The sequence below is a fragment of the Shewanella sp. DC2-4 genome (assembly GCF_013248875.1).
Taxonomy (GTDB): domain Bacteria; phylum Pseudomonadota; class Gammaproteobacteria; order Enterobacterales; family Shewanellaceae; genus Shewanella; species Shewanella oncorhynchi.
Genome location: NZ_JABRVR010000002.1, coordinates 1730145 through 1787815, shown reverse-complemented (window position 1 = coordinate 1787815; position 57671 = coordinate 1730145). Strand labels below are relative to the sequence as shown.

Below are 57671 nucleotides of genomic sequence, written 5' to 3'. Positions count from 1 at the left end.
AGCCATCGAGTAGCGACATTACGCCCGCATTATCATTACACACTAAAATCATGTCGCAACCTGCGGCTAAAGCGGCGCTGGCCCTTGCACGGTAATCGCCCGCAAATCCTGCGCCTTGCATGCCGAGATCGTCAGAGAAAATCACCCCGTTAAAGCCAAGTTCTTTACGCAGCACTTGTTTTAGCCAGTATTCGGAGAAGCCCGCAGAGTTGGGGTCGACTTTAGGGTAAACCACGTGCGCGGGCATCACGCCTAATAACTTTTCTTTTGCGATCAATTCTTTAAACGGCAGGATATCCTTTGCAAAAATGGCCTCGGCATCACGTTCATCAATGGGTTTCTCGTAGTGCGAATCCGCCACTACACTGCCGTGTCCGGGGAAATGTTTACCCACGGCGCCCATGCCAGCTGCGGCCATGCCAGCAATAAAGCTTTCGGCCAATGTAATAACCTCGGCGGGCTCTGGGCTAAAGCTGCGTTTACCTATGACTTGGCTCACGCCGTTTAAGTCCAACACGGGCGCGAAACTTAAGTCGATATCGCAAGCCAGTAATTCAATCGCCATCAAGAAACCGAGCTCACAGGCCCAACGCTTGGCCAATACCATATCACCCTTTGCTGCGGGGAGAATGTCGCCCATGGCGGGAATAATGGTAAAGCCATCACGGAAACGTTGTACTCGGCCCCCCTCATGATCGACGGCGATTAATATTTCTGGGCGGATTTGGCGTATCTGTTGTACCAGACGGATCAACTGATCACGGCTCGAAAAATTGCGGGAAAATAGGATTAAACCACCCACCTGTGGATGGCGTAGCATCTCAGATTCAGCCTCACTGACGTCCAACGACAGTAAATCCAACATTAAATAGCTCATACTTCTCCCTAAAAATATTCATTAATACTCAAAAAATAACCACTCAAGCCATAAGTAGTCCACGCTCACAAAAAAGCTAAAAAAAGCGAGCCACCTACCCTTGTAGCGCTATCGAAGCCTGTATTCTTGGCCATAAAATGGCCTGTAAAAAAGTCCCAATTAAGTTCAGCTTATCCGAACTATTACGAATAAAAAAAACTAATGTGAATTGTCACACTAATCTATGGGATACTGGCGTTAGAGTATCACACAAGCAGATTTCGCATGAAAGAACGCCGCCACTGACCAGAGTACACGCGCAAGATTAGCGTGCTTCAATCTGCAGAGCGAGCAATCCCATGCACTCAGACTAAAATAATAAACAAGACACAACAGGACTTCTATCATGATTAGCGTATTTGACATGTTCAAGATCGGCATAGGTCCATCGAGTTCACATACCGTCGGCCCAATGAAAGCGGGCAAAATCTTTATGCAAAACCTGACTGACTCAGGACTCGTGACCCAGATTGATGAATTAAGAGCCGAACTCTTTGGCTCCCTCGGCCAAACAGGCAAAGGCCACGGCACGGGCAAAGCAGTGATTTTAGGCTTAATGGGCGAAGATCCCGAAACCGTGGACACTGACAGTATCGACGGTATTTTAGAACACGTCTCCAAGGACGAAACCTTAACGCTGCACTGTGGCAAAGTGGTTAAGTTTACCCGTGAGCAAGGCATTACCTATCACAGACGCAAAACGCTACCTGCGCATGCTAACGCCATGACCTTGTACGCTTACTGTAAAGGGGAATGTATTTTTGATCGCACTTACTACTCAGTGGGTGGCGGCTTTATTTTAGATGAAGATGAAATTAGCCAACGTAATGCATCGCCAGCCTCACAAATTGAATCGGCACCTTTTGATTTTGTGAGTGCGGCTCATTTACTGGAATTATGCGGCGAGCAAGGTCTCAGCATTTCTTCTTTAATGATGGCGAACGAACTGAGTTTAGCCACTGAAGATGAAGTCAAAGCCAAGCTGTGGAATATTTGGCAGACGATGAAAACCTGTATCGAACGCGGTTATCAGAAGGAAGGTATTTTACCTGGCGGCCTAAAACTGCGTCGTCGTGCTCCTGCACTGTACCGTCGTTTGAAAGCCGAAGGCCGTAACAATGTCGATCCATTAACCGCTATGGATTGGGTCGATTTATTCGCCCTGTCGGTCAACGAGCAAAATGCGGCCGGTGATCGCGTCGTGACTGCGCCAACAAACGGTGCTGCGGGAATTATTCCTGCCGTATTATGCTATTACGATACCTTCGTACAAGAAGTGGATATCGATGTCTGCGCACGTTATTTATTAACTGCCGCTGCAATTGGTATTTTGTACAAGAAAAATGCCTCAATTTCGGGCGCCGAAGTCGGTTGCCAAGGTGAAGTGGGCGTGGCCTGTTCTATGGCCGCTGGCGCACTGACTGAGATCATGGGCGGTACAGTTGAGCACGTTGAAAACGCGGCTGAAATCGGCATGGAACATAACTTAGGTTTAACCTGCGATCCTGTGGGCGGCCTAGTGCAAGTGCCTTGTATCGAACGTAATGCCATGGGCGCGATCAAAGCGATCAACGCTTCTCGTATGGCCCTACGCGGTGACGGTAACCATAAGGTTTCACTAGATAAAGTGATCAAAACCATGATGGACACCGGCAGAGATATGCGCAGTAAATACAAAGAAACCGCCAAAGGTGGTTTAGCGGTCAACATTGTTGAGTGCTAAGTGCTGAGTGTTAATTCACTTTCGCTAATCGCTTTAATCGCACCATAAAAAATGCCGCAACTCAGTGAGTTGCGGCATTTTTGTTTTAGCTCATCGGCGTGACTACTGAATCGGCTATTTAAGGCTTAAAGTATAAGCTATGGAACTTAAGGTGCTCTTCAATAAAGCTCGCGATAAAGTAGTAGCTGTGATCGTACCCCGCTTGCATCCGCACATCCAAGGGATAACCCTTGGTATGGGCGATATCCACCAGCGATTGTGGCATCAATTGGGTATCTAAAAAGCTGTCAGCTTCACCTTGGTCAATCAGTACTGGCACTTCGCTAATCGCGAGCTTAAGCAACTCACAGGCATCATACTGGCGCCAATGTTCACGATTTTCACCTAAGTACTCGCTAAAGGCTTTAATACCCCAAGGTACATTACTTGGATTCGAAATCGGGCTAAAGGCCGAAATTGAGCTGTATCTGTGTGGATTACTCAGACCAATCACCAAAGCACCATGACCGCCCATTGAATGGCCGGAGATGGCGCGCTGGGTAGTGACAGGAAAATGCGCTTCAATCAAGGTAGGCAGCTCGTGGACTATGTAATCGTACATTTTGTAATGACGATTCCAAGGTGCTTTTGTCGCATTGAGGTAAAAACCCGCGCCTAAGCCTAAATCGTAAGCTTTATCCGCTGCATCGGGCACATCGTCACCGCGAGGACTGGTATCAGGGGCGACAATCGCCATCCCAAGTACTGCTGCCATGCGCTGTGCACCCGCCTTCTGCATAAAGTTTTCATCGGTACAGGTTAGACCTGAAAGCCAATACAGCACAGGCACTGGTTTATTCGCCGCCTCAGGCGGCAGATAAATGGCAAAGCGCATCTCGCAGTTTAATGACTGAGATTGATGGCGATACTGCTTATGCCAACCGCCAAAACTCTTGTTACAACTGATATTTTCTATGGTCATACAAGTCCTTTTAAGCTCAATCTTTTAGCGCTATTTATAACGTTAGTCTTAGCGTTAGTCATGGCGCTTATCGTCAGCTCAGTTGGCAACACAGCAGACAGATTTGCACCTGTCTGCCCGTTAGTCACATCAAGCTGAAGCATCCGTTTAAAATGCAAAACCACTTATTTATCAAAATGGATCACGCTACGGATACTCTTACCTTGGTGCATCAGCTCAAACGCCTCATTGATTTGCTCAAGTCCCATAGTATGGGTGATAAAATCATCGAGCTTAAATTCGCCCGCCATGTAACGCTCAACAATGTGGGGCAGTTCAGAACGCCCTTTCACACCGCCAAAGGCAGAACCGCGCCATACTCGCCCAGTAACTAATTGGAATGGACGGGTTGAAATCTCTTGACCAGCACCGGCAACACCTATGATCACCGACTCTCCCCAGCCTTTATGGCAACACTCTAAGGCGCTGCGCATCACGTTGACGTTGCCGATACACTCGAATGAGTAATCCACGCCGCCATCGGTCATTTCAACGATCACCTCTTGGATGGGCTTATCGAGTAATTTAGGATTGATGCAATCGGTCGCGCCGAGTTTTTTGGCTAACTCGAATTTAGACTCGTTGATATCAATCGCGATAATGCGGCTGGCTTTGGCCATAGTAGCACCGATAATCGCCGATAAACCGATACCGCCGAGGCCGAAAATCGCCACGGTTGCGCCTTCTTCCACTTTGGCCGTGTTCATCACAGCGCCCATACCAGTGGTCACGCCGCAACCCAGCAGACAAATTTCTTCTAATGGCGCGCTCTTATTGACTTTCGCCAATGAGATTTCAGGTAACACGGTATATTCAGAGAAGGTCGAGCAGCCCATGTAATGGAAAATAGGCTTGCCATCAAGATAAAAACGCGTGGTGCCATCGGGCATTAAGCCTTTACCTTGGGTCGCACGAATTTTTTGGCACAGGTTAGTTTTGCCCGATAGGCAGAACTTACACTCGCCGCACTCTGGGGTATAAAGTGGGATCACATGATCGCCCACTTGCACGCTGGTCACACCCTCGCCCACTTGCTCAACGATACCGCCGCCTTCGTGGCCTAAAATCGCTGGGAATACGCCTTCTGGATCGTCACCGCTCAGGGTAAAGGCATCCGTGTGACACACGCCCGTAGCCACAATGCGCACTAAAACTTCGCCCGCTTTAGGTAACATCACATCCACTTCTTCAATCTTAAGCGGTTGTCCTGGTCCCCAAGCCACTGCGGCCTTTGATTTAATAAACTGCGGTTTTTCGTTCGACATTGTTACGTCCCTTGAATAGGTAATAGGAGTAAGTCATTGGTGTATCATAAATTCAATTCAGGCCAAGCAAATTCTTGCGACCATTGCACTGATGCTACTGAATAGGAGGATTGTATTTGTTTCTCAGCGAGAGACAATCTAGTATTCAAGCAATTCATTTTTACTGAGTAACAACAATGTATCTCTGGGACGGCATTTCTGAATTTGTCGCGGTGGCTGAGGCCGAAAGTTTTACCCTAGCGGCGCAGCGGCTGAATATCTCCACCGCCCACGTTAGCCGCCAAGTGAGCACCTTAGAAAACCGCCTCGGCACAAAACTCTTTTACCGCACAACCCGCAAAGTGTCGTTAACCGAAGAAGGCACGATTTATTATCGTCACTGCCGCCAATTACAAACGGGGTTAGAAGAAGCCGAGCGCGCCATCTCAAACCTAAAGGACTCACCCCAAGGCTTAGTCAAGCTCACGGCGCCCGTCGCCTATGGCGAGAAATTTATCATGCCATTACTCAATGATTTTATGGTGCAATATCCCAGCGTTGAATTTAGCGTCGACTTGACCAATCGCACCTTGGACTTGATTGAAGGCGGTTATGATCTGGCCATTCGCCTCGGAAAACTCGCAGATTCGAGTTTGATGGCCAAACCGCTCAGCAGCCGTACCCACTATGTCGCCGCCTCACCAAGCTATGTGGAAAAATACGGTCAGCCCCATACCTTATCAGAACTTAGCCAGCACAATTGTTTGATCGGTAATCATAATTACTGGCGCTTTGTAGAAAATGGCCGCGAGCGCAATATTAAAGTCCGCGGCAATCTCAATTGTAACAGTGGCTACGCATTAAGGGATGCGGCACTAAAGGGCATAGGGATAGTTCAACTGCCTGATTATTATATTGAAGAAGATATTCAAACCGGACGGTTGCTCTCCTTCCTTGACAGTCACCGCGAAGCCAAAGAAGGCATTTGGGCACTCTATCCGCAAAACCGCCACCTGTCGGCTAAGATCCGTGTATTGGTCGATTACCTTGCCGAAAAACTCGCCGAGCAGGATTAAATACTGTTTGAGCAGATTGATTGGTAGCAGACAACACGGCGCAGACTAGCGCCAGTTTTCCCGCAAAGTGTAATACAACATGCCTAACGCCAACGCTTGATTGCCGAACCATTCATTTAACGGAATGCGGATATGGCGCATGGCGGCAAACAAATCAAACTCACGCAATTGCCCGTCCATCGCATTGGCCATGATCTCGGCCATAATGTGCGATGTCGCTACTCCGTGCCCAGAATATCCTTGGCAATAGAACACATTAGGCGACACTTTGCCGAGCTGCGGGATACGGTTAATCACAATTCCTGCCATTCCCGCCCACGCAAATTCGATATTAACGCCCTTTAATTGTGGAAACGTACGCTCAATCGCGGGCCGTAATTCCGCCGCCACATTTTTAGGATCGCGGCCGCTGTAGTTAGTGCCGCCGCCGAACATCAGCCGTTTATCCGCGGTCAGGCGATAGTAATCCAGTACAAAGCGGCAATCATACACGGCTAAATCCTGCGGATTGATTTGCAAAGCGACATCATCGGGCAGAATCGCAGTGGCGCAATTGCCTAAGGACGCCGGAAATAACATACCACGCAGTTTTGGACGGGCGAGTTTATGGTAAGCATTACCGGCGATCAGCACACTGTTGGCGCGCACTTTTCCCTTGGCTGTGACAACAGTCGCCACATCGCCTTCTTCAATATCAAGTACGGGTGAGTGTTCAAAGATTAACGCCCCAAGACCTGCTGCCGCGCGGGCTTCACCCAGGCATAAATTGACTGAGTGCAAATGCATGTTGCGCCGATTGACTAAGCCGCCGTGATACAAGGGCGAGCCTAAATAGGCAGGCATTTCATCGGCGAATACCAGCGTCATAAATTCACCCATGCCGCGGCGCTGCGCCTCATCATGCATAGCCCTAAGCTCGTGCATGTGCTTTGGCTGGTAAGCGGTTTGGATATGACCAAACTTTAAATCACAGTTTATGCCGTACTTGGCCACCCGATTTTTAATTATATCGTGGCCGCGCCAACGCATATTCCACACATAATCTTCAGCTTCATTGCCGATTTGACGGCGCAGCTGTTTTGTCATCGCAACATCGCCGGACAAACTGCCCGTCACCTGCCCACCATTGCGTCCGGTCGCGCCCCACGCAATTTTATTGGCCTCAATAAGTGCCACTTTATAGCCCTTCTCAGATAATTCCAACGCCGTTGCCACGCCGGTAAAACCGCCACCGACAATCGCTACATCGACTCGAATGTCGCCTTCAAGCGCAGGATAATCTGACTCTTGGTCAATGGTGGCATTGTAGTAGGAGGCGCAACGCTCTGCTGGCATGGTCATTCCTTGATGTTGAAAGTTAACTGTTGAAAATTAACTGTTGAAAGTTGATGGCTGAAAGTGAGTGTTAAGTCTTAGTTCTGGGCACTCGTTTTAACGCGGCATTATACCGACGTTGTTTTATATTTTTTACAAGCGTTCAGAATTTGTGAGTATATCTAAGTTGAGATCGAGGTCAACAGTGAATTGCGATAACTATTTTTGCAGGACATGACAAAGGGAGTAGAGCTGGCTGCAGGCTCCTTCTTGAAGAACCTGAAATGGAGGTGCTTGAGATGGAAGCTTCTGAGATGGAAGCTTCTGAAATGGCGGTACCTAAAATTAAGGCACTAAAATTAAGGCTTTAAAATTAAGGCTTTAAAATTAAGGCTTTAAAATTAAGGCTCTAAAATTAAGGTACCTAAGATAGAGACTCCGAATGTTAAGGCGCGGCTGATTTTATCTTTTAAGCCTTATACTTTTTGCTGGTTTAAGATAGGCTTGTGCGGCGTCATCCTCTTTTTATCTCAGCAACCTAGAGTCCATTATGCCACTATTACCACTTGTCCAATTGCCGTTTTCCCAAGCATGTGAAAACAACAAAGCGCCGATTTTAGCGGTATTAACACAAGCATTCTCACTCAACCAACATGTACTCGAAATCGGCAGTGGCACAGCGCAACATGCTGTGTATTTTACAGCAAATCTTCCCCATTTAATCTGGCAAACCAGCGATCAGGCTGAATATATTGAGGTCATTACCGCAAGGTGTATGCATGAAGGCAAGCGACCCAATGCAGCGGCAAACCTACGCTTACCACTTACCCTTGATGTTACCGCGCCATGGCCGGTGAAGGGATTAACATTTGATATTGATGGCGTATTTACTGCAAACACTTTGCATATTATGAGCAAAAATATGGTTGAAGCGTTTTTTACTGGCCTTGGTCTGTATCTCCCCCAACTCAAGACCCTGTGCATTTACGGCCCCTTTAACTACCAAGGCGAATTTAGCAGTGACAGCAATCGCCAGTTTGATGCCTTTTTAAAACAGCGCGATCCCGCCAGCGGCATTCGTGATATTGAATGGATTTGCAGTTTAGCCAGCGAGCAAGGCCTAACGCTGAAGCAAGATGTGGCTATGCCGGCCAATAATCGACTACTGCATTTTGTTAGAGGCTAGCTTTTTGTTAAAGGCTCATTTTTTGTTAAAAGCTAGCTTTGGTTGAGTGGTTTAGTCCGTTTTGGCCTCGGCGGTTCTGTGCCCATAGCTCAGCACTCGGGTAGCTTTCCACTGTTCGTTCTGTTTGCGCCATACAATGACAAAGTCGGCTAGGCCATCACAGCTACCTGTTTCAAAGCTGCAAAAACGATGAACGCCTTGCTCTATCGCGCCAAACTCTTTCACCGGAAACACTTTCATCGTGCCCGCAACTAACTCGCGGCGGTAATGGCCACAGGCATATTTTTCGGTATTAGCGATCATGTCCTTGCGGTTCCAAGTGACGCCACCCGTGTCGTGGTAAAACTCTACATCTTCAGTGAAAAAGTCAGCGTGTTTCTTTAGTTCAGCGGGGACGGCGCACTTATTGAAACTGTCGAACACAGCAAAATCCACCGCTGCAATTTGGGTAGATAAAGTGTCTGTAAGTGCAGTAGCGGGCTGCGCAATGTCAGTTTGTGGAGCCCCTGCCGTTTTAACTGATGCTGCTTTAGCTAATGTTGGCGTATCTGTGGCAACAGCAGGTTCGGTAGTGGCGAGTGACAAAGTTAAAACAGTGACTGTGGCTAGGCTATAAAATGCTGGATTCATATTCTCTCCGTAAATATTGGCAATACATTTTGTATGGCGACTATTCACGTCACAAACATGAATGCACCACGAAACATAAAGTCACATCGCCAGCAAAGCTTATGCCAGTTAAAATATCCATATTAATCATATCGATATGGCTTAATATTACGTTATGCTGTTTTGTGCGGTGATAGTTTCTGATTATTCTCACTATTTTTTAGTGATTTATCCGACGACAGTCAGACTCAGATCGTCATACTCAGTGCCTTATGCTCAATACACTCAATCAGGATGACCATGCCAGCGAGCAACACGTCGAATATACGGGCTATCACGCTGTTATTAAACACTAAAAATTTACACTGCCTTTACACAAAAGAGAGACATCCAAGCTTGAAGCTATAATTAAGAATAATTATCATTCGCCAAAATTACCGAAGGAAGAATGATATGCCCCGCTTTATCCGTCGCACTCGCCAAACCTCGCATCTATCTCATGCAACACAGACACCTATGTTGAGCCAGCTATCACGCGCTATTGGTTTATGTTTGTTATTACCTGCAGCATGGGCTAGTGCTGCAAATACGCAAGATACCACGCCAGAAATGGAACGCATGGTGATCACAGCAACACAAACTAAACACTCGGAGCTTTCGGCGCCAGCTTCGGTGTCCGTGATTAACCGCAGTGAACTTGAAGCTCTCGTCATAGACGATCTTGCTAGCGCAGTCCGTTATTTACAGGGTGTGAACATCAGCGAAGGCACGCCCTATGGTCGCAATGAGATCAGCCTGCGAGGTTTAGATTCAGATTACACTTTAATCTTGATTAATGGCCGCCGCATTAACTCCCGCGAAGCATTAACCTCTGGTTATGGCAACGATTTTGACTTGTCCTCTATTCCAATGTCTGCCATTGAACGTATCGAAGTTGTGCGTGGGCCTATGTCATCCCTCTACGGCTCAGAAGCTTTAGGCGGTGTGGTTAACGTCATACTGCGTCAACCAACTGAGAACTGGCAAACCAGCGTTGGCGTGCAATACGATGCACCTACCAGTGGCAAGGGTGGCGATAGCACTAAGTACAATTTCTACAGCAGTGGCGCGCTGATCAAAGATAAATTACTGGCAAACTTAATCGTCGACAGCAATAAACGCGATGCATGGCGCTCGGACTTAAAACCCACTATTGATGCGCTAGAAGACAGAGATGAAATCAGCGCCCTCGCCAATTTACAATGGCTGATTGATAACCAGCAAGATCTGCAATTTGACTTAAGTTACGCCAACGATGAACGCGAGTCTGATTGGAATAACTACGGCACGATTCTCACCAATAACCAACAAGCGGAGCGGATAAGTTCAGGTCTGACCCATAATGGCCACTGGAACTGGGGCGATACTCGCCTGCGCTATTACTATGAAAATGTTGAGGTGACTGACGACTCAGCGTTAATCGCCGAGATTGGTAATATCACCCAAACCAACCACAATCTCGACGGTCAAACCACTGTCCTGCTTGGCGATCACATGTTAACCAGCGGTGCAGAATACCGTTGGACCCAGCTCGAAAATAGCCGCAATATTTTAGGTGATGGCACCTTAGACGACAGCCAATCGGCATTGTATCTACAAGATGAATTTAGCTTAGGCGAACTCAATATCACCTTAGGTGGGCGCGTCGATCACCACGATGTGTACGGCACCGAATTTAGCCCACGCTTGTATTTAGTGTATAACTTAAGCTCTGAATGGGTCATTAAAGGTGGTGGCGGCAAAGCCTTTAAAGCGCCAAATATGGCGCAATCCCAAGCCGATTATATTATCCCCGCTTGTCGTGGCGCCTGTACCGTTGCGGGAAATCCTGATCTTCAACCCGAAACCTCAGTGAACTACGAGTTATCGACCCAATATCAAACCACGGATTTTGGTGGCTCGGTCACCTACTTCCATAACGATGTAGAAAATAAAATTATCACCGAAACTTGGAATAGAGTCCCTGGTACAGTATTAACTTACCAAAACGTTAACGAAGCCAAGATCACTGGTTGGGAATTACAAGCTTGGTACAATTTAACTCAAGATCTCAGCCTAAACGGTAATTACAGTAAAACCAATGCCGAAGATAAGCAAAATGGCGCGCCTTTTACCTTAACACCGGACGACAGCTATAACCTAAAACTGCAATGGCAGGCATTCGATGGTTTATCCACCTTTATCGCCTACCATTATACTGGCGAGCAGTATTTGCGAGCCAATGTCAAATCAGAGGGTTATGGCTCGCTCGATATAGGTGCGAATTATCAAATTAATCCTATGTTTAAACTGAAGCTTGGCGTGACTAACCTAACGGATTCTGAACGTGACCAAGTTGCCACCGACCTTGATTATATTCAAAAGAGTCGCAGTATTTATGCTGGGGTAACTGCAAGTTTCTAAGCTCTACAAGCCAGAAATTAATGTGTAATTATAGCTCTGCTACTCAACATTAAACATCATAGGCGAAGCCCGTTTTGGCTTCGCCTATTGTTTTAAGACCAAAATAAATGTCACACATTCGGCTAGAAAAAGTAAAATAAATATATTTTCTAAAATATAGAATTTTTAAATAAACATCAAAAATATAAATTACACAATCCAGATTTAAATCATTAGTCTTTTACATTCCGCAATATAACCTTGATCATACTTTAACGCTAAAAAATAACTCACCCGTTAACCTTTGATAACGATCAAGGTTTTGTCATATTAAAAAACTATTATACACACGCAAGACTGCTAAAGCTTGAGGTGTAAAATTATCGATTATTAAACTTACGCACCAAGCAAAAGCGATATTATCTTTCCGTTTATATCACTAATAAAACAACGAGAAAAATACAGTTCCAACTTCAAGTTATATATTTCATAGCTAGATATATGATTTACTCGCTTCAGAATGATGATTTAACCAACAATAAAAAAGGAAAATAACATGCTTAAAAAGATGATGCTAATGTGCGCACTGTGCTTTTCAACTAATTTAATGGCGGTATCACTTGCCGACAGTCATTCTGAAAGATCTGACTGTGAATCCTGCCATAAAGATAAAAAACCTTCAGCGGATTATGTTTTTGAAAATCAGCAATGTGTATCATGCCATGGAGAAATGAAAACTCTCGCAGGTGAAGCTCATACTAAACATGATGGCGTTTTAACATGCACCAATTGCCATATCGCTCATCAAGAAAAAGCACCAGCAGATGCTTGCAAAGAATGCCATTAATTCACTAAAAATCTAAAACCAAAGGCCGAAGAATTATTTATTTTGAATGGAACCATTAGGCAGGATGCCACTTGACCCAACCTCCAAGGGTGTTTGCCATCTATTGCTCACAGGTGGCAATTTTTACCTCCGTTTTTATATCCTTACAATATGTGTAACGGCTCAATACTTAGCTCAGAATCCCATATCCGGCAAATAGGACAAATTTAAGTATGCTAGGTAAACCATAGACGAATCTCAGGGGATTGTTCTCAAGAACGCCAATGCCTTTTCTAGGTCACGGGTGCGTGCCATCGGCGGCAGCGAGTTTAAAAAAGCTTGGCCATAGTAGCGATTCACAATGCGATTATCGCAAAGGATCAGCACACCGCGATCTTTTTCATCGCGAATGAGACGCCCAACACCTTGTTTCAGCGCAATAATCGCCTGCGGTAACGACACTTCAGTAAAAGGATCGAGTCCCTGACGACTCACATTGTCGGCTCGGGCGCGATACAGGGGCTCATCGGGCGACACAAAAGGTAATTTGTCGATAATCACGCAGCTTAACAATTTGCCGCGCACATCCACCCCTTCCCAAAAACTACTGGTGCCGAGCAATACCGCATTGCCGAGTTGGCGAAACTTAGTCAGCAGACTCTGTTTACCCGCTTGGCCTTGTACCAGCAGCGGATACTGAGTGCGAGTTCGCAATGCCAGCGCCGCTTGTTCGAGCATTTTATGGCTGGTAAATAAAATAAAAGTCCGTCCCTGCGCCGCATCTATCGCTTGCACGCACACATCCACCAGCTGCTTTAACGCTTGCTGTTGATTGGTCACGTTCCCAAGTTGTCTAGGCACACAAAATACCGCTTGGCGGGGATAATCGAAGGGACTGTCGAGAATGCTTTGCTGCGCATCGACGATACCCATTTCTCGGGCAAAATGAACAAGACTGCGGTTAACCTGCAAAGTTGCCGAGGTAAATATCCAGCTGGTTTCGGGCACAAATAACTGTTGGCACTCACGGGCAATATTGATTGGTGAAATTCGTAGCACCACAAAGCGACTGCCAAATTCGATGCTGTAGGCCGCCAGATTATTATCGCAGTTAAAAAACACACTGAGCTTGTTATTCAGCTCAGCCAACTTAATGGCGATATCATCTAACAATTCACTGCGGCCAATATGGGCCATTAATAAATTCTGCAGCGCAGTTAATTCCGCTAATAAATCCCATGACGCCCCTGCGAGCGCTTTATTGCCCAGCACTAAACGCCAATCGGATTCGCCGCAGGAATATAACTGATTATGCCAATCACTTAATTTAGCGAGGCAACGCTGGCAAAATTGGGCGAGTTGCCCAGTATCACTGAGTTCAGTCTGATAAATAGCGAGTAGCTTTTGAATGAAATCATCGATAGTACGACTCGAACATTGCTGGCCAAAATAGTTAACGCAAATATCGGGTAATAAATGCGCTTCATCGAAAATCACCATATCAGGATCGGGTAATAACTCGGCAAAGCCCGTGTCTTTCAGTACGCTATCGGCGAAAAATAAATGGTGGTTAACCACAATGATTTTAGCATCCAGAGCACGGCTGCGCGCCTTGCGGGTAAAGCAGGCATCGTAAAAATCGCAGCGCTTACCAATACAGCTTTCCTTAGTGCTGACCACAAGTGGCAGCGCCGAAGAATTCTCAGGCACTGAGGTTAAACCGCCAATATCACCATCTTTACAGGTGCTCGCCCACTGATTGATTTTCAACAAATCATCCAACAAACGCGCATCGATATGTGTCGCCTCGCTCATTTGCTTATCGAGTCGCCACTGGCACAGATAATTATTGCGGCCCTTTAGTAGAGCCAGTTTAGGCTCAATCCCCAACATGGCGACCAGCGCGGGTAAGTCTTTAAAAAACAACTGCTCTTGCAAGTTTTTACTGCCCGTACTGACGATGACTTGCTTACCGCTCAATATCGCGGGGATCAAATACGCAAAGGTTTTACCTACCCCCGTACCCGCCTCAATTACTACATTCCCCTTCGCCGCTATCGCCTCACTCACTTCCTGTGCCATCTGCATCTGGCTTGTTCGCGCACTAAATCCTTGAATATGTTTAGACAATACTCCATCGGGCAAAAATGCGCGTTGCACTTCGGACGCGAGTCGACTCACCGCAGCGGCGCCTTTTAAAGCAGAAGGCTTAGCGACAGTTTCTTTAGAGGAAACATGCTTTGATGTCGGTTGGCGGGAGCGAGTCAAAGGGAGAATCAATCCTTTATCAAGGTGTTAGGAACGTCAGTGAAAACAGTACTGCAAGTCCACACAATAAATTACTGAGCGAATGCATAGTGAAACTTTATAAGCACAAACAATGGTTAGTACCGCATGCCACTGCCGTAAACAATAGCGTTAAGCTTAACAGCTCGAAGCATTATGCTGATTTGAGATAAGACTACAAGTTAGCCGCGTAATTAACGCCAATTTAAACGTCGGTATTTGCTAGCATCCGCCAAAGCATGTGCGCTAGCTGTAACGGTTCGCAAACTTCTGTCGATTTCAGCCTGCCACTAACCATTTGAAATAAATAAGCTACCTCAGCAAAGCAAAACTCTATACCATTATATACGCTCGATAACAGGATGTTTCAGTGCCCAAGCATCAATACTAAGACGCAGGTAATCAGGATGAATGATGTCAAACGTTAGTCTTATCAATTTAAAAACAAGTGACACCACAACGCTACAACGTCTGCTCCAACTTTATTATTTTGATTCAACATCTTGGAGTAAAGAAGATATAGGCATTGATGGGTTATATGATGGCTCTACAGCCTCAGATCTTGAATCCTATGTTAACTCACAAGAGGCAAAAGCCTACCTCATTTGGGTAAATGAAGTATTGATAGGCTTTGTTCTACTAGAATGGGTTGAAGATGAAAAAAGGCTTATCTGGGAACTGGCTGACCTCTTTATTCTTCCTAAATATCGCGGTGGTTGGATTGCGCTCGAAGTAGTCCGTCAAATATTTGAGCAGATTAGCACACCAATACTGGTCGCTACGTTCAAAGAAAATGAACTGGCTTTGCGCTTTTTTAAAGCGGTATCAAAACGATTACAGCTTAATTCAGTACGTGAGTTAATCGAGGATGAAACTACGCCGTTTTATACATTCATCATAAATGAACACATCTAACAATCGATGTTATTCAAGTTTTTCTAAGCCACCCATTGTTTGTAGTGGTACGGTTAATTTGGCCATCTAGTTAGAATTGACCTCAGCAATGTCTACGTTTTTTGACCTTCGCCATACTTACTTATCGTAATGTGAACTAGACGATTGTGAGTAATAGATCTTCCGCGCTTTTGTCCAAAAGCGTGCTGCGTGTCTCCTTAAAACCTATAGTTTATGCTAATGCTAAAAAGGTAGGCCATGGTGATTAGCGAGACGACCGTCCGCCCCATGGACGGGGCGGTCGAGCATCCAAGGACGGACTGGCTGCGAGTCGGTGAGTGAACACCATGGCAAGCCTGTATTAATGAATATCAGCAAATGCTCACAACTCAAGTTACAGTTCCCCTGCACGACTTCCAACACATTTCCATCCACTTTCAACATCCCCCCAACAAAAATGCTCAATAACTTTATTTAACGATAACCCTCTACCTTTCACAAAAACGCATAAATATTCTCATTTAATTCAAATTGACTGTTGCAAAGGCTCATAAAAGCGGTTAGTTTAAATCCACTTATACGGATAGACGTCCGTAACAACGAATTCAGCGCTTCACTGTATTTCGAGCAGTTAAGTCAATAAAGTTAAATACCGAGAAAGTAAAATGAGCCAACTACTGAACGCTATCCACCACCATCACCACCATATGCGGTAGCCTTCGGACGCTCACTGCCGGAGGACTATATCCTTCTGGCGGACTGATTCAAGATGATCATAAACCCCTGGAAGGAATTCCGGGGGTTTTTGCATTTAGGCGTTAATTTGGGTTTTAATTTAAATAAGCAACTTTAGATATTTAATAAATTATCAATACGTTAGCAAAGAGCACTTAACTAAAGACCTTAGCTAGAGCCCATTGAATGGCAAGGCGTATTAAACCGATTAAACACACACTTTTGAATCTTTTAATTTTGATACTTTTGAGCGAGATAACACTATGACTGAATCGAACCGTTTACGCATCGCCATCCAAAAATCTGGCCGTCTTTCTACTGATTCTCAGCAGCTACTAAAAAGCTGTGGTGTTAAATTTTCCATTAATGAACAACGCCTTATCGCTCATGCTGACAATATGCCTATCGATTTACTGCGCGTTCGTGATGACGATATCCCAGGTCTAGTGATGGACGGCGTAGTCGATATGGGGATCATAGGTGAAAACGTGCTCGAAGAAGAACAAATCGAGCGTCAAACTCTGAACAAACCCGCAGATTGTCTCAAACTGCGTCAGTTAGATTTCGGATCATGTCGCCTTTCGTTAGCCGTACCAACAGAATTCAGTTACGCCGATGCCTCCTCGTTAGAAGGATTACGCATCGCCACTTCTTATCCGAACCTTCTGCGCCGTTTTATGCAACAAAAAGGCATAACTTATCGCGACTGTATGTTAAAAGGCTCGGTTGAAGTCGCCCCGCGTGCCGGCCTTGCCGATGGGATTTGTGATCTCGTGTCAACGGGCGCCACCTTAGAGGCCAACGGTTTATACGAAACTGAAGTGATTTACCGCTCTATGGCCTGCATCATTCAATCGACCCAAACCCAAACACCGACTAAACAAGCACTCATCGACAAAATTCTGTCCCGCGTCAATGGCGTTATCCGCGCCCGTGAGAGCAAATATATCCTGCTGCACGCGCCAACCGAGACCTTAGATCAAATCGTCGCCCTGCTGCCCGGCGCGGAAAACCCAACCGTATTGCCATTAAATGATGATACTAACCGCGTTGCTATCCACGCCGTCAGTACCGAAGATTTGTTCTGGGATACTATGGAACAGCTGACCGCACTCGGTGCCAGCTCGATTCTGGTGATGCCAATCGAAAAAATGATGGGGTAATGTATGGAAATCCTAACTTGGTCAACCTTATCAACCGCCGAGCAAAAAACGGCGCTGAAACGCTCGCCTTTAATTGGTGACAGCGGCTTAGAGCAAAGCGTTCGCGCCATTATCGATGCAGTGGCAACGCGGGGTGATGCCGCCATTGCCGAATTTAATCAAAAGTTTGATGGCTTCAATAGCGCGACCAAAAAATTAAATGGACAAGGAAGTGGCGAGCTGCGCATGGGTGAAGCCGAGATTGCTGCAGCAAGCGCACGGGTATCACCAGAGCTGAAAGCGGCGATCGCCAAAGCCATGGCGAATATAGATGTGTTTCACAGCGCCCAGCAATTTCGTCCGATTGATATGGAAACCGAGGCGGGAGTACGCTGCGAGCTACGTAGCGAACCGATTGAAAAAGTGGGTTTATATATCCCCGGTGGCAGCGCGCCATTAATTTCTACCGTGATGATGCTCGCCCTGCCCGCCAAGATCGCCGGCTGCGAACAAAGAGTATTGGTCAGCCCACCGCCGATCAACGATGCCATTATCTATGCCGCCAATGCCTGCGGGATCACTGAAATTTATCAAGTGGGTGGCGCGCAGGCCATTGCGGCACTGGCCTTTGGCACAGAAACGATTCCCACGGTCGATAAGATTTTTGGCCCAGGTAATCGCTACGTGACTGAAGCTAAACGCTTAGTGTCACAGGATGGCCGCTGCACTGTGTGTATCGATATGCCGGCTGGTCCTTCTGAGGTGTTGGTGATTGCCGATAGCGACGCCAATTGCGAATTTATCGCCGCCGATTTGCTTTCACAAGCTGAGCACGGCCCTGATTCACAAGTGATTTTAGTAACGGATTCGCAAGCTATCGCCGATGGCGTGAATGACGCACTGACAAGACAGCTCGCTGCACTGCCGCGTTGTGATATCGCGGCAACGGCGCTCCTCAGCAGTCGCACTTTTGTTGTTGACGATATGCAGCAAGCCGCGCAGGTTTCTAATCAATATGGGCCTGAGCACTTGATCATCCAAACGCGCTTTCCCCGTGAGGTATTGAAAAATATTCGCGCCGCGGGGTCGATATTTTTAGGCGCTTATACACCTGAATCTGTTGGCGATTATGCCAGTGGCACCAACCACGTGCTGCCGACTTACGGTTACAGCCGCGCCGTGTCGAGCCTGTCATTAGCCGACTTTAGCCGCCGCTTTACCGTGCAGGAACTCAGTGCTAAGGGCTTAATCGGATTGGGGCAAGCGGTCATGACGTTAGCCAGTAACGAATTGCTCGATGCGCACAAAAATGCCGTCGCAGTACGTTTAGCTAGCCTAGAGAAATGATCCGCTTAATGAGATGTGAGTGAAGAAAATGAGCCAAGTGAGCAGCATGGAAAAGACAGCAGAACCCGTAGCATTAGCATCGACGTTAGCACCGGCGCCGCTAACGTTAGCTGAGCGCCTAGCGCGCCCTGAATTACTGGATTTAACGCCCTACCAGAGTGCCCGCAGACTGGGCGGCCGTGGTGATATTTGGATCAATGCCAACGAATCGCCGTTCAATAATGTCGATACGGCAGCGCTCGATTTATCAAAATTGAATCGTTACCCAGAATGCCAACCGCCGCAACTTATCAGTGCCTACAGCGAATACAGCGGCGTAAGCGCCAGCAAGATAGTTGCCAGCCGCGGCGCCGATGAAGCGATTGAACTGTTAATTCGCGCCTTTTGTATACCAGGCGTCGACAGCATTGCCTGCTTTGGCCCGACGTACGGCATGTATGCCATCAGCGCGAACACCTTTAATGTGGGCGTTAAAGCGTTAAATCTCAGTGCAGAATATGGCTTACCGACAAGCTATGCCGAGGACGTTCGCGGCGCAAAACTGGTGTTTATCTGCAATCCCAATAATCCAACCGGGACTGTGATCGACAAAGCCATTATCGAGCAAGCAATCAAAGCCCTGCCCGATGCGCTTGTGGTGATCGATGAGGCCTATATTGAGTTTTGCCCCGAATACAGTGTGGCGGATTTGCTGGAAAGCTATCCGAATCTGGTGGTACTGCGCACCCTGTCAAAAGCCTTTGCTCTCGCCGGCGCACGCTGTGGTTTTATGCTGGCAAACGAGGCAGTGGTCGAAATCATTATGCGCGTGATTGCCCCCTATCCAGTGCCGCTGCCCGTGAGTGAAGTCGCCACCCAGGCGCTATCAAACGCAGGCGTTGCGCGGATGAAAGTGCAAGTTGCTGAATTAAATGAGCAAGGCGCCAGACTCACCGCGGCGATCAGCGCTTATTGTTCAAAATCGAATAGTTCAGATTCGCGCGCCCGCGTGCTTAAGCCTAACGGCAATTATGTGCTGGCTGAATTTGATGATGTCGCCAAGGTCGCGGCGTTACTACAATGCAGCGGCGTTGTCGCCCGCGCCTACAAAGACCCAAGGCTTGCCAAGGCTATCCGCTTTAGCTTTAGTTCAAAGGCGGATACCGATGTATTAGTGAATTTATTTGAATCGCAACACACTGAGCAGTCACCAGAAACGAATAATAAGTAACTGAACATAAAAACTAATAAAACCAATAAAAAGCGAATGCCGCGCTGAAGGTAAAATCAGCTTAAGCATTAGCTAAACGAATTGAATTTGAAGGTAGAGCCATGAACCCACAATTTGTCCCGAACGTTGCACAAAAAATTCTGTTTATCGACCGCGATGGCACCTTGATTGAAGAGCCCATCACCGACAAACAGGTCGATAGTCTAGCGAAATTAGTGTTCGAGCCACAGGTGATCCCCGCTTTGCTACGTCTGCAAAAGGCAGGGTTTCGCTTAGTCATGGTCAGCAATCAAGACGGCCTTGGCACACCGTCTTTCCCGCAGATAGATTTCGACGCTCCCCACAATATGATGATGCAAATCCTCAAAAGCCAAGGGGTTAACTTTGAAGATGTGGTGATTTGCCCGCACTTTAACGATGAAAATTGCAGCTGCCGTAAACCTAAGCTTGGGCTAGTAAAAGACTATCTCACCCAAGGCTGTATCGATTTCACCCAGTCAGCGGTGATTGGCGATCGCGAAACCGATGTGGAGCTGGGCAATGCCATGGGCATTAAAAGCCTGAAATATCAACGCGACACTTTAGGTTGGAACGCCATCGCCGATGCGCTGCTGAGTAAAGGCCGCACCGCCACTGTTGTGCGTACCACCAAAGAAACCGATATTCGCGTAACTGTTGATCTCGACAGTTCAGTCAAAGGCAAAATCGACACTGGCATTGGCTTTTTCGACCACATGCTCGATCAAATTGCCACCCACGGTAATTTTAAAATGGATGTGAAAGTCGATGGCGATCTAGAAATCGACGATCACCACAGCATCGAAGACACTGCACTGGCTATAGGTGATGCCCTGCGCCAAGCGCTCGGCGACAAACGCGGTATTGCCCGTTTCGGCTTTAGTCTGCCGATGGACGAAGCCAAGGGTGAATGTCTGCTGGATATCTCTGGCCGCCCTTTTATCAAGTTCTCGGCCGATTTTGAGCGTGAGCATGTGGGCGAAATGGCCACTGAAATGGTGCCGCACTTCTTCCGATCCTTTGCCGATGGCCTGCGCTGTACGCTGCATGTGTCAACCGAAGGCGATAACGATCACCACAAGGTTGAAGCCCTGTTTAAAGTGCTCGGCCGCGCGCTACGCCAAGCAGTTAAAGTCGAAGGCGATATTCTGCCATCGAGCAAAGGCGTGCTTTAAGGCATCAGCATAAATCGTTTAAGAGGTTAGGATGCAACAAGACACTCTATTAATAGCTGGCCAGCAATTAACAACTAGCCCGCAATTAACAGCAAATGAATCATCAGATGCTGAAACCGTCATCATAGACACGGGCTGCGCCAATTTAAACTCAGTACGTTTCGCCTTCGAGCGTTTAGGCGCTAAGGTGTTGGTCACAGACGATAAAACCAAAATCAAAGCGGCAAAACGTGTAGTGCTACCGGGAGTGGGCACAGCGGGAGCCGCCATGGCGTCCTTACATGAAAAAGGTTTAGTCGAACTTATTCAAGGCCTGACTCAACCTGTGCTGGGCGTGTGCCTTGGCATGCAAATGTTGGCGGCAATTTCTAAAGAGCGCGGCGGAAAAGGTCAAGATTGCGAGTGCTTAGGCATAATCCCGACCGACATTTGCGAGCTGGATACGCAGTTACTCAAAGCTGAAAACTTACCTTTGCCGCACATGGGTTGGAACCAACTTAAGCTAACGACAAACTCACAAGGCGCCAAAATCCCTAGCGTTCACCCGCTGTTTGCGGGCATTGAAGATGGCAGTTATGTGTATTTCGTCCACAGTTACCGCGCGCCGTTGAGTGAATTTACCTTAGCCCAATGTACCTATGGTGAAGGCTTTAGCGCCGCCATCGGCAAAGGCAACTTTATGGGCGTGCAGTTTCACCCCGAAAAAAGTGCCGCCGTGGGCGCGCAAATTCTGCGTAACTTTTTACTGATGGACGAGTTACAGATGAACGAGTTACAGATGAACGAGTTACAGATGAACGAAGCGCTGATGAACAAAGCGCTGCAAAGCAACTCTGCTGATGGCCAAGCGGATGTAAAGAAGGCTGACCAATGAATAAATTACTCATCAAAAAACCAGTTATTAATAAATCACTTATAAACAAATCAATCAAGGATCTGAGCTTATGATTATTCCTGCAATTGATTTAATTGATGGCAATGTCGTCCGCCTCTATCAAGGTGATTACGGCCAGCAGACCACCTTTGATTTAAGTCCTTTGGCGCAGCTGCAATCCTACGAGGCTCAAGGCGCGAAGTGGTTGCATATCGTTGATTTAACAGGTGCGAAAGATCCCGCTAAACGCCAAACTCTCCTTATTAGTCAACTCGTGGCGGGACTAAACGCTAATATTCAAGTGGGCGGCGGCATTCGGACAGAAGAACAAGTCACTGAATTATTAAATATCGGCGTAAAACGCGTGGTGATTGGCTCACTGGCGGTGAAAGAACCTGAGTTAGTCAAACAATGGTTTATCAAATACGGCAGCGAAGCGATTTGCCTCGCACTCGATGTCAATATCAACCAAAGCGGCGAGAAAATTGTCGCCGTATCCGGTTGGCAAAGTGGCGGTGGTAAGAGTTTAGAATCCCTTGTAGAAGCCTTTAGCGCGGTCGGCTTAAAGCATGCGCTAGTAACTGATATTAGCCGTGACGGCACCTTAACGGGCGCGAATACCGCGCTTTATCAAGAAATTGCTGCAAGTTATCCCGATATCGCTTGGCAAGCCTCCGGCGGTATTGCAACTCTTGAGGATGTTGCCGCCGTGCGTGATAGCGGCGCGGCGGGCATCATTATAGGCAAAGCCTTGCTTATCAATCAGTTTAACGTGGTGGAGGCAATCCAATGCTGGCCAAACGACTAGTCCCCTGTTTAGATGTGAAAGACGGTAAAGTAGTGAAAGGCGTGCAGTTTCGTAACCACGAAATTGTCGGTGATATCGTGCCCTTAGCCGCGCGTTATGCCGAAGAAGGCGCCGATGAGCTGGTGTTTTATGACATTACTGCCAGCGCCCACGAACGTGTGGTCGATAAATCTTGGGTGAGCCGCGTGGCGGAGCAGATTGATATTCCCTTCTGCGTGGCAGGTGGCATTAAAACCATTAGCCAAGCCCGTGAATTATTAGCCTTTGGGGCGGATAAGATTTCGATTAACTCGCCCGCCTTGACCGATCCAAGTTTAATCTCACGCCTGCAGGACGAGTTCGGCCGCCAGTGTATCGTGATTGGCATCGACTCCTTTTTCGACGCCACCAGCAACAGCTATAAGGTAAAACAATTTACCGGCGATGAAGCGGCGATTAAGGATACTCAGTGGTTTACCCAAGACTGGGTTGAAGAAGTACAAAAACGAGGTTGTGGTGAAATCGTGCTCAATGTGATGAACCAAGACGGCGTGCGCGGCGGCTATGATATCAAGCAGTTAAGTCTTGTTCGCGCCATCTGCGACGTGCCTTTGATTGCCTCGGGCGGCGCTGGAACTATGGCGCATTTCCGTGATGTGTTTATTGAAGCCAAGGTCGATGCGGCGCTGGCAGCGAGCGTATTCCACAAGGCGATTATCAACATTGGTGAGTTAAAAGCCTATTTAGCGGCCGAAGGCATTGCGATTAGGCGCTAGCTATTGCAATTAGCCGCTCGCGGTCAATCGTTTATAGCGAGCTAATGGCGCCTACCGCTACAGTAAGAGCATGAGTAAGAGCTAGCAACCACAATACGTCGCTAAAAAGCATCAACAAATTAAGAGTGAACACTATGTCAACGCAAACACACACTAAATCGGATTTTAGCGAGCTGGATTGGGACAAACAGGATGGACTTATTCCTGCCGTGATCCAAAATCACTTATCGGGCAAGGTATTAATGCTCGGTTATATGGATAAGGCCGCGCTGGAAAAAACCTTAAGCACAGGTGATGTGACCTTTTTCAGCCGCTCAAAACAGCGTTTGTGGACTAAGGGTGAAATCTCAGGCAATACGCTAAAATTGGTGGCTATTGATAAAGACTGCGATAACGACAGCCTGTTAGTTCAAGTGATCCCCAACGGCCCAACCTGCCACAAAGGCACCGAAAGTTGCTGGTTAGATGACAATGCGCACCCATTTTTGAACAACCTCGCCAGCTTAATCACCTCGCGTAAAGGGCAAAGTGCCGATTCCAGCTACACGGCGTCTTTGTTTGCGCGCGGCACGAAACGTATCGCCCAAAAGGTCGGGGAAGAAGGTCTTGAAACCGCCCTTGCCGCTGCGACCCACGATAAAGAAGAGCTAGTTAACGAAGCCTCAGATCTTATCTATCACTTGCTGGTATTGCTTGAAGATCAAAACTTAAGCCTCAGTGACATCACAGCAAATTTGCTGGCAAGACATGAAAAGGCGCTAGAGAGCAAAGCATAATCTGCTTACTGTTCCTGATGTCTTACTATCGATTTTACCGCTAAAAATGCCGCCCGCTTAAATCAAGTCGGCGGCATTTTTTATCGCGCGATTCCCTCAAGTGCCATTGCCGCAATGTAAACAATGAATATCTTGCGCCTTAATCCTGTGACAAAAAATAATCAAAATACTGTTGTAATGGTTGACAAGTACATTTCAGTTCCCTATGGTAACCTCCGTTGCCGTTAGGTTATTAAGGCAAGGCATCAAAACACTTATCCGTTTTTACTCAACACACGCTAAGGCAAGTTTTATGTGTTTCACACCCTTTTATACTCCCTATCTGTAGCCGCAATGGATATACCCAAGCTACCTGAAGATACGAGTTTCAGAGCGCCTAGGGGGCTTCAATTCAAGGCGCATCAATGACAGAATGTCGACCACCTTTTGAATTGATGCAACACGGGAGTGGAGTACCCTAGACGCTCCGTCCCGGCGGGTTTTAACGCACTTTATGCGGTGTTGGTTATTTTTAACTTAGCCCGCTAGGTCTGCAAATAACCGCCTTGCCTAAAGTGCGTTAAACTCCCTCTGAATCCTGCATCTTCAGGTTGTTTGGGTATAAAGGCACCTCGCCTGACCTTCCATTGTGGCCATATCCTTTCGGATCCGCTGAGCGCCACTGTCTCATTTGCTTAAATCATTTTGTGCTTGAATCGCATCAAAATCCTTTAAGACGGTTGCTTTAGGATCAAGTCTTTATCTCTTTTTCTTGCGACACGCTTTTGAGATCATGTTATGACACAGAATAAAATTTTCGGCAGTTTACTGCTTATCGCCGGCACCACAATCGGCGCGGGTATGCTGGCTTTGCCTATCGCATCGGCTGGACTCGGTTTTGGCACCTCCTCCGCCATTATGCTCATCCTATGGGCGCTGATGGCCTACACGGCACTGCTTATGGTGGAAATACATCAATTCGCCCCCAGCGATGCCAGCCTTAATCACTTAGCGCAGCGCTTATTGGGTCGTAAGGGCCAGTTGATCGCCAATAGCGCCTTGATGTTTTTACTGTACGCCCTCTGCGCCGCCTACATTGCTGGCGGCGGCGAGCAAGTGAACCAAAAGCTGAGCACTTGGCTAGGACTAAATTTGCCACCGCAGGCGGGTGCAATCCTATTCACCCTGCTGGTTGGCGCCATTGTGGGCATGGGAACCCACTGTGTGGATCTCATCAATCGCGGTTTATTTGCCCTTAAGCTATTGGCATTATTGCTTATGTTGGCCTTGTTACTGCCGCAGGTTGAAAGCCCACATTTGCTCGAACTCCCGCTCAACCAAGGCCTAATTATCACGGCTATTCCGGTGATTTTTACCTCCTTTGGTTTTCACGGTTCGATTCCATCAGTGGTGCGCTACTTGGGCGTTGAAGTCAAAGCCCTGCGAAGGATCATGTTGTTTGGCTCGGCTTTGCCATTAGTTATTTACCTTTTGTGGCAACTGGGCAGTCAAGGCGTATTAAGCCAAAGTCAATTGCTCGAAAACCAGAGTTTATCAAGCTTTATCAATCAACTGGCGAGCGTACTGCACAGTGAATACTTAAGTAGCGCTATAAGTCTATTTGCCGATCTCGCCCTTGCGACCTCGTTTTTAGGGGTGAGTTTAGGTTTGTTCGATTTTATGGCCTCAAGCTTAAGGCAAGAAGATAATGCAACAGGTCGAAGCTTAACCGCGGCTATCACCTTTTTACCGCCCTTAGGTTTTGCCCTCTTCTACCCTCAAGGTTTTATCGCCGCCCTAGGCTACGCGGCGATTGCGCTGGTGATCCTCGCCATCTTTTTACCTGTGACCATGGTGTGGACACAACGCCAGATGCGAGACGCTGCCAATATGCCGATGGGTTACCGCGTTGCGGGCGGAAAGTTAGCCTTAATGCTCGCCACACTTTGCGGAATTGTGGTGATCGCCGCCCAGATATTTAGCTAGCCGCAATTCACTCACCAAGAGTGAGTTAACCAAAAGTTCGCTAGCTCGAATAAAAGATGAAGTACAAGAGCCTGTAAAACCTCAACTATTGACAGCAGGCGCTTGTCTATTCAATGATCCTTTCACATTAGTCAGCTAAGCCCGTGAGTGTTAAACTGCCTCAGGTGCTCGTGCGCGATATAAAAGCTCCGAAGTAACCGAACAAATTAAAAGTGCCAATGAAATATACACATTCGTGTATTTTTGCACTGCTAAAGCACGAGTTTGATCAGGGCTCTTTCAATAAAGGATAAATATCAAACCCAATGCCAATCCACAACAAGCCAAGCCGTGGCAATGCCTCTGATAGCAAGGCACTTCAGCACGAGGCAACGGAGATATCTGCAGGCCCTCGCAGTGGTGCTTTAGATTTTGGAACGGATACTCATGTTGCTGCGCAAAATCGCCGTAAATTCCCCCTAAAAAAAACCTTATTGGCGACCAGCTTAACGGGCATCTTGGCGGGCGTGGCGTTAACTGTTTGGATTGTGAATACCCAGGCTGAACAACTCATCATACGGGCGGCAAATTTTGCCCTCACAGGTATGGACAGCGAACTGATTGACATTGAATTAGGGCAAAGTCAGTTAGAACATTGGCGAATTACCTCTGCCAATCTGAGGGTGCATGATAGCCATATCAAGCTTAATGATTTGAATATTCAGCTAAAACTTGACTGGCCACAGAGTTTTGCCGAACTGAAACAGTTCAGCCAAGCCTCTTACCTCACTCAAAAAATCACCCAAATATCCACAGGTAATATTGAAGTCGAGTTAGGGCAATCACTGTTTTTACCCAATCGAAATGCCATCGATGAACAAGGCCCCGCATTGGTCTTAGATATCAAATCATTACCACTCATCGATATCGGAAAAACCAGTCTTATTCTCAAAGCCCAGCATCTCAACACCCAAAATGATTTATCCGCCTATCGTTTGGTGATGGACAAGTTGAGCCTCAACGGCGCGGGGGAAATCAACAGCGAGTTTAGTCACGCAGGCGAAAGCATCGCCACACTTAAAGCCATACTCGAAACCAACAAATGGCAACTCATGAGTCAAATCCAGCTCGCGCCGCTGCTTGCGAGCTTGCATCAAATCAGCCTGAGGCAAGCGCAAGACAGTGTACTGAGTCCGTTAACTGAGCTTGATAAAGAGTGGCAAGCGTTAGCAATTGATTTACAAGGCCAATTGGTATCCAACAGCAGTATCACTTTAACCTCAGGCGAACTTATCAGTGAGCATCAATTAATCGATCCAAAGCTGACCTTTAATCAACTGGCTGCACTAGAGCTTGCGCCTAAACCCGAGCTTGCACCTAAGTCTGAGTTAGCATTTAAGATTGCAGGGCATTTAGCCGAACTTGACCTAAAACTAGAGCCCTTTAGCTTAGCGCTGAGTCCAAATACAGAGCAGCAACAACGATTGATGCAGCTGCTCGATGAGACGCTGGCTAAACCTTCATCTCAGTCAGTATCTGAACCAGTATCTCAACCGATAACTGAGCAAGTGCCTGATCAGACAGCGAGTCAAATCGCTAAGCTGCTATCGGGGCTCAAAAGTACAGATACACCAGTGGGAATCGCACTGACATTGCCTGAAGCCCTGCATTACCCGCTGACTCAAATTCCGCAAGATGTGCACTTAGCTAATCCCCTTGCGATTAAACTTCCTCGAGTGAAGCTTAAGACCTTAGGCAGTAAGCTCGATACCCAAGTCGATTTGGCCAATGTTGAAATCACAAAATCAATCGAAGCACTGTCCTTCAAAACAGATTGGCGCCTTAGTACGAGGCAAACAGGCTCAATGCAATTATCTGAATTGTGGGCAAATCCACCGCAGGACTTTAGCTGGAATAATAGTCAGTTAACAACAGCAGGCACATTTAACTTAGTTCAGACGCCAAGTTCAACCGATTGGCAATTCATCACTGCCGCTACCGAGTCGACTGAACTGACTCAATCAACAAAACAAGATACTGGCAACACGCTAGAGTTCGCCGTGGGTGAGCTTAAGCGTATTAGCATGCAAAATAAAAATGCGGCTAAACATGCAGAGTTTAGCCTTGGTAGTATCGCGATAAATGCCCTTGCGCCGCTGAACATAAGCTCGCAGCAAAGCACTCATACTCAGAGTTCTGGTATTCAAAACGCTAGCATTCAGAAAGTCAGTCCAGCGCAAAGCTCAGTACCCACATCTGATACCGCAAACAGGTTAACCCTTGCCATACCACCTTTAACCTTAGCACTGGAGCAACTGTATTTTTCGCAGACCAAACAGACTTTAGTGACAGATGGTGTAGTCACTGAGGCTAATGCGGATAAAAATGCTAGCACTAGCATCATAACGAAAACCGATATGAATGCGGGCAGTTTCTCGATTGCATTACAAAAAGCCATGTCATTTGAACTTAAACCCAATATCGAAGCGCTGTTCGACTCGCTGCTCTCTACCACTTGGCGTAATCAACTCGCATGGCAAGCCAGTCAGCTAAATATCGAAAAACAGCTCAGCAGCAAAGGCCGCAGCCGCAAAGAAACCGTACTTAAGCTGGACAAGTTAACGCTGGCACAAAGCTTAGATTGGAAAAATAACACGCTCTTTGGTGATGAGCACTGGCAAGTGGGCACAGTTGAGCTGCAAAGCCAACACAAGTTGAACCTTGCCACCGCGAACAATCCCTTAGTGTTAACGGGCCAATGGGTAGTCAACACTAGCATGACCGAGGCGCTGGCCTTGCTCAATCAAACCCAACCCTTACCATCTGAGCTTAATGTCACAGGTAATAACCAATTACAGGCGCAGTTTAATTTAACCCAACAGCGCGATCAGACCCAATTTGCCATGCAAATAACTCAATCGATGACAGAACTTGAAGGCTTTTATAAAGACATCATTTTTGAGGGGGGAAAACTGCAAGCGCAATGTGAGTTCACTTGGGGGCAATCTTATAAAAAAGAGTCTCATAACAAGCCGCAGGATAAAGGCTATTTTAGCAGCCTCAGTAAGCTCAATTGCCCGCAGACGCTGATGACCTTTAACTTATTTGATCCAGGCTTCCCACTGACCGATATCGAAGTGGAAGCCGATATCGCCCTTGGCAAAGATGCCGAGAAATTGCCCGACAATTGGATACAACAACTCACAGGCTTAAGTGACACCGATGTTTCCATGACCGCCAAAGGCAAAGTGCTCAGCGGCCAGTTTCTGCTGCCAGAATTTAATCTTAAATTGCAGGATAAATCCCATGCCTATCTGTTACTGCAGGCCATGAGTCTAGAAGAGGTCCTGCGTATTCAACCGCAAATTGGCATCTATGCCGACGGCATATTCGATGGCGTGTTGCCCGTCGATTTAATCAACGGCAAAGTGTCGATCACTGGCGGGCAATTAGCCGCGCGCGCACCCGGCGGCCTCATCGCTATCTCAGGCAACCCCGCCGTTGAGCAGATGCGCCAATCCCAACCGTATCTAGACTTTGTCTTTTCAACGTTAGAACACTTACAATACAGTCAATTATCAAGCAGCTTTGATATGGACCAAGCCGGTGATGCTAAACTACTCGTCGAAGTGAAAGGCCGCGGTGAAGGGATTGAACGCCCTATCCACTTGAATTACTCCCACGAAGAGAACATGCTGCAATTATTTAGAAGTCTGCAAATTGGTAATGACTTGCAGGACAGAATCGAAAAATCAGTGAAGTAACAAGGAAACCTCAGTGAAGATAATTCAATTACAGCAAATTAGCATAGGTACCCGAAGCGCACTTATCGCATTGGTAGCCCTAGCCTCATTGCAGGGCTGTACGCCCACAGTAAAAATAGAACCGCCGGATAAACCTATCGTTATCAATCTCAATGTGAAAATTGAACATGAGATACGGATCAAAGTAGATAAGGAATTAGACCAACTCCTGTCAGACGATAAGCTGTTCTAATTAAATAAGAATTGAGGAATCACCATGAAATCAATCCGACTAAAAACAAAGTTATTATTGCTATTAACCCTCAGCGTCTTAAGCCTAAGCGCCTTTGCCATGTCACTTCAAGAAGCTAAATCACAGGGCTATTTAGGGGAACAAGCCAACGGCTACTTGGGATTAGTGCAAGCCAATCCCGAAGCCAAAGTCGTGATGGACGACGTAAATAACAAACGTCGCGCACACTACGAAACCATTGCCAAGAAGAACAAACTCTCCCCTGCCGACGTCGCTAAACTCGCCGGTGAAAAAGCCATAGCCGCCACAGATAAAGGCAACTATGTACAAGATGCCAAAGGCAAATGGATTAAAAAGTAGTCCGCTTTCTAAGGCTCTAGCGCGTAAAAACAAAACGAATAGATATAAACAAAACGCCTGCAGTAGCAGGCATTTTTATGGGTGGATTTGTCGATAACTGGATAGATGATTTACTTAACTAAAAGCTAACTGACGACAAAATAATTAATATTAATTTTCATTGCTTCCCCAGTCACTCGCCTTCCTATTTCTAGTAAGAAGCATCCCACATTAATACAACAATTTTTCATGCCTGTAATTTGCCCACATGACATAACCTAAAACAATACAACCTGATAGCAAAAGAAAAACTCTGGTATTTTCGGTGTCAGGGATAGCTTGAAAGACAGAGTTTAGCCATAACGGGAAAAATATTCCAATAGGGATAACAGTGACGATGAACAATGCAGAAATAAAGTAGCAAATAAGAATGTTGCCGATGCCGCGTGGTTTAGGCCATCCAAAGCGCAAATTCATAGATTTATGCAATTTAACCAAAAATGTAATCGTGGCTAGGTAGATTATGATTCCTACAATAAACAATATATCTATCATGTTCAATTTGGCTTATAACGCCGCTATCAATTGCGGCAAAAAGTGGAGTAAGTGAAGCGAACGTAACTTTTTGACGTCAATTACATAGCTTGGTTAGGCTTCCGTCACTTCTAGGATTACACTGGTCTGAATTTTTGGGTTCCAGTAAAGTCCTCCACCATATTTAAAGTGCTCCTTTACTGCACTCAGTGTTTCTGTATGAGACTCAAATATCGTGAACCTAGAGCCTAACTTTGTATAGTGCGCATGCGCGTTTACCTCATTAGACCAGTAAAAGCGCGCATGGTTAACTAACTGTAATAAAAGGAACTTATCAGCTTTTGTTTAGATATACCATCAGGAAAAACGCGCATGCGCGTTTTCCAAACCTATTATCTCAAGCTGTCAAAAAATAAGTTGTTGATAATAAATGCTATATACATCGAAAAGACCGAACACCCACAGATTTTTTGCTTTTAGCGCTGCACAGACAACACTAAAAAATCAAAGTAAAAACCGTTAAATGTAATCTCTAATCTTTCAAATCAACAGACTACGCAAATGCTAAAAGGTGCGCCATGGTGATTGGCGAGACGACCGTCCGCCCCATGGATGGGGCGGTCGAGCATCCACGGATGGACTAGCTGCGAGTCGCCGAGTAAATGCCATGGCAAACCGATCTATGTGGATCAAATGAGCTTATTATCAATAAGGAATAAATTCACTTTAAAATGCTTGCAATCCATGACGGAATATTGCGATCTGTGTTCTTTTTAGCCTTTGCCTCGTCACTCTCCTTCTATTTGATAGAAAAAGCTGAGCCGAGTTTAGAGTAATAAGACTCACAAATTATCGTTGGGTAGCATTCGATAGAAAGGTGTTGAAGAGTCACGTGACTAATTTTAGATAAAAGCTTTATTAGCAGAAAAGAGTACGGATAGCGCACTAATGCTATGGAGATTTAAGCGAATTATCGGCTAATAATAGATATCAAAAACCAATAATGACTATTGATCTACAACTACGCTATGCCGCAACCACGTGGCGCTGCGCACGTAGGGGGTGTAAGCGATTATGCATCACTTTGATGGTTTCAAACTGCACCATAGTTTTAGCACCGGATAAAACACATTCGGGCGATAATAACATCACTAAGGCCGATTGCAGGGTGTTTTCAACCACAAGCACGAGTGCCCTTTGCTTTTGGCATTTAAGTTCAAAGACTTTACCTACATCGCTATAAACACAGACATCACTGGTATCAAAAAACCATGATTTAGGCATTTGCGGTGTCAGCATAAAATGGGCTGCGGTGGCATTGAGCGCAATTTGAACAATAGCGGCATCGGACAAAGACAGGGTTTTAGGCAATCTATCGAGTAAGTTCATATAGAATTTGGCGTGCGCAATATTAAATTCCATGCTTGATAAGGCATCTGGAATGAGTAATTTTGCTTTATAAGACGTCAGAAATTCTATCTCGGAACCTAACGATACGCCTAATACACCATACGAATCGTTATATTTCCATTGCCAATCTTTTTGCGGCATTAATAACATAACGGTGACCCAATATTTGAACACTGGGACATAATAGTAGATATTTTATCCAATATCAAAATAAAAATAATAAAATACAAATTATTTAACAGTTACTTAGTCGTTCTATTGTAAGATCTTAACAGCGATCTAAGGATCATTTTAGATCGCTGTTAAAGAATAAGATCTTATTTTAGATCGTTATCTTAATCCTAAGATCATTATTTCAAGCGGTATGCATTCACTATTTCTTTAATTAACTTCGGACCTTGATAAATAAAACCCGAATAAATCTGAACCATAGTGGCGCCCGCATCGAATTTGGCTAAGGCATCTTCAGCGCTATTAATACCGCCCACACCGATGATCGGGATCTGCCCTTTCAAACAAATTGCCAATTGCTTAATCACTTTAGTAGACAGCTCAGTTAAAGGTTTGCCACTTAAGCCGCCGCTTTCATTGGCGTTGGCAAGACCGCTAACACCATCACGTGTTAAAGTAGTATTGGTCGCAATTGCGCCATCAAATTTGTTTTTAATCAAAGCTTGCGCGATATTTTCAATTTCTTCGATGGTTAAATCTGGAGCAATTTTAAGCGCGATGGGCACGTATTTTTTATGCTTTTCGGCCAGCTCAAGTTGCTTGGCTTTAATTGCGCTCAATAATTCATCTAATAGATCGCCATATTGTAGCGATCGTAATCCTGGGGTATTGGGTGATGAAATATTCACCGCAATATAAGCCGCATGGAGATAAACTTTATCCATGCAGATCAAATAATCGTCTTTACCTTGTTCTACTGGCGTGTCTTTATTTTTGCCAATATTAACGCCAACCATAATATCGGTCTTTTTAGCGATCAAATTTTTGACCAGATTATCGACACCCTTATTATTAAACCCCATGCGATTAATGATGCCTTTGGCAGGCTTTAATCTAAATAGACGGGGTAAATCGTTACCAGGCTGTGGTCTTGGGGTAACTGTACCCACTTCAATATGACCAAATCCCATCGCATGAAAGGCATCAATCGATTCGCCGTCCTTGTCCATACCGGCAGCGAGTCCCACTGGGTTAGGAAAGGTCAACCCCATAAAGCTGACAGGAGCGGGTGCAATCGTTTGTCCATATAGACACGTTAACCGGCTATTGGCGGTCATTTTTAAACTGCCTATAGCAAGATGGTGAGCTCGCTCAGGATCCATCTGAAACATGACTTTCTGTGCGATTTTATAAAACATGTACTTTCCTCGACCTAAAAAAAGCCCCGGCGATCGCCAGGGCTTCTGATTGTTATAATAAGTTTACTTTTGGCCTTCGCAATGAAGGATCAGAAGGTTAAGTTCACGTAGGGCGACAGAGAACTTAGCAAACTCATGGATTTGCGACGTTTTAAAGTCAGCTAGCATATGGAACCATCTTTCCAATAAGCCTTGATTTATCTCAATCCACTGAGAAATCACACTTTCGGCATCACAGGTTGCACTGCAGGTTCTTAAGACAACTGAACTTAATGCACGTTGTTGCCAATCTAACTCTTCCCTAAAGGCGGCACGAGCCAGTGCTTGCCAATGGTTCGCTACAGGTTGAGCGCTGATCTGTTCTAAGAACCAGTGCAGCTCAACGCGGGCGCCGAGTTTGAAGTAAGTTTCAGCCACTAATGCCACTGTCTTATCTTCTGTTTGCGCAATTTGGGCAATGTCTAAGGCAGAGAACAAGGTGCTCATGTTAGCCACAATGGTTGCCACAGCTTGTGGTACGTTTTCTTTGACCAAAGCATTGATCTCAGATTGGATACCCTTCGCTTCTTCTTCTACCAGATATAAATGAACATTATCTTTAATTTGTTCAAATACTGGTTTGAAGAAGGCAACGGTTTGTTCGATGCTCCAAGAGCGGTTACGGTGACGGAGGAACCAGCGGCTAGCACGACGCATATTGCGGCGTAACTGATGCAGCATTTCACCTTGAACCACAGCCGGAACTATGCCGTTTAAGTCAGTGATCGATTTAGTTAATTCAGCTAAACCAAATACTTCGCGAGCCATAGTGTAACAAATTGCCGCGTCGGCAACTGAGGCACCAGTCTCATCTTGCATACGTTGAACAAAATTCAAGCCCATGTCGTTGACGAGTTCATTGGCGAGTGAGGTCGCAATGATTTCGCCACGCAGTGGATGGGTTGCCATTTTGTCACTGTATTTTTCCTGAAGTTTTTTCGGGAAATACGCGATAAGCAGTTGGCTTAACAGAGTATCTTCAGTGATTTCTGGCGTCACTAATTGCTCTTTCAGTACCATTTTCGCATAAGCAACCAATACTGATAGCTCTGGGCGCGTTAATGCACGACCACTGGCTAAACGTTCAGCTAGCTCATCGTCAGACGGTAAGAACTCTAACGCTCTGTCTAACTTGCCTTCTTTTTCCAGGTACTGGATAAAGCGGATCTGCTCTTTTAACTGCTCAGCACCGCGCACTTGAGTCACAGAGATAGTACGAGTTTGATCTTTACAGTCTTGTAGTACGATTTGGCCGACTTCTTCAGTCATTTCTTCCAGTAAACGGTTACGCTGCTTAAGCGTCAGTTCACCTTCAGTCACCATAGCGTTCAGCAAAATCTTGATGTTCACTTCGTTGTCTGAACAGTCCACACCACCAACGTTATCCACGAAGTCAGTGTTGATGCGACCGCCATTAGACGCATATTCAATACGACCTAACTGAGTACAACCTAAGTTACCGCCCTCGCCGACTATCTTAGCGCGCAGTTCGCCACCGTTGACACGTAGAGCATCGTTGGCACGATCGCCGACTTCAGCGTGGGTTTCACGTGAAGATTTCACATACGTACCGATACCGCCGTTCCAGATCAAATCCACTGGCATTTTCAACAGTTCTTTCATCAGCTCAGTTGGGGTCATAGAGGTTTTCTCTGTGGCCAACATTTGCTTCATCTCTGCCGATAATGGAATTGATTTAGATGAACGGAGGAAAATACCGCCACCTTTAGAAATCAACTTGCTGCTGTAGTCTTCCCAGCTTGAACGTGGCAGAGCGAATAAACGCGCCCGTTCATCATAACTTAATGCCGTATCCGGATTTGGATCGATAAAGATATGCATGTGGTTAAAGGCTGCAACCAGTTTAGTGTGCTTAGACAACAACATACCGTTACCGAATACGTCGCCCGCCATGTCACCTATACCTAAACAGGTAAAGTCTGTAGTTTGGCAATCAATACCGACTTCGCGGAAATGACGCTTAACCGATTCCCAGCCGCCTTTGGCCGTGATACCCATTTTCTTATGGTCATAACCGTTGCTGCCACCCGATGCGAATGCATCACCGAGCCAGAAGCGGTATTCGAGGGAAATCGAGTTCGCGATATCAGAGAAAGTCGCTGTGCCTTTATCGGCTGCTACCACTAAATAGGGGTCATCTTCATCGTGACGAACCACATCCAATGGATGGACGATTTCACCGTTCAAAATGTTATCGGTAATATCGAGCAATGCACGGATAAAGATGCGGTAACATTCTTGACCTTCGGTGAAGAAAGCTTCACGGCCGCCTTCAGTTGGCAATTGTTTACAAACAAAGCCACCTTTAGCACCCACAGGCACAATCACAGTGTTTTTCACTTGCTGTGCTTTTACCAAACCCAATACTTCGGTACGGAAGTCTTCACGACGATCTGACCAACGCAGACCACCACGAGCCACTTTACCGTAACGTAAATGCACACCTTCAACCCGTGGCGAATAAACGAATATTTCGAATTTCGGCAGTGGACGTGGCATTTCAGGGATCAGTGAAGGCATGAATTTAAACGAGATATAACTCTTAGATTCGCCTTTGGCATCCAGTTGGTAGAAGTTGGTACGCAGAGTGGCGTTAATCAAGTCTAAATAACGACGAATAATACGGTCATCATCTAAGCTAGACACTTCGTCTAAACGTAAATTGATCTGCTCCAAAAACTTGCCCAGGGTACGAGTTTTCAGTTTAGGGTTAAATTTACGGATGAACATCTTCACCAACAAATCAGCGATTTGTGGGTAACGACCGAAGGTTTCTTCAATATATGACTGACTGAAAGTCGCATCGATTTGACGCATGTATTTCGCATACGCGCGCAATACAGAGACTTCACGACCGGTTAAACCTGACGCCAGAATAATGCGGTTGAAGCCGTCATCTTCTAACTTCTTTTGCCACACTTGTGACAGTGCAGTTTGGAATCTGTCTTGGCTATCAGCGATGTTATCTGTGTTGACGACTTTAACTGTCATCAAGAAGTCTAAGATCCAGAAGGTAGAACCGTCTGAAGTCGTAACTTCATATGGACGCTCGTTGATCACGCGCAGACCAAAGTTTTCGAGCATTGGAAGCACATCAGAAAGATGAATAGGCTCATCTTTATGGAATAGCTTTAAACGCACTTTGTTGTCGTTCAGCGCCGCTTCCTGCGGTTGATAGAACAACATGCCGAGCTTGTGTTCATCATCCAGTGCTTCGAGCTGTTGCATGTCGACGACGGCAGAACTTGGCAATACGTCTTCTTTATAGCTTTGCTCAAACGCATTGAAATAACGCTTAGTCAGATGAGTGCCAGCTTCTTCGCCGAGTGCACTGTTAAGCGCAGTGCTTAACTTATCTTCCCACGAACGTGCCGCTTCTATTAAGTTGTTCTCTATGGCAGCCACATCTACATCCATATTATTGTTATCAACTTTGACTATGTAGTGAGTGCGGGCTAGCGTCGACTCGGAGAAATAAGTCGTAAACTCTACATCTTCTTTGCTGTTAAAGTGCTGGGCCAGAATACGTTGAGTATCTTGGCGGAGTTTAGTGTTGTAACGATCCTTAGAAACGTACACTAAACAGGATAAGAAACGGCCAAAGCCATCTTTGCGTACAAAGAGTTTCAGCTTGTCTCTGTCTTGCATTTCTAACACGCCATGGGCCATGTGCGATAAATCATCAACATTGGCTTGAATTAGCTCGTCACGAGGTAAATTCTCAAGGATGTTTAGCAGGGCTTTATAGTCGTGTGAACGTGGGGTCAAGCCTGAACGATCTAACACACGCTGCACTTTTTCATTCAGCAGTGGGATTTCACGTGGACTGCGGTTATACAGGTTTGACGCATATAAACCGATAAATCTATCTTCGCCAATCACATTGCCTTTCTTATCGAAACGCTTAATACCGATATAATCGACATAAGCTGGGCGATGCACGCGGCTCTTAGCGCTGCTCTTAGTGAGGATCAGTAAGCTGTGATCTAAGGCTTCTTTGCGGGCACTATCGGAGAAGCTAGATAACAACAAACCTTGCTCAGGTTGCGCTTTAGTGTGCTTGTTCATCAAACCTAAACTAGAGGCGATATTAGGCACTAACTCAACGTCACCTTCGACACGTTTCAAATCGTATTGACGGTAACCTAATAGCGTAAAGTGATGATTATTCAAGTAAGTCAGGAAGTTAATCGCTTCTTCTAACTCTTGCTTATCGCCCGGGAACGGACGTTTTGGCAATTCCTTGATCATCTCAGCCAACTTGGCAGACATGACTTCCCAGTCGTTGACTGATGAAGCGACATCGGCAAGCACAGACTGAATTTCGCGCTCTAATGCTTTGATATCAACCGTGCTGCTTTGACGGTCAATTTCAATCAAAAATACGGCGACATGCTCAGTGCTTTCAGGGCTCTGATTAAGATAAGTGACATTCGTCACACCACTTTCTGAACGCTCAATGGCCAGTGGAGTGTGCAACATCATGTGAGCAGTAATACCCATACGATTCAATGCCATACCAACTGAATCGACCAAGAATGGCATGTCAGGTTGGATAACTTCAATGATCGAGTGAGTAGATTGCCAGCCGTGTTTGGCTTGGCTAGGATTGAACACTCTCAGATGAGTGTTACCTTTTGGTGTTTTGTTCAGGGCGTTCCATAAACTGAGAACCGCACCGTATAAATCACTGTCATTACGCGCATTGAGATCGTCTTTCGACATGTGGGCATAAAGGCAGGTGGCGAACTGTTCAACTTGCTTGGCTTGTGAATTAGGGACTTTAGCGTGAATTAAACTGACTACATTTTCAAGTAGTACTGAAGGCATTGCATCTTTCAAGGCCATGTTGCTGTTTCCTTAAGCGTCTATGGCAGCGCTTTTTTCATTATTTGGATGCTTCGGCTTAACAATCGCAGATAAATTAATGTGATCTAGATCGTCGCGCGAAGTTTATTACTAAAACCGCTGTATTTCGAGGAAAATTTTAGTGGTACATCCTCTTGAAATCCAGTATTTGCGTAAACAAGGAATGACAAATGACCAAACAATCGATAAAGCAGACTAAGTATTCAAAAGTAAATGGGGAGCTTAGCTCCCCATTTGTAGACTCTACTTAGGTTGGCGCCAGAAAATGGCGGCCAATGCAGGTAGGATAATTATGGCACCGAGCATATTTACCACAAACATGAATGTTAACAATATTCCCATGTCCATTTGGAATTTAAGTGCCGAGAAGAACCAAGTACTGACACCAATCGCCAATGTAAGGCCCGTAAAGATCACCGCACTACCCCGTTCGACCAACGCCTCATAGTAAGCCTGTTGCACTGGCATACCATTTGATAGCTTAGACGACATAGTCGAGAGGATATAAATACCGTAATCCACACCAATACCAACCCCCAGTGCAATGACAGGTAAGGTACTGACAGCTAAGCCAATATCGAGCTGAGTCATCAAGGCTTGTGCTAGTGTCGACACGACATATAACGGAATAATGACCGCCACAGTGGCTTTAAAAGATTTAAAGCTGATTAAGCAGAGTACAAACACTGCACCATAGACGTATATCATCATAGGTAACTGTGCCTCAGCCACCGCTTCGTTAGTCGCTGCCATTACCCCCACAGGACCCGACGCCAGTTTAAACTGCAACTTCTCGTTGTCCATTTTCGCGGCGACGGCTTTGACCTTAGCGACCACAGTTTCTATGGTTTCGGCCTTGTGATCTTTCATAAACAGATACACAGGCATGACAGAACAATCGCCATTTAATAAACCTGAAGTCGTGGGAATTTGGCCAATAGCCTGTACTAAGCTCGCCGTTGTACGCGGCAACACTTCCCATCTTGGATTACCTTCGTTGAAGCCTGCATTCACTTTTTTAGCGACTGACGCCAAACTCACAGTCGACTCCACCCCAGGGGTATTGCGCACTAACCACTCAAACTGATCAATTTGAGTGAGCACATCGTGGTAAGTACAGGCTTCAGGTGCTGCCTCAACAATCACAGTCATCACATCTGTGGTGATAGAGAAATGATCTGTGATGAAGAAGGTATCGAGGTTATAACGCGAATCTTGATGTAACGCTGGCGCGCCGCCCTGTAGATCACCAATCTTCATCTGATTGGCTTGTTGCAGACCCACAAAATACAACACCACAGTGGCAATAATGACTACCACAGCATATTTAGGCGTTGCAAAACGCGCCATGAAGCGCCAAATAGCCTCAGTTCGCACTTCTTCAGCGGTCGGTTCTGCGTGTTTATTGACTTTGATTTCAGTAAAAGAAATCACCAAAGGCAACAGGATAAGGTTAGTGAAAATGATCACGCCAACACCGAGCGAGGCGGAAATCGCCAGTTCGCGAATAATCCCAATATCGATAAATAACAGGGTAACAAAACCAACAGTATCAGACAGTAATGCCACACCACCCGGCACTAATAAACTACGAAATGCCGACGCCGAAGCCGCTTTTGTCGTTTGCCCGTCGAGCACTCGGCGCCGTACAGCGTTGATGATCTGCACCCCGTGGCTCACACCGATGGCGAAGACTAAAAACGGTACCAGAATCGACATAGGATCGAGACCGAAACCTATCACAGTCAATAAACCAAGCTGCCAGACCACAGCCGTTAAACTGCAGACCAGTGGCAGCATGGTCAAGATGATGGATTTAGAAAAGAGGTAAACCATGATGGCAGTGACCAAAATCGCGATCACGAAGAACAGCAATACACCCTTAGCACCATCAGCCACATCCCCCGCCATTTTGGCGAAACCTATGATGTGAATTTTAACCTTATCGGTTTCGAACTTGCCCCTAAGCTCTTTTTCTAATTGTGCAGCAAAAGCAATGGTATCAAGCGGTTTACCCGTCTGTGGATCAAAATCCATTAATTGAGCCGACACCATAGCCGCACTGTAATCATTGGCAATTAATCGGCCGACAATCCCTGCTTTTTCAATATTATCGCGAACCGTTTCTAACCCAGACACTGAAGTTGAAAAATCCGCTGGAATAACAGGCCCACCAGCAAAACCATCCTCAACGACTTCAGTAAAACGAGTGGAAGGCGAAAAAATTGATTTCACTTGCGCACGGTCAACCCCTGGAATAAAAAACAGCTGATCATGCACATTTTTTAAGGTATCAAAATAGTTAGCATTAAAAATATTACCGCTGGTATCCTCAACCGCCACCATGATGCTGTTGGCACCACCAAAATCTTTTTGGTGTTTCAGGTAGGTCTGCATATAACTGTGCTGCAGTGGAATATTTTTGATAAAAGCCGCATCCATTTTGAGTTGACTGGCCTGATAGCCAAAAAACAACGTCAAAAACACAAAAATGCCGACGACCCATGCGCGATTGCGAAACAAAAATGACTCAAATCCGTTGACCAGTTTTTCTAACATCTTCTCGGCCCTGTTATTTATTGTAGTTTTAAAATTTTATGGCTTAAGAATAAACAGCCCTTGGCTGCCGGATAACCACATATTCCCTTGATTATCCTTCGCAATAGACACTAAGTTTTCCCCTTGGCGACGAGTCACGATACTGCTACTGTCGTCCTCATTTAGCTTGATCACTATCCCCGCATTACCCACTAAATATAGCGCGTCGTCAGAAACAACCATGGCACCGTTGATTGAGGATTGCACAGGCAGTTCTATTTGATTCCATTGGCTTAAACTCACATCAGCTTTGAATATATGACCGCGAAGGCCCATCACATACACAGCATTTTTCGTTTCTACGGCGTTAAACATAGAACCATCGTAATCAAAATTGGTACGCGTAAATGTTTTACCTTGATCGCCAGAAACAGCAACTAAGCCCAGCTCGCCAACCAATAATAAACGTCCATCGGTTAAGGTTAAAATACGATTAAAGTGCGGCAATAATGAAGCGCGCGCACTCAAATAGGCCAATTGATCGCTGCCTTTTAACTCCGCCAAATAAGCCACATCTTCTTCAGCTAAAAGCTCCTCATGGAACTCCTCGCGCCACTGGGCACCGCCATCGTTGGTGCGATAAAACAAACCGTAAGCGCCAATGGCAATACCATTGTTTTCGTCTAAAAACACCACATCGAGGAAAGGCTTTTCAATCTCTGGCGAATGCATTTGTAACTGCCAAGTTTGACCGCCATCCTGAGTCTGTAAAATGGTTGCATCATGACCTACAGCCCAACCGCGTTTTTCATTGAGAAAAAAGACTTTGGTCAGCTGTGAACTCACGGGCGTTGCCACTTGATGCCAACTGCCGTCATACACCAGAGCATGGCCACGTTCACCCACAGCCACTAAACCTGCGCCTACGTTGGCAATATCTAAAATCAAAGATGAAGCAGCAAGAGGTTGAACTTGAGAAAAAATCGGATCAGAGGGCGTTGCAGATAACGTAAAAGGAAAAAAAGCGCCACCGAAACTTAATACAGCGACACACTGAAGGATGCGAAACGACATACAAACTTCCTTAACTAATGAGGGGCGCTAAGCGCCCCTTTGTACTTGGCCTATTAACGGATACCTTCACGACGCAATGCATCGGGGGTAAAGTTAGCTTCAGTCAGTTTGGCATCGAAGTTATACATGCCACTTTGGTTGTCTAAGCCCATGGCGAGATAACGACGGGATTGCAAATCATGGAAGACTTCTAAAGTATCCCACTGTGCAGGTACTTCGTAATAATTCAAGCCATGTGCAACGGCCACACGATACAACTGATCACGGTTGTCGTAGAGATCGGCGATTGACACTTGCCATGAATCTTCATCAAGGTACATATCGCGCACTTTATAAATGTGGCGCATACCATCTTTCAGCGTCGCCCTCACTTGCCATACGCGGTGTTTTTCCCAACGAACGTATTCAGGATTCACATGACCAGGTTTCAATATTTGGTCATATTTCAGCTTATCCGAATGCAGTTTGTAATCGTTGTACGGGATATAAATTTCTTTTTTGCCAACCAGTTCCCAGTTGTAACGCACAGGAGAGCCGTTAAACATATCGAAATCATCTGTCGTACGCAGACCATCTGACACTGTACCCGGTGTATCAAAAGCCACGTTCGGCGCTTTACGTACTCGACGTTGACCTGTGTTATAGGTCCAAGCTTGGCGGGGAAGCGCCTCTTGATCCATGGTTTCTTTAACCAATAAGGCTGTACCAGCTAAACGTGCAGGCTGAGTCACCACTTGCTTAAAGTAGAACAGCGTATTGCTGGCTTTAAGCTGATCTAAGGTAATTTCTGGACGAGAATATTCGAAGCGAATTTCCTCAGCCGTTTCGACTAAGCTATAGCTACCATCGGCTGTCGGTGCAGCTTGGCTACGGGAAGTTTCGATATCGATACCACGAAAACGCAAAATGTGGTTCCAAATTGCTTCTAAACCATTTGCAGGGATCGGGAATGGAATACCAATAGCCGCGCCAGAAATACCATTGCCCTGTGCAATCAGTTCAGCACGAGTCGCGTTAACTTTAGTCGCATCGTAAACGAACTGTGGTACAGAGGCGCTACGGCGAGTCTTGTACACATTCATCTTGTAGGTATCAGGATAAAGTTCGAACAACTTCATCTGACCCGGCGTTAAAAAATCTTTATATTGCGCTTTGTTAGCATTGGTAATAGTAAATTCAATCTTATCCTCAGGGAAAGGATCTGGGTGATGCATCCCTTTGGTATAACCCGCCACAGGCTGAGTGATACCACCATCCCACGCAGGAATAGAACTATCAGCATTACCTGCTTTTTCAGCACCTAAAGGGGTAAGTTCATTGCCAAGTTTTGCCGCATCAGCTTCTGATATCTTAGCCATAGCGACTGGCGCTGCGAACGCCAGCATGACTGCACTCGCCAATATCGTCAGTTTCTTCATTGTTTGAGTCCTTTTAGATCGAATACTTGATATTGAATGAAACATAATCACGATCTGCCATCGCATTCGTCGTACCGACACCGCCAAAGAAATTGTTATAGGAGATATCTGCACCCCAACGGTTTTGATAGTCGAAGTTAACGCCTAGCGCGACAGACTTACGTCCTTCCGTGAACAGGAACATAGGATCAGGTGTAATACCATCAACGTCATGGGAGAAAATCACCCGTGGAGACATATTGACCCCAGCAAATACGTTGTTGAAATCCGCCTTTCCAACTAAACGATATCCCCAAGCAAAGTCGGTTGGGAACGGGTTAGTTTCAGGACCATTGTGCAAGGCTTGAATGATGCCGGGCATATCTGGGTTGCCGCCAGAACGTGACGTACCAGGACCATTGAGACGTAGCTCATCAAAACCTGGCATATCATGGATCCACACGCCACCCACTTCGGCCAACATAGTCAAGTTATCTAAACCTAACGTTGGACCAAATAAATGGGTGAAAGTCATCTGCGCCTGAGTGGTATCAAGACGGATAAAGCCATCCACGGTTTCACCCGGCTTAACATCTTTAATCTGTGAAATACCATCGAGATCTGGACGAAGACCAGCGTTAGCTAACTGCTGTGGCATACCGGCAAACAATAATTCTACGTCATCGATTTGCAGTGGTTCATCCTGACGATGGGCAATTTCAGCCGCGACAGAGGTATCACCAACCAAGGTATTGAAACTGAAACCGTAAAGCTTGATATCTTCTGGATAAACGATTTGCGCCTTAGAGAAACTCTTCAAATTGAGCAACAATTCACGATCAATGTTACCCGAGTTTTGACCTATGGTCGCCAGATCAGACAAAAGTGCACCCGTGCTAAAATCGGCGGCTGTACCACTGATAAGAGGACGACGGCTATGGTAATTCATGAAATAAAAACCAAATTCGGTTTCACCCAGTGAAGGCGCGTAATAACCCAGCTTAATACCATATTGGCCATCATTGCTTGGCTCTGCCTCATCCTGCACTAGCGTCACTTTTGTTGGGTAAGCTAAGGCCATAGAAACCAATTGCTGTGTCGGAATAGATTGGCCGCTGGCAATCATGCCCGCTAAACGCTCGTATTCTTGCATCACAAAGTCTAAATTGATGTCAGGGTTAGCATTAAACCCAAGCTGAGCGTTTTGAGCGTAACCACCGAAACCCGCAAAATCGTTAGTCGCAAAAATAGAACCCGGTGTTGGAACCCAAATAGGTTGCCAATCATATTGATAGAATGCTTCTACCGTTAATGAATCCGTCAAACCAAGGGAAGCCCACACCATGCCTTGAGGTCTGAACGCTTCTTTTAGTTCAGCGCCTGGCGCATTAAGTATGTTCAAGTCAACGGCGTTGATTTCACTGATCCCATGGGCAATCAGTGTACTTTCACCCCATGACACCACTTGATTACCTACACGAATAGATAATGGATTAGCGCCATCGTTGAGGTCAAAGTTGCCATACACAAACGCATCGAGTAAGCGAATATCTTTACATTGAACTTCTGAAGCACGATTATCTTCGCAAGGGTCAAACTCTTTGCCCGTTATCGGATCATTAAAATCATAATTACCATCATTGAGTTTACGATCATAGAAATACATACCACGGGCGAATAAACCATAGTTTTTGTATTTCAATGACAATTCATGCAAACCTTTAACGATTTCGGACGTAGTATCGCCTTGAGAATAAAGTAAATTACTTAAGTCATTGTTACTGGAATACGATCCGGGCTGGGCCCAAATCTCAGCAGAAGTGTATTTAGTATTGCCAAATGCGCTGTAATTAGACCAATCGAATTGGGGTTGATTAACCTTACCAATTTGACCTTCCCAATCGCGCTCCCCTACACGCCAGCTCGCACCAGCAGTCCAAGTTGAGTCAAATGTGCCCTCAACCTCTCCCCAATTAAAAGATACTGCATTAACGCTTGGGATCATTAACAAACTCAATGCCGACGCCACCCCCAAAGCAAGCGCCGATTTGTTAAAACTATTTTTAACAATTTTCATTTTAGCTCTCCGTACCCTGCTGGATTCTTTGTTTTAGGAATTACAACCAACATCTTGTTAGCTCACAGGTAACATCATTGTTACAGCAATTAATCCCCTTGAGCAAGGCGCAGTTAGAGAAAATTTTCTAAAGAATTAAGCATGTAGGTACATTTGTACCGTTAACTAAAAAGGAGAGATTTAAATTAGCGAAAAGCGGAATAGGAATGAAACATAAAAACACATTAAAAAATCATATAATTCATTAACATATTTAAAAATAAAATATCACAAAGCGAGTTTAGTAATCAGCCGACCGTTTAAAGTAATTGCTCTAAGTAAAGATAAACAAATTAAGACTAAACTCGATTTAATGAAACAAATTGTCCCTTGTCATCTAAAACCAATTTGAAATAGCCTTGAATGCCATTTTCGGTTAAAAAACGCCTAAAATGACGGCCATTAATCCACAAAATCCGCCCTTGAGTTTCACGAACCTCGACTTTATCGGCAAGCCCTTGATAATAAGGTAAGAAATCTCGATAGCTGATCGATAGTTTGAAATACAGTTCCATAATATCAGGGCAGCACAGACTGCTGCCCTCCTCCTACAAACTGCTATTTTGCCAATGCTTTAGAGACTTTTTCGTACATATCCTTAGATAAGTCAGGCAAAGCCAAAAGTTGTCCTAAACAGGCTTTTATCAAGGTTTGGCGGCCTAAGTCGAATTTATGATACTGGATCAATGGCGTCACCATACGGGCCGCAACCTGCGGATTGAGCTTATTAAGGGTCATTAAGCATTCGGTTAAGAAAGCATAACCCTTACCGTCTCTACGGTGAAATTGATAAATATTACCGGCAGCAAAACTGCCCACTAAAGCACGCACTCGGTTTGGATTGCTCATACTAAAGCACTTGTGTTGCTGCAACTGACGCAAACACTCAATCACATCATCTGCATCACGGGTCGCTTGCAACATAAACCATTTATCCATCACCAATGGCGTATCCTGCCAACGTAGCTCAAATGTCGTCATCAGTTCATCACGACAAGGTAAATTCCCAACATTGGCTGCCGTCAACGCACCAAGAGAATCCGTCATATTACTGGCGTTATCGAACTGAGAAATCACTAACTCCTCTGCCTCATCCGACACCCGAGCTAACCAAGTTAAACACTGATTTTTAAGGGCTCTTGCCTGCGTACTCTCTACTGCGACTAAAGAACGATATAGCGCAATCAATTCATCTTCACTATGTGAAGCGAGCTCTATTAATACAAATTCACGTGCTAAAGCTAACGCATCTAGATCGACACTCTCTGTTTGCTCAATCAAAGCCGAAGCCGTAGGTATCGCTAATATTTCGGCGATCAATGCCGGATCAAGCTCAGTGTCTAACAACACACCTTTAAAACTATCGCGCACACGGGGATCGAGAGCCATAGCTTGTTGCTGTTGTAAACTCGCCACATTTTGCCAAATTGCTTGGCTCACTAAGGTCACAGAAGCTTCCCAACGCGCCACTTCGCTGCTAGCAAAACGCATCAAGTGAACGAGTTGATCCACATTGAATCGATATTGTAATTTGACGGGCGCGGAAAAGTTTTGCAGTAACGAAGCGACGGGTTTATGAGTGAATCCATCAAAGCTAAACACTTGTTCAGCTTGAGTAAAATCGAGGATCTCATTCACTAAAGAATGGCCCTTCGCATCTAAGAGCTCTAAGCTAAACGGAATATGCAGCGGTGATGCACAGTTCACTAGACTTTGTTTAAGGGTCAATTGATAAACGCCCGTTTGCGCATCAAAACTGTCCATCGCAGTCACAATCGGCGTACCGGCTTGGCTATACCATAAACGGAATTGGGTTAAATCCACTCCGCTGGCATCTTCCATTGCCGCCACAAAATCATCACAGGTGACAGCTTGGCCGTCGTGGCGTTTAAAATACAGTTTCATTCCCGCCTGAAACTTTTCTTCGCCGAGCAAAGTGTGCATCATGCGGATGACTTCAGCGCCCTTGTTATACACAGTCACAGTGTAGAAATTATTCATCTCAATGACAGATTCTGGACGAATAGGATGGGACATAGGGCCAGAATCTTCTGCAAATTGCTGATTCTTGATCACTTTAATTGCGTGAATTCGATTCACAGCACGAGAGCCTAAATCTGAGCTAAATTCTTGATCGCGAAAAACCGTTAAGCCTTCTTTCAAACTTAACTGGAACCAATCGCGGCACGTTACGCGGTTTCCTGTCCAATTATGGAAATACTCATGGCCTACAACCGATTCAATGCCGTGATAATCCTCGTCGGTGGCCGTTAAGGTATCTGCGAGCACATATTTAGTGTTAAAGATATTTAAGCCTTTGTTTTCCATCGCTCCCATATTGAAAAAGTCGACGGCCACTATCATGTAAATATCTAAATCATACTCAAGATCAAAACGGCTCTCATCCCATGCCATGGATTTCTTAAGTGATGCCATCGCATGGTGTGCTTTATGTAAATTACCTTTATCAACGAACACTTGCAGGATCACTTTACGGCGACTGCGAGTAATGAACTCATCTTGCAATAGATCAAAATCGCCAGCGACTAAGGCAAATAAATACGCTGGTTTTGGAAATGGATCTTGCCAGCAAACATAATGGCGTCCGCCATCTAACTCACCTTGATCAATCAAATTACCGTTACTCAGTAAAAACGGGAATGCGGCGCTATCGGCTTCGATACGAACTGTGTATTTAGCTAATACATCAGGGCGATCAAGGAAATAAGTGATACGTCGAAAGCCCTCTGCCTCGCATTGCGTGCAGTAGGCACCATCGGACATATAGAGCCCTTCAAGGCTCGAATTAGCTTCAGGATCGAGCTTAGTGATAATGTTCAGCTCAAACTCATCAAGCTCAGTTTCTAAAACTAATTGACCTGCACTAACATGGTAAGGCACAGCATCACCATTGACTGTCAGCGAAACAATAGTCAAATCTTCGCCATCCAACACTAAGGCTTGTGCATGTTTTGAAGTGCGTTTTATACGACTGATCGCCTGCACTTGGGTTTCATTGCCTGCCAAATTAAAAGCTAAATCGATAGTCTCTATCGTAAAAAGTGGCGCTTGATAATCTTTTAAGTATTTTGCTTGAGCTTGTGTCATTTCGATCCCTTTAACGCTGATCTAAATAAGAAAAAACGCGCCATAAGCGCGTTTTGATATCGGATAAATCGACTCGACTAGTGCCTACTTAGCACTAGTTTTAGCCATTTTTTGCACATCAGCCATATCTAAGGTGATATAAGCGGTTTCGTCTAAAAATGCATCTGGCAATTCAGCGTCGTCTTTAATGTCTTCCATTGATTTAACCGGTGCTAAACCATTGGCGACTCGACGCTCGTTTGTTCTGTCGAGGACTTTTTTCTCATCGGCTTCGCGGGAAGCAATACGCTCACTTTCAACCAGAGACACAGTTTTCTCTTTGTGATGCTTTTTAAAGTCGGCAATATCTTGATTGATATAGGCAAACTCTACGCTGTTTTTTATACGGTTAAGGTGCTTAGATTCAAGGCTAGTCACTAACTCAGGCGTAACATCATTAAGCGTGCCATATTGCGCCATAGGCACTTTATCCCAAGGTAAAGCATTTTTCTCTTCAGCTTCACCGTACTCGCCCGGCTCCAACGCACTTGGGTAAGCAATGTTGGGGGTCACACCTTTAATCTGTGTACTACCACCATTAATACGGTAGAACTTTTGAATCGTATACTGCACATGGCCAATTGGCTTCTCATACATGTCGTAGATACGGCCTAGGCTCTTATGCTGCTGTACTGTGCCTTTCCCAAAACTCGACTCACCGACGATCAGTGCACGGTCATAATCTTGCAATGCGGCAGCAAAAATTTCAGAGGCTGAAGCACTGTAACGGTCAACCATCACAGTCAATGGTCCTGCATAACTGGTTTTACCGTCGTTATCACGATGCGCAGACACTCGTCCATCGGCATCACGAATTTGCACTACAGGGCCCATATCGATAAAGAGTCCCGTCAGCAGCACGGCTTCCGTTAATGCACCCCCACCGTTACCTCTAAGGTCGATGACTATGCCTTCTACTTTGGCGTCGTTTAACTTCACTAGCTCTTTTTCAACGTCCTGCGACAAATTCATATAGAAACCAGGAATTTGGATCACACCGACTTTGCGATTTGCATACTCGCCGTCTTTAGGTTCAATCACCTTAGAGGTTGCCGCTCTGTCTTCAAGGCGAATTTTATCGCGAACTAAGGTAACATCGAATGGCTTCGCATTCGAACCGCCTTTCTTCGGTAAAATTTGCAGTACAACTTTACTGCCCTTAGGACCTTTAATCAGGTCGACCACGTCGTCTAAACGCCAGCCAATCACATCAACAATCTCGCCGCCTTCTTGACCGACACCGACAATCTTGTCTTCCGGCGACAGTTTTTCGCTGCCCGCAGCAGGGCCGCCAGTAATTAAACTTTTAATGACAGTGTAATCGTCTTCAAGTTGCAGTTGAGCACCAATGCCTTCAAGGCTCAAGTTCATTTCCATTTGGAAACGTTCAGCATTGCGTGGTGAAAGGTAACTTGTATGTGGCTCAATGCTACGGGAGAAGGCATTCATCACGCCTTGGAACACGTCTTCACTGTTAGTTTGAATCAACCGTTTAATAGCGTTGTTGTAACGCTTTTGGAGGATATCAACAATCTCTGGCCATTGCTTACCTGTGAGTTTTAGATTTAGTGCATCGTATTTAACACGTTGACGCCATAACTCATTAATTTCTGTCTGGTCTTTTGGCCATGCAGCCTCATCGCGGTCGTACTCATAGGCATCACCGGGCGCAGAAAAATCCATCTCTTTATCTAATAGAGATAAAGCATAGACAAAGCCTTCATAGCGGCGCTTTTGGACGATATCAAACATTTTATAGGCAGGCTCAAGTTCACCAGAACTGAGCATGTCATCGAATTGGGTAGCATAAGGTTTAAAACTATCGACATCCGCTTGGGTTAACACATTGCGGCGATAGTCCAATTGCTGTAGATAACGATCAAAAATTTGCGCAGAAAAGGCGTCATCAAGATTGAATCTATGATAGTGCGAACGAGTGTATAAGTCCGTTACCCTTTTGCTCGCAACCTTATGTTGCGCTTCCTGCTTGAGAGTGGGTAACTCGCTGATTTGAATCGTGGGTGGTACGGCCCAAGCCGAGAATCCGACAAAAACAGTGGCGATCGAGGTAGCCAAAGTGAGTTTTCGCATCAACAAGTTACTCCGTTTTAATAAATGATTACAGCAGGATATGTTCTGCTCTAACTTTAATCGTTAGGCCACTATCAAGCTGAACATGAATATCTTCCTTGTTAATGTCAGTAATCACACCGGCTACGGGTGTCATACCTAATTTAACATTGACGCGTTGTTTTTTCGTTAAATCAGTTAATTGTGCTTGAACATAATTGACGACTGGCGCTGCAGCTTTTGGTGCAGGCTTAGCAGGACGCTCAGTTTTAGGACGCTGAGGAACAGCCACCTTTTTAGGTGCTTTCTTCGCCGCGGGCTTAGGTGCAAGTGCTGCACGTTTCGCTTTGGCCTTATCCTGACTCTCTTTCAACATGGCTTGAGCATGATCAATGTGCTCTTGCTCTAACTCGCCGCAAGGTTCGCCATCCAGGTTTACGCGTTGTGCGCCTGCTTTAACGCACTTTAAATAGCGCCAACTGCTGGTGTAACGTCTCAAGGCAACTCTGAGCTGAGTTTTACTGACTTTAGAATCATCAGCCAACCTTTCAGCCAAATCTTGAAACAATCCGATTTTTAATGGCTTAGTTTCACCTTCAGCAATAAAGCACAAAGGAAATGTTTCATACAAATACGCCAAAATTGCATTGGTGTCGGTCAACTTTTCTGTTGATTCCATCATTACTTCCACAGTCAAAAAGGGACATCGATTCGAGGTGATATATATCAGCTTCTTACATGTCGTTTATCTTCGTTAAACTCAATATTGAGTCAACGTACAAATTAGCATCCTAGCCGCGTTTACTAAAGTTAAAAAATATACCTTAACAAATTTTGACAGCTCAAAACACTAAGCTTATTCATTGCATGCCAATCAAACCAGCTTAATGCGTGCAGGCGCATATTATAAGGCGCACGCCACCGATTGCGACTATGAATTATGCGTTATTGTACGCAAATTAATCAAATAGGCAGTTTTCAAAACTTTTAACCAGTAATTCCAGCCCCTTTTGGTCTTCTTCATCGAAACGATCGAAGATAGGACTGTCAATATCGAGCACGGCAACCACGTTACCTTGCGCACGAACTGGCACAACGATTTCAGAATTACTGGCAGAATCACAGGCAATATGACCATCAAATTGATGGACATCAGCCACTCGCTGAGTTTGATTAGTGAATGCTGCAGTACCACACACACCTTTTCCTAACGGAATGCGTGTACAAGCCACTTTACCTTGAAACGGGCCTAATACTAGTTGTTCGCCACGCATAACGTAGAATCCCACCCAGTTCAGCTCAGTTAAATTATCATTGAGCAAGGCTGAAAAATTCGCCATCGCCGCAACAAGGTCGTCTTCCCCTTCCAACAAGGCCAAGGCTTGACGGTTAAGTGACTCATAAAATTTCGATTTCATTACATTTCCTAACAATTTTATTCTGCTGCTTCGGTCTTTTTAGCCGCTTTTTTCGCTGCAGGCGGATTCGTTGGCGTACTATTAACCTGAACTGCGCCTTTAAGCAAGTTCGTCAGCTCATCTTTATTGTTAGCAAAATAGAATGCGAGCTTTTCGCCCACACTTTCATCTATACCCAAATCAGCTTTTTGAATGAAGGGGATAAGGTTATCGGCGATATCGAGCATCTTATCGTAGGCATCAGCCTCCTTCTTAGATGTGAATGTCATCTTTTCAACCCCTTCTCTGACCACGACAAACTGTGTTATTACTGCCATGACTGCCCTCGCACTGTTTTTATATACAGTAACTAGAGTGACATAGATTGAACTTGTGATGCAAGTGTTCTGATTAATCTGATATTATTAGCGTACTTTCGTTGCCAAGATTATAAAGCGCTAGACGTGGCTTAACAGCTAACTAGCACGACACTTTGCACCGATCTCGCTGTTATTACTCCTATTAGGCTAATATATATTTTTATATGCATGAAAACGCAGCAGAAAATTCAGTAACCCTATGCCGCTCCTGCGATTTAGCAGTCCGCAAACGTGCCTTGCCTAGCGGCGTTAGAGCAATCTGTCCTCGTTGCAGCACTGCACTTTATGACACGCCATACTGCTCTGTGAATGGTATGTTAGCCCTATGTATTTCGGCATTAGTGTTTTATTTCCCTGCCAATTTTTTACCCGTACTCGAGATCCACTTTTTCGGTAGTATTCGTACTACTACGGTTTTCCAAGGGGCATTTGCAGTATTTGACCAAGGCTATTGGGTTGTAGGTGTCGCCGTACTTGCCGCAGCTGTGATAGGTCCAGGCTTATTACTGTTATCGATATTGACACAGATTTTAATTGTAAAATGGGGGTTGAGTAGCCTTTTTTGGCGTAACTCATTGAAGCAGTTATTAAAATTTCATGGTATCTTATCGCAGCTCACTATGCTGGAAATTTATGTGATCAGCTTCTTAGTTTCATCATTTCAGCTATCTGATTTTTCGGACATTTATTTTGGTATGGGCACATTTTGCTTCACTATGCTGTTTCTCGTGACCTTGTTTCTACAAAGAGAATACGACTTAGAACATATGTGGACGTTATTGGAAGGTCATAGCTGATATGAAACAACAAGGTAAAGATATCGGCCTATGTCTCTGTAAAGTGTGTCGCCAACTCAACAGCAGTGAACTCAGGCACTGTCAGCGCTGTGAAACTGAGTTGCACGTCAGAGACTATTCCAGCCTGCAAAAAAGTTGGGCTTTGTTGATTACCGCTGCCATCTTGCTGGTGCCAGCCAACATTTACCCTATCACTATGCTGACCAACCAAGGCCAAGTACGGCACGACACGATTTTTTCGGGCATTTTGCATTTAGTGCATTCAGATATGCTGCCTATTGCAATCATAGTGTTTACCGCCAGTATTTTAGTACCATGGATTAAAATCATCGGCTTATCCATTTATCTGTGTGCGATCAGCTTTGACATTCCGATTTCAAAAAAGAAATTGATGGTGGGTTTTCACATCATCGAATGGATTGGCCGCTGGTCAATGCTCGATTTATTTGTCATCTCAATCACAGTGGCATTAGTGAACATGGGACAATTACTCGACGCGAAACCTGCGCCTGCGGCTACCGCATTTGCCTTGGTTATTCTGTTAACTCAGTTAGCCGCAAAAGTTTTAGACACTCGTTTACTCTGGGATCGATTGGAACCTCAAGATGACACAAATTGAATCGCCGAAAGTTGTAAAGAAAAAACTCTTTTCGCCCATTTGGCTGCTTCCTATTGTCGCGTTGGCATTAGGTGCTTGGCTGGGCATTAAGAGCATTAAAGAATCGGGGGTTGAAATTCAAATTCACTTTCCGAGCGCCACTGGGATTGATGTGGGTAAAACCTTAGTCAAATACCAAGGTTTGACTGTCGGTAAAGTGAAAGACATTGGCATAGATGAAGATCTCAAAGGCGTGAACGTCAAGGTCATGATGGACTACCGCGCTAAGCCATTCTTGAATAAAGAAACCCTCTTCTGGCTTGTCACACCTAAAGCAAGTATTACAGGTGTTGAAGGCTTAGATGCGCTGTTTTCGGGTAACTATATTGCCATCCAACCAGGGAAAGGTAATGCCTCGACCTTTTTTGAAGCAGAACGCCAACCGCCGCCGATGCAAATCGGCTCAGAAGGTGTGATGGTCGAATTGACCTCCGATAAACTCGGTTCGCTCGATGTTGGCTCGCCAATATTTTTCCGCCAAATCCCTGTGGGTAGCGTGGTCAGCTATCGTTTAGATGGCAATCAAAGAGTCATTATCAGCGCTTTCATTCAAGAGCAATACGCGCGATTAGTGAAGAAAAATTCTCACTTTTGGAATGTTTCTGGCATCAAAATTGATGCTTCACTAACTGGAGTTAAAGTCAGTTCAGAGAGTTTGGCGTCCATTCTGGCTGGCGGCGTGAGTTTCAGCTCTGACGATAAAGCAGACATAGCTAAAAACGGTGACGTTTTTTCGCTTTATGATTCAGAAACCACCGCCCTTGGCGGCATAGAAATAAACCTAACCATGGCTGATGCTAACGGTGTCGACAAAGGTACCCGCATCGTTTATCGCGGCATGAGCATTGGCAGTATTTTAAGTAAACAACTCACGTCCAATGGTGTTACAGCCGTGGCTAAGTTTGAACCTCAATACGGTTCACTGTTAACTAACGACGGGGTGTTTTGGCTTGAAGGTGCTGATATTTCCCTCTCAGGCATTAAGAATCCAGAACGCTTACTGACAGGTAGCGTGATCAACTTCCTGCCAGGCATAAACACCAAAAGCGCGGTACCAAGCAGCTTTGCCTTACAATCAAAGGCACCTGATTTACTGCAATCGAAGAAGCGTTTCTTGACCTTAACCTCAGCCGAAAACATGGGCATTTCAGCGGGCGCTCAAGTTCGCTTCAAGCAAATACCCATCGGTTCAGTGCTTGCGGTTAAGTTAACCAAAGATTTATCGGCAGTGGAATACCAACTAGAGCTACAACCTGAGTTTGCCAGTCTAATACGCAGCGACAGCTATTTTGTGCCTGAGTCAGCATTAACGGTAAACGCATCGTTAGACGGTGTCTCAGTCAAAGCAAGGGATTTTACAACGCTCACTCAAGGTGCCGTTAGCTTGATCCAAGGTCACAGCGACACACCTTTAGCTGCTAACAGCGCTCTGACCCTCTTTAGCTCTGTGGATGCCGCGACAGCTTTTTATGATCGTCAGCAGCAAGTGCATTTAACGTTAATCAGTCAAGATGGCGCCGATGTCAGCCAAGGCTCACCGATTTACTATAAAAAAATGCAAATTGGCACAGTTGACTCAGTGAACTGGCAAAGCAAAACCGAAGACTTCACTATCAAGCTCGCTATCGACAAACAGTTTCAACCCTTGCTGAAAAAGCCAAAAGTATTCTGGCGTAACAGCGCCGTGGATATCAGTGCCAGTCTTGCCGGTATTGATGTCGCCGTTGCCCCGCTACAAGGAGCATTAAAGGGCAGCATCAGTCTGGGACTGCTTGATAGCAATGACAAAGTGAGCAATACAATCCCGTTAAAACTCTATGAGAGCAAGCAGTTGGCATTAACTCAGGCGCAGGCAATTCGCCTCACATTACCCGCCTCCAGCAAGCTTACGGCCAAGGCAGCGATTCGTTATCAAGGTCATCAAGTGGGTGAAGTGTCGCAGGTGAAGCTCAATGCGGATCTCAATACACTCACAGCTAGCGCATATCTCTACGGGGAATATGCCGAACATTTCAGCCGCAGTGACTGTGAATATCATTTAGTGGATGCACAAATTTCTCTGGCGGGGATCAAAGCGCCAGAAACGCTGATCACAGGTCCTTACATAGGAGTCTTACCGGGTAAGGGCAGTCAAAAAGCGACCCAGTTTGTTGCCAACCTCGCTGCCAGCAGCTATGCCAATGTTGCCGAAGATGCGCTGAAATTCATTCTAGAAGATACTAGCCTAGGCTCAATGAAAGTCGGCACACCTATCTTCTTCAGAGGGATTAAAGTCGGTCAAATCGACGGTTATAGCCTATCGACACAGGGGAATAGTGTATTGATGCAGGCCCATATCGAGGCACAGTACAGTCACTTAGTGAATCAAAGCAGTCAGTTCTGGGATGCCTCAGGGATTAAAGTCGATGTAGGCCTCTTCTCTGGTGCCCAAATCGAAGCGGGCTCGCTGGAAACCTTACTCGCTGGCGGCATCAATGTGGCGACTAAGGACACGACTCAAGAGGGTAATCATTTAGCGACTGGCACAGTATTAAGATTACAACACAAAGCCGAAAACGAATGGCAGCAATGGGCACCAGCCCAGTAATTTTTTTCATCAAAATACTTACACCAACGCACTAATATTAAAGCTCTTATAAATAAATCAGGCGCATAATGCGCCTGATTTATTTTTAGCTTCTCTCGCAATGTTATTGGGACATTCTAGATCGCTCAATACTCTAGCCCCCTTATCCATAAAACCAATAACAAACAGCAATCGCGGCGCTGATCCCAGCAAAGTCCGCAGTTAAACCGCAAGCCAAGGCGTGGCGTCCATGGCGAATACCCACAGAACCAAAATACACAGCGAGAACATAGAAAGTGGTTTCAGTGCTACCCTGAAAAATCGCCGCTAATCGACCCGCAAAGGAATCTACTCCGTGGTGATCCATTGTCTCAAGCATCATGGCTCTGGCGCCTGAGCCACTAAAAGGTTTCATCAGCGCGGTCGGCATAGCATCGACAAAACGCGTATCAAAACCTAATATCCGCACACCAGTGGCAATCAAGTGCAACAGATAATCCAAGGCGCCGGATGCACGCAGTAAACCAATCGCTAATAGCATGGCGAGCAAATAAGGGATCAATTGGATGGATTGGGCAAAACCCGCCTTCGCCCCATCAATAAACTCATCATAAACCGCCACCTTGCGAATGCCCGCAACAATCACGAAGGTAAATACCAATAACAGCAAAATA

General features: G+C 45.6%; 42 protein-coding genes (2 of these 42 cut by a window edge). 21 read left to right on the top strand and 21 right to left on the bottom strand.

Annotated elements, in window-relative coordinates:
- A protein-coding gene (gene nagZ, locus HQQ92_RS08595; protein ID WP_028759795.1) for a beta-N-acetylhexosaminidase crosses the window boundary here: on the bottom strand, positions 1-877 show its 5' portion. It extends 152 nt beyond the left edge of the window; the window shows 877 of its 1029 coding nt (coding positions 1-877); its start codon is at positions 875-877; its stop codon lies off the left edge, out of view.
- A 385-nt stretch (positions 878-1262) separates the two neighbouring features.
- On the opposite strand from nagZ, the gene HQQ92_RS08590 reads away from it, so the two are divergent.
- Positions 1263-2639: an L-serine ammonia-lyase gene (locus HQQ92_RS08590; RefSeq protein ID WP_028759794.1), complete on the top strand. Its 1377-nt coding sequence runs from the start codon at positions 1263-1265 to the stop codon at positions 2637-2639.
- Positions 2640-2757: 118 nt separating this feature from the next.
- Here HQQ92_RS08590 and fghA read toward each other — a convergent pair whose 3' ends face one another.
- Positions 2758-3600: an S-formylglutathione hydrolase gene (fghA, locus tag HQQ92_RS08585; protein ID WP_173244622.1), complete on the bottom strand. Its 843-nt coding sequence runs from the start codon at positions 3598-3600 to the stop codon at positions 2758-2760.
- A 164-nt stretch (positions 3601-3764) separates the two neighbouring features.
- On the bottom strand, positions 3765-4904 hold the full coding sequence (locus HQQ92_RS08580; protein WP_014610474.1) for an S-(hydroxymethyl)glutathione dehydrogenase/class III alcohol dehydrogenase: 1140 nt from the start codon (positions 4902-4904) through the stop codon (positions 3765-3767).
- Positions 4905-5080: 176 nt separating this feature from the next.
- Here HQQ92_RS08580 and HQQ92_RS08575 point away from each other — a divergent pair, with 176 nt between their 5' ends.
- Positions 5081-5959 carry a LysR family transcriptional regulator gene (locus tag HQQ92_RS08575; RefSeq protein ID WP_028759792.1) on the top strand — a complete coding sequence of 293 codons (879 nt, stop codon included), beginning with the start codon at positions 5081-5083 and terminating at the stop codon, positions 5957-5959.
- 45 nt (positions 5960-6004) lie between these two features.
- On the opposite strand, the gene HQQ92_RS08570 is transcribed toward HQQ92_RS08575, so the two are convergent.
- The gene (locus tag HQQ92_RS08570; RefSeq protein WP_173244619.1) at positions 6005-7294 is read right to left on the bottom strand and encodes an FAD-binding oxidoreductase; all 1290 of its coding nucleotides are present in this window, start codon (positions 7292-7294) and stop codon (positions 6005-6007) included.
- A gap of 529 nt (positions 7295-7823) precedes the next feature.
- Between HQQ92_RS08570 and HQQ92_RS08565 the strand changes: the two genes are divergently transcribed.
- Positions 7824-8459, top strand: coding sequence for a DUF938 domain-containing protein (locus HQQ92_RS08565; RefSeq protein WP_173244616.1), 636 nt, complete (start codon positions 7824-7826; stop codon positions 8457-8459).
- Between the two features lie 51 nt (positions 8460-8510).
- Here the strand turns inward: HQQ92_RS08565 and HQQ92_RS08560 are convergent, their stop codons facing one another.
- On the bottom strand, positions 8511-9089 hold the full coding sequence (locus HQQ92_RS08560; RefSeq protein ID WP_173244613.1) for a DUF4440 domain-containing protein: 579 nt from the start codon (positions 9087-9089) through the stop codon (positions 8511-8513).
- A 432-nt stretch (positions 9090-9521) separates the two neighbouring features.
- Between HQQ92_RS08560 and HQQ92_RS08555 the strand changes: the two genes are divergently transcribed.
- Both HQQ92_RS08555 and HQQ92_RS08550 read left to right on the top strand, forming a co-directional pair.
- Positions 9522-11510 (top strand): TonB-dependent receptor domain-containing protein, encoded by a 1989-nt coding sequence (locus HQQ92_RS08555; protein ID WP_173244610.1) that lies wholly within the window; start codon positions 9522-9524, stop codon positions 11508-11510.
- Between the two features lie 535 nt (positions 11511-12045).
- A complete protein-coding gene (locus tag HQQ92_RS08550; protein WP_028759787.1) occupies positions 12046-12336 on the top strand; it encodes a cytochrome c3 family protein in 291 nt (96 codons plus the stop codon).
- Positions 12337-12573: 237 nt separating this feature from the next.
- Here HQQ92_RS08550 and HQQ92_RS08545 read toward each other — a convergent pair whose 3' ends face one another.
- Complete coding sequence (locus tag HQQ92_RS08545) at positions 12574-14583, bottom strand: ATP-dependent DNA helicase (protein ID WP_173244607.1); 2010 nt, start codon at positions 14581-14583, stop codon at positions 12574-12576.
- A gap of 432 nt (positions 14584-15015) precedes the next feature.
- On the opposite strand from HQQ92_RS08545, the gene HQQ92_RS08540 reads away from it, so the two are divergent.
- Positions 15016-15516: a GNAT family N-acetyltransferase gene (locus tag HQQ92_RS08540; protein WP_158683085.1), complete on the top strand. Its 501-nt coding sequence runs from the start codon at positions 15016-15018 to the stop codon at positions 15514-15516.
- A gap of 222 nt (positions 15517-15738) precedes the next feature.
- On the opposite strand, the gene HQQ92_RS08535 is transcribed toward HQQ92_RS08540, so the two are convergent.
- The gene (locus tag HQQ92_RS08535; protein WP_173244604.1) at positions 15739-15918 is read right to left on the bottom strand and encodes a hypothetical protein; all 180 of its coding nucleotides are present in this window, start codon (positions 15916-15918) and stop codon (positions 15739-15741) included.
- A gap of 575 nt (positions 15919-16493) precedes the next feature.
- Here HQQ92_RS08535 and hisG point away from each other — a divergent pair.
- The 12 genes from hisG (at position 16494) to HQQ92_RS08475 (ending at position 30635) form a co-directional block, all read left to right on the top strand.
- A complete protein-coding gene (gene hisG / locus HQQ92_RS08530) occupies positions 16494-17393 on the top strand; it encodes an ATP phosphoribosyltransferase (protein WP_006086295.1) in 900 nt (299 codons plus the stop codon).
- Between the two features lie 3 nt (positions 17394-17396).
- Entirely contained in the window at positions 17397-18719 is a 1323-nt protein-coding gene (gene hisD / locus HQQ92_RS08525) for a histidinol dehydrogenase (RefSeq protein WP_173244601.1), read from the top strand.
- A gap of 28 nt (positions 18720-18747) precedes the next feature.
- Complete coding sequence (gene hisC / locus HQQ92_RS08520) at positions 18748-19929, top strand: histidinol-phosphate transaminase (protein ID WP_173248623.1); 1182 nt, start codon at positions 18748-18750, stop codon at positions 19927-19929.
- 101 nt (positions 19930-20030) lie between these two features.
- Positions 20031-21122 (top strand): bifunctional histidinol-phosphatase/imidazoleglycerol-phosphate dehydratase HisB, encoded by a 1092-nt coding sequence (hisB, locus tag HQQ92_RS08515; RefSeq protein ID WP_173244599.1) that lies wholly within the window; start codon positions 20031-20033, stop codon positions 21120-21122.
- A 31-nt stretch (positions 21123-21153) separates the two neighbouring features.
- Positions 21154-21996 carry an imidazole glycerol phosphate synthase subunit HisH gene (hisH, locus tag HQQ92_RS08510; protein WP_173244596.1) on the top strand — a complete coding sequence of 281 codons (843 nt, stop codon included), beginning with the start codon at positions 21154-21156 and terminating at the stop codon, positions 21994-21996.
- A 70-nt stretch (positions 21997-22066) separates the two neighbouring features.
- Entirely contained in the window at positions 22067-22804 is a 738-nt protein-coding gene (hisA, locus tag HQQ92_RS08505; protein ID WP_173244593.1) for a 1-(5-phosphoribosyl)-5-[(5-phosphoribosylamino)methylideneamino]imidazole-4-carboxamide isomerase, read from the top strand.
- Positions 22786-23559, top strand: coding sequence for an imidazole glycerol phosphate synthase subunit HisF (gene hisF, locus HQQ92_RS08500; protein ID WP_173244590.1), 774 nt, complete (start codon positions 22786-22788; stop codon positions 23557-23559). Before hisA ends, hisF begins: the two co-directional genes overlap by 19 nt.
- Before the next feature lie 134 nt (positions 23560-23693).
- A complete protein-coding gene (hisIE, locus tag HQQ92_RS08495) occupies positions 23694-24335 on the top strand; it encodes a bifunctional phosphoribosyl-AMP cyclohydrolase/phosphoribosyl-ATP diphosphatase HisIE (RefSeq protein ID WP_173244587.1) in 642 nt (213 codons plus the stop codon).
- A 777-nt stretch (positions 24336-25112) separates the two neighbouring features.
- Entirely contained in the window at positions 25113-26300 is a 1188-nt protein-coding gene (locus tag HQQ92_RS08490; protein WP_173244583.1) for an aromatic amino acid transport family protein, read from the top strand.
- A 305-nt stretch (positions 26301-26605) separates the two neighbouring features.
- The gene (locus tag HQQ92_RS08485; RefSeq protein ID WP_173244581.1) at positions 26606-30043 is read left to right on the top strand and encodes a YdbH domain-containing protein; all 3438 of its coding nucleotides are present in this window, start codon (positions 26606-26608) and stop codon (positions 30041-30043) included.
- A 13-nt stretch (positions 30044-30056) separates the two neighbouring features.
- Positions 30057-30275 (top strand): YnbE family lipoprotein, encoded by a 219-nt coding sequence (locus HQQ92_RS08480; RefSeq protein WP_028759774.1) that lies wholly within the window; start codon positions 30057-30059, stop codon positions 30273-30275.
- 24 nt (positions 30276-30299) lie between these two features.
- Entirely contained in the window at positions 30300-30635 is a 336-nt protein-coding gene (locus HQQ92_RS08475; protein WP_173244577.1) for a YdbL family protein, read from the top strand.
- 1539 nt (positions 30636-32174) lie between these two features.
- On the opposite strand, the gene HQQ92_RS08470 is transcribed toward HQQ92_RS08475, so the two are convergent.
- The 13 genes from HQQ92_RS08470 to HQQ92_RS08410 form a co-directional block, all read right to left on the bottom strand.
- Entirely contained in the window at positions 32175-32708 is a 534-nt protein-coding gene (locus tag HQQ92_RS08470; RefSeq protein ID WP_173244574.1) for a cell division protein ZapC, read from the bottom strand.
- Positions 32709-32908: 200 nt separating this feature from the next.
- A complete protein-coding gene (pyrD, locus tag HQQ92_RS08465) occupies positions 32909-33928 on the bottom strand; it encodes a quinone-dependent dihydroorotate dehydrogenase (RefSeq protein WP_173244571.1) in 1020 nt (339 codons plus the stop codon).
- A 63-nt stretch (positions 33929-33991) separates the two neighbouring features.
- Positions 33992-38836, bottom strand: a complete 4845-nt coding sequence (locus HQQ92_RS08460) for an NAD-glutamate dehydrogenase (RefSeq protein ID WP_173244568.1) — start codon at positions 38834-38836, stop codon at positions 33992-33994.
- Between the two features lie 264 nt (positions 38837-39100).
- Positions 39101-41416, bottom strand: coding sequence for an RND family transporter (locus HQQ92_RS08455; protein ID WP_028759768.1), 2316 nt, complete (start codon positions 41414-41416; stop codon positions 39101-39103).
- A gap of 36 nt (positions 41417-41452) precedes the next feature.
- Positions 41453-42469, bottom strand: a complete 1017-nt coding sequence (locus HQQ92_RS08450) for a YCF48-related protein (RefSeq protein WP_173244565.1) — start codon at positions 42467-42469, stop codon at positions 41453-41455.
- Between the two features lie 53 nt (positions 42470-42522).
- Positions 42523-43887: a DUF1329 domain-containing protein gene (locus HQQ92_RS08445; protein ID WP_173244561.1), complete on the bottom strand. Its 1365-nt coding sequence runs from the start codon at positions 43885-43887 to the stop codon at positions 42523-42525.
- A gap of 13 nt (positions 43888-43900) precedes the next feature.
- Positions 43901-45943, bottom strand: a complete 2043-nt coding sequence (locus HQQ92_RS08440; RefSeq protein WP_105252651.1) for a DUF1302 domain-containing protein — start codon at positions 45941-45943, stop codon at positions 43901-43903.
- Positions 45944-46281: 338 nt separating this feature from the next.
- Positions 46282-46497, bottom strand: a complete 216-nt coding sequence (locus tag HQQ92_RS08435) for a DUF2835 domain-containing protein (RefSeq protein WP_028759764.1) — start codon at positions 46495-46497, stop codon at positions 46282-46284.
- A gap of 43 nt (positions 46498-46540) precedes the next feature.
- Positions 46541-49090, bottom strand: coding sequence for an aminopeptidase N (pepN, locus tag HQQ92_RS08430; RefSeq protein WP_173244559.1), 2550 nt, complete (start codon positions 49088-49090; stop codon positions 46541-46543).
- Between the two features lie 84 nt (positions 49091-49174).
- Complete coding sequence (gene prc / locus HQQ92_RS08425; protein ID WP_173244557.1) at positions 49175-51220, bottom strand: carboxy terminal-processing peptidase; 2046 nt, start codon at positions 51218-51220, stop codon at positions 49175-49177.
- A 28-nt stretch (positions 51221-51248) separates the two neighbouring features.
- On the bottom strand, positions 51249-51878 hold the full coding sequence (proQ, locus tag HQQ92_RS08420) for an RNA chaperone ProQ (RefSeq protein ID WP_028759761.1): 630 nt from the start codon (positions 51876-51878) through the stop codon (positions 51249-51251).
- 280 nt (positions 51879-52158) lie between these two features.
- Complete coding sequence (locus HQQ92_RS08415; protein ID WP_028759760.1) at positions 52159-52617, bottom strand: GAF domain-containing protein; 459 nt, start codon at positions 52615-52617, stop codon at positions 52159-52161.
- Positions 52618-52634: 17 nt separating this feature from the next.
- Positions 52635-52934, bottom strand: a complete 300-nt coding sequence (locus HQQ92_RS08410; protein ID WP_105252655.1) for a YebG family protein — start codon at positions 52932-52934, stop codon at positions 52635-52637.
- Positions 52935-53140: 206 nt separating this feature from the next.
- Here HQQ92_RS08410 and HQQ92_RS08405 point away from each other — a divergent pair, with 206 nt between their 5' ends.
- From HQQ92_RS08405 to HQQ92_RS08395, 3 genes are read left to right on the top strand one after another with little or no spacing between them, the layout of a single operon-like run.
- Positions 53141-53773: a paraquat-inducible protein A gene (locus HQQ92_RS08405; protein WP_173244555.1), complete on the top strand. Its 633-nt coding sequence runs from the start codon at positions 53141-53143 to the stop codon at positions 53771-53773.
- Position 53774: 1 nt separating this feature from the next.
- Complete coding sequence (locus tag HQQ92_RS08400) at positions 53775-54392, top strand: paraquat-inducible protein A (protein WP_173244551.1); 618 nt, start codon at positions 53775-53777, stop codon at positions 54390-54392.
- Complete coding sequence (locus tag HQQ92_RS08395; RefSeq protein WP_173244548.1) at positions 54379-57018, top strand: PqiB family protein; 2640 nt, start codon at positions 54379-54381, stop codon at positions 57016-57018. Before HQQ92_RS08400 ends, HQQ92_RS08395 begins: the two co-directional genes overlap by 14 nt.
- A 142-nt stretch (positions 57019-57160) precedes the next feature.
- Here the strand turns inward: HQQ92_RS08395 and HQQ92_RS08390 are convergent, their stop codons facing one another.
- On the bottom strand, positions 57161-57671 hold the 3' portion of the coding sequence (locus tag HQQ92_RS08390) for a nucleoside recognition domain-containing protein (RefSeq protein ID WP_173244546.1). 716 nt of this gene lie beyond the right edge of the window; the window shows 511 of its 1227 coding nt (coding positions 717-1227); the start codon falls outside the window, past its right edge; the stop codon is at positions 57161-57163.

What these genes read in the sequence shown, in the direction of transcription:
- HQQ92_RS08590 (WP_028759794.1), top strand. Translation starts at nt 1,263, where the DNA reads ATGATTAGCGTATTTGACATGTTCAAGATCGGCATAGGTCCATCGAGT.
- fghA (WP_173244622.1), bottom strand. Translation starts at nt 3,600, where the DNA reads ATGACCATAGAAAATATCAGTTGTAACAAGAGTTTTGGCGGTTGGCAT.
- HQQ92_RS08580 (WP_014610474.1), bottom strand. Translation starts at nt 4,904, where the DNA reads ATGTCGAACGAAAAACCGCAGTTTATTAAATCAAAGGCCGCAGTGGCT.
- HQQ92_RS08575 (WP_028759792.1), top strand. Translation starts at nt 5,081, where the DNA reads ATGTATCTCTGGGACGGCATTTCTGAATTTGTCGCGGTGGCTGAGGCC.
- HQQ92_RS08570 (WP_173244619.1), bottom strand. Translation starts at nt 7,294, where the DNA reads ATGCCAGCAGAGCGTTGCGCCTCCTACTACAATGCCACCATTGACCAA.
- HQQ92_RS08565 (WP_173244616.1), top strand. Translation starts at nt 7,824, where the DNA reads ATGCCACTATTACCACTTGTCCAATTGCCGTTTTCCCAAGCATGTGAA.
- HQQ92_RS08560 (WP_173244613.1), bottom strand. Translation starts at nt 9,089, where the DNA reads ATGAATCCAGCATTTTATAGCCTAGCCACAGTCACTGTTTTAACTTTG.
- HQQ92_RS08555 (WP_173244610.1), top strand. Translation starts at nt 9,522, where the DNA reads ATGCCCCGCTTTATCCGTCGCACTCGCCAAACCTCGCATCTATCTCAT.
- HQQ92_RS08550 (WP_028759787.1), top strand. Translation starts at nt 12,046, where the DNA reads ATGCTTAAAAAGATGATGCTAATGTGCGCACTGTGCTTTTCAACTAAT.
- HQQ92_RS08540 (WP_158683085.1), top strand. Translation starts at nt 15,016, where the DNA reads ATGTCAAACGTTAGTCTTATCAATTTAAAAACAAGTGACACCACAACG.
- hisG (WP_006086295.1), top strand. Translation starts at nt 16,494, where the DNA reads ATGACTGAATCGAACCGTTTACGCATCGCCATCCAAAAATCTGGCCGT.
- hisD (WP_173244601.1), top strand. Translation starts at nt 17,397, where the DNA reads ATGGAAATCCTAACTTGGTCAACCTTATCAACCGCCGAGCAAAAAACG.
- hisC (WP_173248623.1), top strand. Translation starts at nt 18,748, where the DNA reads ATGAGCCAAGTGAGCAGCATGGAAAAGACAGCAGAACCCGTAGCATTA.
- hisB (WP_173244599.1), top strand. Translation starts at nt 20,031, where the DNA reads ATGAACCCACAATTTGTCCCGAACGTTGCACAAAAAATTCTGTTTATC.
- hisH (WP_173244596.1), top strand. Translation starts at nt 21,154, where the DNA reads ATGCAACAAGACACTCTATTAATAGCTGGCCAGCAATTAACAACTAGC.
- hisA (WP_173244593.1), top strand. Translation starts at nt 22,067, where the DNA reads ATGATTATTCCTGCAATTGATTTAATTGATGGCAATGTCGTCCGCCTC.
- hisF (WP_173244590.1), top strand. Translation starts at nt 22,786, where the DNA reads ATGCTGGCCAAACGACTAGTCCCCTGTTTAGATGTGAAAGACGGTAAA.
- hisIE (WP_173244587.1), top strand. Translation starts at nt 23,694, where the DNA reads ATGTCAACGCAAACACACACTAAATCGGATTTTAGCGAGCTGGATTGG.
- HQQ92_RS08490 (WP_173244583.1), top strand. Translation starts at nt 25,113, where the DNA reads ATGACACAGAATAAAATTTTCGGCAGTTTACTGCTTATCGCCGGCACC.
- HQQ92_RS08485 (WP_173244581.1), top strand. Translation starts at nt 26,606, where the DNA reads ATGCCAATCCACAACAAGCCAAGCCGTGGCAATGCCTCTGATAGCAAG.
- HQQ92_RS08475 (WP_173244577.1), top strand. Translation starts at nt 30,300, where the DNA reads ATGAAATCAATCCGACTAAAAACAAAGTTATTATTGCTATTAACCCTC.
- HQQ92_RS08470 (WP_173244574.1), bottom strand. Translation starts at nt 32,708, where the DNA reads ATGTTATTAATGCCGCAAAAAGATTGGCAATGGAAATATAACGATTCG.
- pyrD (WP_173244571.1), bottom strand. Translation starts at nt 33,928, where the DNA reads ATGTTTTATAAAATCGCACAGAAAGTCATGTTTCAGATGGATCCTGAG.
- HQQ92_RS08460 (WP_173244568.1), bottom strand. Translation starts at nt 38,836, where the DNA reads ATGGCCTTGAAAGATGCAATGCCTTCAGTACTACTTGAAAATGTAGTC.
- HQQ92_RS08455 (WP_028759768.1), bottom strand. Translation starts at nt 41,416, where the DNA reads ATGTTAGAAAAACTGGTCAACGGATTTGAGTCATTTTTGTTTCGCAAT.
- HQQ92_RS08450 (WP_173244565.1), bottom strand. Translation starts at nt 42,469, where the DNA reads ATGTCGTTTCGCATCCTTCAGTGTGTCGCTGTATTAAGTTTCGGTGGC.
- HQQ92_RS08445 (WP_173244561.1), bottom strand. Translation starts at nt 43,887, where the DNA reads ATGAAGAAACTGACGATATTGGCGAGTGCAGTCATGCTGGCGTTCGCA.
- HQQ92_RS08440 (WP_105252651.1), bottom strand. Translation starts at nt 45,943, where the DNA reads ATGAAAATTGTTAAAAATAGTTTTAACAAATCGGCGCTTGCTTTGGGG.
- HQQ92_RS08435 (WP_028759764.1), bottom strand. Translation starts at nt 46,497, where the DNA reads ATGGAACTGTATTTCAAACTATCGATCAGCTATCGAGATTTCTTACCT.
- pepN (WP_173244559.1), bottom strand. Translation starts at nt 49,090, where the DNA reads ATGACACAAGCTCAAGCAAAATACTTAAAAGATTATCAAGCGCCACTT.
- prc (WP_173244557.1), bottom strand. Translation starts at nt 51,220, where the DNA reads ATGCGAAAACTCACTTTGGCTACCTCGATCGCCACTGTTTTTGTCGGA.
- proQ (WP_028759761.1), bottom strand. Translation starts at nt 51,878, where the DNA reads ATGGAATCAACAGAAAAGTTGACCGACACCAATGCAATTTTGGCGTAT.
- HQQ92_RS08415 (WP_028759760.1), bottom strand. Translation starts at nt 52,617, where the DNA reads ATGAAATCGAAATTTTATGAGTCACTTAACCGTCAAGCCTTGGCCTTG.
- HQQ92_RS08410 (WP_105252655.1), bottom strand. Translation starts at nt 52,934, where the DNA reads ATGGCAGTAATAACACAGTTTGTCGTGGTCAGAGAAGGGGTTGAAAAG.
- HQQ92_RS08405 (WP_173244555.1), top strand. Translation starts at nt 53,141, where the DNA reads ATGCATGAAAACGCAGCAGAAAATTCAGTAACCCTATGCCGCTCCTGC.
- HQQ92_RS08400 (WP_173244551.1), top strand. Translation starts at nt 53,775, where the DNA reads ATGAAACAACAAGGTAAAGATATCGGCCTATGTCTCTGTAAAGTGTGT.
- HQQ92_RS08395 (WP_173244548.1), top strand. Translation starts at nt 54,379, where the DNA reads ATGACACAAATTGAATCGCCGAAAGTTGTAAAGAAAAAACTCTTTTCG.